This is a genomic window from Rubrivivax sp. A210, from assembly GCF_904426505.1.
Lineage (GTDB): Bacteria > Pseudomonadota > Gammaproteobacteria > Burkholderiales > Burkholderiaceae_C > Rubrivivax.
This window is the reverse complement of record NZ_CAJGBN010000004.1, coordinates 57,217-111,740: the sequence shown is the minus strand read 5'-3', so window position 1 is coordinate 111,740 and position 54,524 is coordinate 57,217. Positions and strand designations below refer to the sequence as shown.

Annotated in this window: 56 protein-coding genes (2 of these 56 only partly in view); 20 read left to right on the top strand and 36 right to left on the bottom strand. The window is 70.8% G+C overall.

All coding sequences use genetic code 11. The features are described 5' to 3' along the window. Positions 1-472, bottom strand: the 5' portion of a protein-coding gene (locus tag JMV16_RS05525) for a zinc-dependent peptidase (protein ID WP_201493178.1). 359 nt of this gene lie to the left of the window's left edge; 472 of the gene's 831 nt are visible here — the first part of the coding sequence; its start codon is at positions 470-472; its stop codon lies beyond the left edge, outside the window. 67 nt (positions 473-539) lie between these two features. Continuing rightward, complete coding sequence (locus tag JMV16_RS05520; protein WP_201493203.1) at positions 540-1,004, bottom strand: OsmC family protein; 465 nt, start codon at positions 1,002-1,004, stop codon at positions 540-542. Between the two features lie 48 nt (positions 1,005-1,052). On the opposite strand from JMV16_RS05520, the gene JMV16_RS05515 reads away from it, so the two are divergent. Continuing rightward, a complete protein-coding gene (locus tag JMV16_RS05515; RefSeq protein WP_201493177.1) occupies positions 1,053-1,703 on the top strand; it encodes a glutathione S-transferase family protein in 651 nt (216 codons plus the stop codon). Here the strand turns inward: JMV16_RS05515 and JMV16_RS05510 are convergent. The 16 genes from JMV16_RS05510 to JMV16_RS05435 all read right to left on the bottom strand — a co-directional run bounded on the left by JMV16_RS05510 (position 1,697) and on the right by JMV16_RS05435 (position 20,229). Next, entirely contained in the window at positions 1,697-3,511 is a 1,815-nt protein-coding gene (locus tag JMV16_RS05510) for a pilus (MSHA type) biogenesis protein MshL (RefSeq protein WP_201493176.1), read from the bottom strand. The genes JMV16_RS05515 and JMV16_RS05510 overlap by 7 nt on opposite strands. Continuing rightward, a complete protein-coding gene (locus tag JMV16_RS05505) occupies positions 3,508-3,918 on the bottom strand; it encodes a hypothetical protein (RefSeq protein ID WP_201493175.1) in 411 nt (136 codons plus the stop codon). The genes JMV16_RS05510 and JMV16_RS05505 overlap by 4 nt, the downstream gene beginning before the upstream one ends. Beyond that, on the bottom strand, positions 3,915-4,529 hold the full coding sequence (locus JMV16_RS05500; protein WP_201493174.1) for a hypothetical protein: 615 nt from the start codon (positions 4,527-4,529) through the stop codon (positions 3,915-3,917). The genes JMV16_RS05505 and JMV16_RS05500 overlap by 4 nt, the downstream gene beginning before the upstream one ends. Then, positions 4,526-5,149, bottom strand: coding sequence for a PilN domain-containing protein (locus JMV16_RS05495; RefSeq protein ID WP_201493173.1), 624 nt, complete (start codon positions 5,147-5,149; stop codon positions 4,526-4,528). The genes JMV16_RS05500 and JMV16_RS05495 overlap by 4 nt, the downstream gene beginning before the upstream one ends. Positions 5,150-5,169: 20 nt before the next feature. Then, positions 5,170-6,195, bottom strand: a complete 1,026-nt coding sequence (gene pilM / locus JMV16_RS05490; RefSeq protein ID WP_201493172.1) for a pilus assembly protein PilM — start codon at positions 6,193-6,195, stop codon at positions 5,170-5,172. After that, complete coding sequence (locus JMV16_RS05485) at positions 6,195-10,655, bottom strand: DUF6701 domain-containing protein (protein WP_201493171.1); 4,461 nt, start codon at positions 10,653-10,655, stop codon at positions 6,195-6,197. The genes pilM and JMV16_RS05485 overlap by 1 nt, the downstream gene beginning before the upstream one ends. Further along, positions 10,652-11,149, bottom strand: coding sequence for an agglutinin biogenesis protein MshP (locus JMV16_RS05480; RefSeq protein ID WP_201493170.1), 498 nt, complete (start codon positions 11,147-11,149; stop codon positions 10,652-10,654). Before JMV16_RS05480 ends, JMV16_RS05485 begins: the two co-directional genes overlap by 4 nt. Further along, on the bottom strand, positions 11,130-11,975 hold the full coding sequence (locus tag JMV16_RS05475; protein ID WP_201493169.1) for a type II secretion system protein J: 846 nt from the start codon (positions 11,973-11,975) through the stop codon (positions 11,130-11,132). The genes JMV16_RS05480 and JMV16_RS05475 overlap by 20 nt, the downstream gene beginning before the upstream one ends. 61 nt (positions 11,976-12,036) lie before the next feature. Continuing rightward, complete coding sequence (locus JMV16_RS05470) at positions 12,037-12,585, bottom strand: type II secretion system protein (protein WP_201493168.1); 549 nt, start codon at positions 12,583-12,585, stop codon at positions 12,037-12,039. A 112-nt stretch (positions 12,586-12,697) separates the two neighbouring features. Continuing rightward, the gene (locus tag JMV16_RS24515; RefSeq protein ID WP_201493167.1) at positions 12,698-13,156 is read right to left on the bottom strand and encodes a type IV pilin protein; all 459 of its coding nucleotides are present in this window, start codon (positions 13,154-13,156) and stop codon (positions 12,698-12,700) included. Positions 13,157-13,186: 30 nt separating this feature from the next. Further along, positions 13,187-13,564: a type II secretion system protein gene (locus tag JMV16_RS05460; RefSeq protein WP_201493166.1), complete on the bottom strand. Its 378-nt coding sequence runs from the start codon at positions 13,562-13,564 to the stop codon at positions 13,187-13,189. Between the two features lie 109 nt (positions 13,565-13,673). Beyond that, the gene (locus tag JMV16_RS05455; protein WP_201493165.1) at positions 13,674-14,906 is read right to left on the bottom strand and encodes a type II secretion system F family protein; all 1,233 of its coding nucleotides are present in this window, start codon (positions 14,904-14,906) and stop codon (positions 13,674-13,676) included. Then, positions 14,903-16,645, bottom strand: a complete 1,743-nt coding sequence (locus JMV16_RS05450; RefSeq protein WP_201493164.1) for a GspE/PulE family protein — start codon at positions 16,643-16,645, stop codon at positions 14,903-14,905. The genes JMV16_RS05455 and JMV16_RS05450 overlap by 4 nt, the downstream gene beginning before the upstream one ends. Positions 16,646-16,777: 132 nt before the next feature. Further along, positions 16,778-18,130: a tetratricopeptide repeat protein gene (locus tag JMV16_RS05445; protein ID WP_201493163.1), complete on the bottom strand. Its 1,353-nt coding sequence runs from the start codon at positions 18,128-18,130 to the stop codon at positions 16,778-16,780. Positions 18,131-18,145: 15 nt separating this feature from the next. Then, the gene (locus JMV16_RS05440; RefSeq protein WP_201493162.1) at positions 18,146-19,585 is read right to left on the bottom strand and encodes an amidase; all 1,440 of its coding nucleotides are present in this window, start codon (positions 19,583-19,585) and stop codon (positions 18,146-18,148) included. Next, entirely contained in the window at positions 19,585-20,229 is a 645-nt protein-coding gene (locus JMV16_RS05435; protein WP_236580369.1) for a DsbA family oxidoreductase, read from the bottom strand. The genes JMV16_RS05440 and JMV16_RS05435 overlap by 1 nt, the downstream gene beginning before the upstream one ends. Positions 20,230-20,355: 126 nt before the next feature. On the opposite strand from JMV16_RS05435, the gene JMV16_RS05430 reads away from it, so the two are divergent. The 3 genes from JMV16_RS05430 to JMV16_RS05420 all read left to right on the top strand — a co-directional run bounded on the left by JMV16_RS05430 (position 20,356) and on the right by JMV16_RS05420 (position 24,653). Further along, positions 20,356-20,736, top strand: coding sequence for a DUF2946 domain-containing protein (locus JMV16_RS05430; protein ID WP_201493160.1), 381 nt, complete (start codon positions 20,356-20,358; stop codon positions 20,734-20,736). 186 nt (positions 20,737-20,922) lie between these two features. Beyond that, positions 20,923-23,076 (top strand): TonB-dependent receptor, encoded by a 2,154-nt coding sequence (locus JMV16_RS05425; protein ID WP_236580368.1) that lies wholly within the window; start codon positions 20,923-20,925, stop codon positions 23,074-23,076. An 11-nt stretch (positions 23,077-23,087) separates the two neighbouring features. Beyond that, positions 23,088-24,653: a PepSY domain-containing protein gene (locus JMV16_RS05420; protein WP_255511410.1), complete on the top strand. Its 1,566-nt coding sequence runs from the start codon at positions 23,088-23,090 to the stop codon at positions 24,651-24,653. A gap of 39 nt (positions 24,654-24,692) precedes the next feature. Here the strand turns inward: JMV16_RS05420 and JMV16_RS05415 are convergent, their stop codons facing one another. Both JMV16_RS05415 and JMV16_RS05410 read right to left on the bottom strand, forming a co-directional pair. Beyond that, positions 24,693-25,523, bottom strand: coding sequence for an SRPBCC domain-containing protein (locus tag JMV16_RS05415; protein WP_201493158.1), 831 nt, complete (start codon positions 25,521-25,523; stop codon positions 24,693-24,695). 183 nt (positions 25,524-25,706) lie between these two features. Beyond that, a complete protein-coding gene (locus JMV16_RS05410; protein WP_201493157.1) occupies positions 25,707-26,132 on the bottom strand; it encodes an Lrp/AsnC family transcriptional regulator in 426 nt (141 codons plus the stop codon). A gap of 123 nt (positions 26,133-26,255) precedes the next feature. On the opposite strand from JMV16_RS05410, the gene JMV16_RS05405 reads away from it, so the two are divergent. Further along, positions 26,256-27,296: an ornithine cyclodeaminase gene (locus JMV16_RS05405; protein ID WP_201493156.1), complete on the top strand. Its 1,041-nt coding sequence runs from the start codon at positions 26,256-26,258 to the stop codon at positions 27,294-27,296. 40 nt (positions 27,297-27,336) lie between these two features. Here the strand turns inward: JMV16_RS05405 and JMV16_RS05400 are convergent, their stop codons facing one another. Continuing rightward, positions 27,337-27,603 (bottom strand): hypothetical protein, encoded by a 267-nt coding sequence (locus JMV16_RS05400; RefSeq protein ID WP_201493155.1) that lies wholly within the window; start codon positions 27,601-27,603, stop codon positions 27,337-27,339. A gap of 123 nt (positions 27,604-27,726) precedes the next feature. On the opposite strand from JMV16_RS05400, the gene JMV16_RS05395 reads away from it, so the two are divergent. Together JMV16_RS05395 and JMV16_RS05390 are read left to right on the top strand one after the other, a co-directional pair. Then, positions 27,727-28,653, top strand: coding sequence for a LysR family transcriptional regulator (locus tag JMV16_RS05395; RefSeq protein ID WP_201493154.1), 927 nt, complete (start codon positions 27,727-27,729; stop codon positions 28,651-28,653). 163 nt (positions 28,654-28,816) lie between these two features. Further along, the gene (locus tag JMV16_RS05390) at positions 28,817-31,657 is read left to right on the top strand and encodes an MASE3 domain-containing protein (RefSeq protein WP_201493153.1); all 2,841 of its coding nucleotides are present in this window, start codon (positions 28,817-28,819) and stop codon (positions 31,655-31,657) included. A 29-nt stretch (positions 31,658-31,686) separates the two neighbouring features. On the opposite strand, the gene JMV16_RS05385 is transcribed toward JMV16_RS05390, so the two are convergent. Next, a complete protein-coding gene (locus JMV16_RS05385; RefSeq protein WP_201493152.1) occupies positions 31,687-32,883 on the bottom strand; it encodes an aromatic amino acid transaminase in 1,197 nt (398 codons plus the stop codon). Beyond that, positions 32,880-33,371, bottom strand: coding sequence for a glutathione peroxidase (locus JMV16_RS05380; protein WP_201493201.1), 492 nt, complete (start codon positions 33,369-33,371; stop codon positions 32,880-32,882). The genes JMV16_RS05385 and JMV16_RS05380 overlap by 4 nt, the downstream gene beginning before the upstream one ends. A 114-nt stretch (positions 33,372-33,485) precedes the next feature. On the opposite strand from JMV16_RS05380, the gene JMV16_RS05375 reads away from it, so the two are divergent. Then, positions 33,486-34,385 carry a response regulator gene (locus JMV16_RS05375; protein ID WP_236580367.1) on the top strand — a complete coding sequence of 300 codons (900 nt, stop codon included), beginning with the start codon at positions 33,486-33,488 and terminating at the stop codon, positions 34,383-34,385. A gap of 21 nt (positions 34,386-34,406) precedes the next feature. Here JMV16_RS05375 and JMV16_RS05370 read toward each other — a convergent pair whose 3' ends face one another. Both JMV16_RS05370 and lplT read right to left on the bottom strand, forming a co-directional pair. Beyond that, positions 34,407-35,300: a DMT family transporter gene (locus tag JMV16_RS05370; RefSeq protein WP_201493151.1), complete on the bottom strand. Its 894-nt coding sequence runs from the start codon at positions 35,298-35,300 to the stop codon at positions 34,407-34,409. Beyond that, positions 35,300-36,577, bottom strand: a complete 1,278-nt coding sequence (lplT, locus tag JMV16_RS05365; protein ID WP_201493150.1) for a lysophospholipid transporter LplT — start codon at positions 36,575-36,577, stop codon at positions 35,300-35,302. Before lplT ends, JMV16_RS05370 begins: the two co-directional genes overlap by 1 nt. 156 nt (positions 36,578-36,733) lie before the next feature. Between lplT and alr the strand changes: the two genes are divergently transcribed. The 3 genes from alr to radA are packed head-to-tail and all read left to right on the top strand — an operon-like array spanning position 36,734 to position 39,623. Then, positions 36,734-37,831 carry an alanine racemase gene (gene alr, locus JMV16_RS05360; RefSeq protein WP_201493149.1) on the top strand — a complete coding sequence of 366 codons (1,098 nt, stop codon included), beginning with the start codon at positions 36,734-36,736 and terminating at the stop codon, positions 37,829-37,831. Next, positions 37,831-38,238: an alternative ribosome rescue aminoacyl-tRNA hydrolase ArfB gene (gene arfB / locus JMV16_RS05355; RefSeq protein WP_201493148.1), complete on the top strand. Its 408-nt coding sequence runs from the start codon at positions 37,831-37,833 to the stop codon at positions 38,236-38,238. The genes alr and arfB overlap by 1 nt, the downstream gene beginning before the upstream one ends. Positions 38,239-38,258: 20 nt before the next feature. Further along, positions 38,259-39,623: a DNA repair protein RadA gene (gene radA, locus JMV16_RS05350; protein ID WP_201493147.1), complete on the top strand. Its 1,365-nt coding sequence runs from the start codon at positions 38,259-38,261 to the stop codon at positions 39,621-39,623. A gap of 13 nt (positions 39,624-39,636) precedes the next feature. On the opposite strand, the gene JMV16_RS05345 is transcribed toward radA, so the two are convergent. After that, positions 39,637-40,404: a glycosyltransferase family 25 protein gene (locus JMV16_RS05345; RefSeq protein ID WP_201493146.1), complete on the bottom strand. Its 768-nt coding sequence runs from the start codon at positions 40,402-40,404 to the stop codon at positions 39,637-39,639. A gap of 34 nt (positions 40,405-40,438) precedes the next feature. Between JMV16_RS05345 and JMV16_RS05340 the strand changes: the two genes are divergently transcribed. Genes JMV16_RS05340 through JMV16_RS05330 form a run of 3 tightly spaced genes read left to right on the top strand, consistent with a single transcriptional unit; the run spans position 40,439 to position 42,011 of the window. After that, positions 40,439-40,858 carry a hypothetical protein gene (locus tag JMV16_RS05340; protein WP_201493145.1) on the top strand — a complete coding sequence of 140 codons (420 nt, stop codon included), beginning with the start codon at positions 40,439-40,441 and terminating at the stop codon, positions 40,856-40,858. 20 nt (positions 40,859-40,878) lie between these two features. Beyond that, positions 40,879-41,802: a branched-chain amino acid transaminase gene (locus JMV16_RS05335; protein WP_201493144.1), complete on the top strand. Its 924-nt coding sequence runs from the start codon at positions 40,879-40,881 to the stop codon at positions 41,800-41,802. A gap of 2 nt (positions 41,803-41,804) precedes the next feature. Further along, positions 41,805-42,011: a zinc-finger domain-containing protein gene (locus JMV16_RS05330; RefSeq protein WP_201493143.1), complete on the top strand. Its 207-nt coding sequence runs from the start codon at positions 41,805-41,807 to the stop codon at positions 42,009-42,011. A 27-nt stretch (positions 42,012-42,038) separates the two neighbouring features. Here the strand turns inward: JMV16_RS05330 and JMV16_RS05325 are convergent, their stop codons facing one another. Next, positions 42,039-42,956: an MBL fold metallo-hydrolase gene (locus JMV16_RS05325; protein ID WP_201493142.1), complete on the bottom strand. Its 918-nt coding sequence runs from the start codon at positions 42,954-42,956 to the stop codon at positions 42,039-42,041. Positions 42,957-43,028: 72 nt separating this feature from the next. Here JMV16_RS05325 and JMV16_RS05320 point away from each other — a divergent pair, with 72 nt between their 5' ends. After that, a complete protein-coding gene (locus tag JMV16_RS05320; RefSeq protein WP_201493141.1) occupies positions 43,029-43,391 on the top strand; it encodes a hypothetical protein in 363 nt (120 codons plus the stop codon). Positions 43,392-43,475: 84 nt separating this feature from the next. On the opposite strand, the gene JMV16_RS05315 is transcribed toward JMV16_RS05320, so the two are convergent. Together JMV16_RS05315 and JMV16_RS05310 are read right to left on the bottom strand one after the other, a co-directional pair. Further along, positions 43,476-44,804, bottom strand: coding sequence for an MFS transporter (locus JMV16_RS05315; protein WP_201493140.1), 1,329 nt, complete (start codon positions 44,802-44,804; stop codon positions 43,476-43,478). Between the two features lie 161 nt (positions 44,805-44,965). Then, positions 44,966-45,565: a GNAT family N-acetyltransferase gene (locus tag JMV16_RS05310; protein WP_201493139.1), complete on the bottom strand. Its 600-nt coding sequence runs from the start codon at positions 45,563-45,565 to the stop codon at positions 44,966-44,968. Between the two features lie 163 nt (positions 45,566-45,728). Here JMV16_RS05310 and JMV16_RS05305 point away from each other — a divergent pair, with 163 nt between their 5' ends. Continuing rightward, positions 45,729-46,508: a carboxypeptidase-like regulatory domain-containing protein gene (locus JMV16_RS05305; protein ID WP_201493138.1), complete on the top strand. Its 780-nt coding sequence runs from the start codon at positions 45,729-45,731 to the stop codon at positions 46,506-46,508. Between the two features lie 96 nt (positions 46,509-46,604). Continuing rightward, entirely contained in the window at positions 46,605-47,099 is a 495-nt protein-coding gene (locus JMV16_RS05300) for a hypothetical protein (protein WP_201493137.1), read from the top strand. 42 nt (positions 47,100-47,141) lie between these two features. Here the strand turns inward: JMV16_RS05300 and JMV16_RS05295 are convergent, their stop codons facing one another. From JMV16_RS05295 to JMV16_RS05270, 6 genes are all read right to left on the bottom strand, one after another. Further along, complete coding sequence (locus JMV16_RS05295; RefSeq protein ID WP_201493136.1) at positions 47,142-47,360, bottom strand: hypothetical protein; 219 nt, start codon at positions 47,358-47,360, stop codon at positions 47,142-47,144. Between the two features lie 67 nt (positions 47,361-47,427). Further along, a complete protein-coding gene (locus tag JMV16_RS05290) occupies positions 47,428-47,829 on the bottom strand; it encodes a hypothetical protein (protein WP_201493135.1) in 402 nt (133 codons plus the stop codon). Between the two features lie 11 nt (positions 47,830-47,840). Next, complete coding sequence (locus JMV16_RS05285) at positions 47,841-49,472, bottom strand: NAD(P)-binding protein (RefSeq protein WP_201493134.1); 1,632 nt, start codon at positions 49,470-49,472, stop codon at positions 47,841-47,843. 1 nt (position 49,473) lies between these two features. Next, positions 49,474-50,493, bottom strand: coding sequence for a thiamine pyrophosphate-dependent enzyme (locus JMV16_RS05280; protein WP_201493133.1), 1,020 nt, complete (start codon positions 50,491-50,493; stop codon positions 49,474-49,476). 1 nt (position 50,494) lies between these two features. Then, entirely contained in the window at positions 50,495-51,748 is a 1,254-nt protein-coding gene (porA, locus tag JMV16_RS05275; RefSeq protein WP_201493132.1) for a pyruvate ferredoxin oxidoreductase, read from the bottom strand. Then, positions 51,732-52,322, bottom strand: a complete 591-nt coding sequence (locus tag JMV16_RS05270; RefSeq protein ID WP_201493131.1) for a 2-oxoacid:acceptor oxidoreductase family protein — start codon at positions 52,320-52,322, stop codon at positions 51,732-51,734. Before JMV16_RS05270 ends, porA begins: the two co-directional genes overlap by 17 nt. A 273-nt stretch (positions 52,323-52,595) precedes the next feature. On the opposite strand from JMV16_RS05270, the gene ccmC reads away from it, so the two are divergent. The 3 genes from ccmC to JMV16_RS05255 are packed head-to-tail and all read left to right on the top strand — an operon-like array spanning position 52,596 to position 54,362. Beyond that, positions 52,596-53,387: a heme ABC transporter permease CcmC gene (gene ccmC, locus JMV16_RS05265; RefSeq protein ID WP_411565009.1), complete on the top strand. Its 792-nt coding sequence runs from the start codon at positions 52,596-52,598 to the stop codon at positions 53,385-53,387. Between the two features lies 1 nt (position 53,388). Beyond that, the gene (ccmD, locus tag JMV16_RS05260; RefSeq protein WP_201493130.1) at positions 53,389-53,553 is read left to right on the top strand and encodes a heme exporter protein CcmD; all 165 of its coding nucleotides are present in this window, start codon (positions 53,389-53,391) and stop codon (positions 53,551-53,553) included. Continuing rightward, positions 53,550-54,362, top strand: a complete 813-nt coding sequence (locus JMV16_RS05255) for a tetratricopeptide repeat protein (protein ID WP_201493129.1) — start codon at positions 53,550-53,552, stop codon at positions 54,360-54,362. The genes ccmD and JMV16_RS05255 overlap by 4 nt, the downstream gene beginning before the upstream one ends. A 105-nt stretch (positions 54,363-54,467) precedes the next feature. Here JMV16_RS05255 and JMV16_RS05250 read toward each other — a convergent pair whose 3' ends face one another. Further along, positions 54,468-54,524, bottom strand: partial view of a F0F1 ATP synthase subunit epsilon gene (locus JMV16_RS05250; protein ID WP_201493128.1) — the 3' portion only. 360 nt of this gene lie beyond the right edge of the window; only the last 57 of its 417 coding nucleotides appear in the window; its start codon lies beyond the right edge, outside the window; its stop codon occupies positions 54,468-54,470.

The following is a 54,524-nucleotide window of genomic DNA, read 5'->3' as shown; positions in this document are numbered from 1 at the left end:
AGGACAGGATGACCTGGCCCTCCTGCCAAGATTCACCGGCCAGCACGCGGCGCGATTCTTGGGCCAGGCCTGCGGCATCGGAGCCGATGCGGTCGACGACGAAAGCACCGGGATAGATCAGCACCTGGCGCAGATTGCGGTAGTAGCCGCCGCGCCCGCCCAGCAAGAGCAGAGCCGCCTGCGCCGCCACCAGCACGCGCATCTCGTCATTGATGCGCACGCCGGCGCAGCCGATGAAGGGCTTCTCGGCAATCAGGATCTGGGCGATCTTCTTGATGCGTTGCTGGATATCGGGCGGCAGCAGCGCAAAGGCCGGCATGCGGCGGCGCAGGATGCGGCGCCAGGCGCGCGGAAACGGCTGGCGCTGCACGCGCGCACGCCGCCGCGCCCGCCACCAGGCCGGGCCCCAGAGCCAGCCGGCCACGGACAAGAGCACGAGGCCCAGGAAGGCGAGCGCGGCAACGGTGTTCATGGGCGCATCTGGGAGCGCGGCAGGTGCGTTTCAAGCCCCCGCGGCTGCGGGCCCTGCCGTCGCCGCCCTATTGAGGTTCGCACCGCACTTCGCAGACAACGGAGTTGGCGATGAAGCATTCATCGTGCGCCCGTTCGTGCAAGGCCTGCAGTTGTTCAGGGCTGGGCAGGCGCGCGCCGCCGAACTCGATCCGCGGTCTGAGCGTGACGCGGCTCATGGCGAGTTTGCCCTTTGCATTCCTGGCCATCACGCCGGCGGCCTGGTCGAGATAGCGGTCGACCCGGTAACCGGCCTGCGCCGCCAGCGAAAGAAACCACAGCATGTGGCAACTCGAAAGCGCGGCAACGAACATTTCCTCGGGGTCGACGGCGGCCGCGTCGGAATACGGCAGCGGCACGACAGCCGGTGCAGAAGAGCCAGCGACTTCAGCGCCGCCGTCGAATTGCAAGCGGTGGCGGCGGTGGTAACGGTTGTCGGTAAAGGCCTCGTCGGCCTCGCGCTGCCATTCGATGAGGGCGGTGTATTCATGCATGCGGGCTTCCTTGATCGACGCCATCATGGCCCGTGCCATGATGGCGCGATGATCACACTGCACTACCACCCGAGCAACGCCAGTTTCGCGCCCCACGCGCTGCTGCGCGAAATCGGCATCCCTTTCGAGCTGCACTATGTCGACCGCGAGCGGATGGCGCACAAGTCGCCCGCGTTCCTGAAGCTCAACCCCAACGGGCTGATTCCGGTGCTGGTCGATGGCGACCTCGTGCTTTACGAAACGGCGGCCATCCTGATGCACCTGGCCGACACCCACCCGGCCGCGGCACTGGCGCCGGCCATCGGCACGGCCGAACGTGCGCATTACTACAAGTGGATGGCCTGGCTGGGCAATACGCTGCAGGCCACGCTGCTGCTCTACTTCTACCCCGAGCGCGTGGTCGATGCCGGCCATGCCGAGGGCGCGGCCCAGGTCAAGGCGGCTGCGCAGCGCAAGGCCGCGGCCTGCCTGGAGCAGATCGATGCGCAGCTCGCCGGCCATGGCGGGCCCTGGTTGCTGGGCGAGCGCTACAGCGCGGCCGATCCCTATGCCTTCATGCTGTGCCGCTGGACGCGCGGCTTTGACGCGCAGCCGGCGCGCAGCTTCGCCCACATCGCGCCCTGGCTGCAGCGCGTGCGTGCGCGGCCGGCGCTGCAGCGCGTCTACGAGGTCGAGGAACTGCCGGCGCCGGATTACTGACGCGCCAGCGGCGCGGCAGCGTTCGCACTCACGGGCACACTCGCCGGCCCGCTGGCCGGCACAGGGGCGGGCACGGGCGCCGCAGCCGGGGCCTCCTTGACCGTCACGACCCGCCTTGGCCCCTGCTCGGGCTCGCCCAGGGTCGCCAGGGCCTGCTCGGCGCTGCGCTGCCAATCCTCGGCGCTGCGTATCAGCGTCGGCCTGATCAGCACCACCAGCTCTTTCTTGCGCCCGCTGGCCTTGTTGTTGCCCAGCAGGGTGCGGCCGACGGCGCCTTCGCCGCGGCCGGGCAGGCCGGCGCTGCTGCGTGAAGACTCGATCTGCATCAGCCCGCCGATGGCGACGATGTGGCCGTCGGCCACGCGCACCACGGTGTCGGTCTCGTTGACGGTGGACGAGGCCAGCGGCAGGCGGTAATTGCCCACCGCACCGAGGTCGACCTGCTTGGTCTTTTCGCTCACGCTGGTGACCGAGGGCCGCAGGTGCAGCGTGATCATGCCGGCCTCGTCGATCTGCGGCGTCACGTCGAGCGCGATGCCGCTGAAGAAGGGCGTCAGCGTCAGCGTCGGCAGCGTCGTCGTCGCCACCGTGGTGCTGCCGCCGGCGGCCACCGAGCCGCCCGAGACATTGGTGACGAAGTATTCGTCGACGCCGACCTTGAGCACCGCCTTCTGGTTGTTGAGCGTGGCCACGCGCGGGCTCGACAGGATTTGCAGCTCGCCCTGGCTTTCGAGAAAGCCGAGCACAGCCTCGAAGCCCTTTGAGGCAATGGCCAGGCCCATGGCACCGCCAATGCCGGAGGGAATGGGCAGGCCGTCGATCAGCGCGCCGGCCGCCGCTCCCGGCGTGGGCAGGAGGCCCAGAGCCGCATTGCTCGTCACGCCGCTGAACTGGCCTGCGCCATAGCTGCCGCTGAAGGGGCCGTTCTTGGGAAAGCGGCCCAGCACCGACCAGTCGATGCCGCTCTGGTAGCCGTCGCTCAGCTCGACCTCGACGATCTTGGCCTCCAGCATCACCTGGCGCTCGATCGACAGCCGTGAGGCCTGCAGGAATTTCTCGACCTCGCGCAGCTCGTCGGGCATGGCGCGCACGATCAGCGTGCCGGCCTGCGGGCTGGCGATCACCTGCCGGCCCTGCTCCTTGCCGACCAGGGCGCGCACCGATTCGGCCATCTCGGCCCAGTAGTCGGAGAGCGAGGTGGTGCTGATCTGGCTGCTGTCGGGCGTGGGCTTGGTGGTGGCGGTCGCGCCGCTGCCCTGCGCGTTGCCGGTCTGGGGTGCGCCGCTGCCGCTGACGCGCACCTCGCTGCTGCCCTGGCGGCGGGCGTTGAGGTAGTTCACCGCGAACAGCCGCGTCTGCAGCGAGGCCGGGAAGACGGTGATGCGGCGGCCCTCGATCTGGAACTCGAAGCCATAGACCTGGCGGATGGATTCCAGCGCCTCGCGCACCGTCACCCCGCGCAGCGTGGCCGAGACCTGGCCGCCGACCTGGGGGTGCATGAGCAGGCTGTAGCGCGTCTCGGCCACCATCGAGAGAAAGACATCGCGCGCATTGGCGCCGTTGACGACGAGGTCGAAGCGCGGTTCGGGCGGCACGGGCGGGCGCGCCGGCGGCGGCATGGGCGCGGGTGCCGGGGTGGCAGGCGCGACGCTTGCCGCCGAGGCCGCAACAGCAGCCGGCTGCTGGGCCGCGAGTTCGGCACGCAGTTGCTGGCGCGCGGCGCCGAATTCGCGCACGGCCATCAGGGGGGCGCAGCCGCTGAGCAGCGCCAGCGCGGAAAGCAGCAGCACGGAGGGTGCGGTGTTCATGGCGTGTCACCTCTGCGGCGGGGCCGCGGGGTCGGGGTCGATGGAGTGAGGGCGGGCGCCGAGGCGCCGGGCGCGGGCCGCCAGACGGCGGCGCCATAGAACGGCAGGCGGACGCGGGCGCCGGCCTCGCGCACCCAGAGGCCGCCCTCGTCGATGGCCTCGATGCGCGCGCCGCCCAGGCTGTCGCCGACGCCCAGGCGCCGGCCCTGGTCAAAGACGTAGCGGCGGCCGTCCACGCTCATCAACTGGCGCGGCGCTTCGAGCGCGGGCCGGGGCGCGGCGGCGTCGGACGAAGCCGCGCGTGCCTGCGAGGGCGGCGGCTGCATGGGGTCGCGTTGCGGCAGCGCCTCCAAGGCCGCGGCCAGGGCCGGTGCCAGCGCCAGCATCAAGATCAGCGGCGTCTTCATGGGCTGCCCCCCAGCGTGTGGATCTGCACCGTCAGCGTGGGCGGCGTGCCCTCGACCAGGCTCAGCTCGCCCCAGCGCAGCGCCGGCAGGGCCTGCTCCAGCGCGGCCAGGTAGGCCAGCAGATCCGGGTAGCGGCCGGCCACGCTCAGCTCCACGCCCTGCAGCACGACGGCGCTGCCGGGCGCCAGCGGGCGCGGCACGGCCAGCTTGAGGTGGACCAGCGCCAGCCGCTCATGGCGGCGCAGCGCGCGTTCGACCAGATCAGCCAGGGCCTGGGTCGGCTGCTGGCCGGCCTGGGCCTGGGCTATGGCGGCATCGGTGCGCACGCGCTCCTCGCGCGCCGCCCGCAGCGCCGCTTGCAGCCGCCCGCGCGGCGAACCGGCATCGGGCCCGCTGGCCGCGGCGGCGGCGCGCAGCGTGGCCAGCTCGGCGGTCTGGGCCTGCATCTGGGCGCGCAGCTGCTTCTGATCGCTGAACAGCGGCGTCAGCAGCAGGGCGTCGGCGGCGGCCACCAGCACCAGGGCCGCCGAGAGGAAGATGAAGACGCGCTCGCGCAACGTGCGCGCATCGATGCGCAGCGCCTGCTGTTGCCAGAAGCCGGTGGTGCTCATGGTTGCACTCCCGAGGCTGCGGCCGGCGGCGGTGGCACGCCGGCCTCGAAGCGCCACGCATCGGCACCGGCGGCACCACCGGCGACCCCTTCACGCGCCACGCTGGACAGCTGCAGCCGCGGCCCGCCGGCATCGGCGGCCAGGCGGTCCAGCCAGCGCGGCAGGGTCTCGGGCTGCAGGCTGCGGCCCACCAGGGCCAGGCGGCCGTCGCGCAGGCGAATCTCGCTCAGCCAGGCCGATTCGGGCAGGGTGCGCGCCAGCCGCGAGAGCTGGGCCACCGGGCCCAGGGCCGAGCCGGCGCGGCCCTGCGACAGCGCCTGCAGCAGCTGCTGGCGTTCACCCAAGGCGCCCTGCACCTGGGCCAGTTCCTGCTGCAGCGCGGCCTCGTTGCCCGGCAGGGCGGCGCGGCCGGCGGCCAGCAGGCGCTGGCGCTCGGCGGCGTGCAAGGTGTTGGCCGGCATCAGGCCGGCGCGCAGCCGCACCGTGCTCCAGGCGGCCCAGCCGCACAGCAGGGCCACGCCCAGCACCAGCACGGCCAGGGCCTGGGCCATGCGGCGCGACGAGAACAAGCGGCGCGGCGCCAGCAGGATGGGGTTGCAGAGGTTGATCTGTTGCGCCATGGCGTTTGCTCAGTGCGGGCTCACAGCTTGCTGGTTTCGGCGCGCAACAGCTCGCCGAGCAGGGGCAGCAAGGCCTCCTGCATCTCGCTGCTGCCGGCAAGGGCGGCATAGCCGGGAAAGAGGGCCTCGACGTCCAGCGCCTCGACGCGCAGGCCGGTGGCCGACACGATGGCCTCGGCAGCGGCAGCGCCGGCATCGCCCAGCGCCAGCACCACGCCGGCCAGCGGCAGGTCGGTCCAGGTGCGCTCCCAGACATCGAAGGAGCGCTGCAGCTCGATCACCAGGTGCTGCAGGCCATCGGCCGCCACCGGGGCCGCGGTTTCGGCGCCGTAGTCGACGAAGTCCAGGCTCTCGAGCCCGTCGTCACCGCCGGCCGCAAAGGAAGCTGCCGCGGCCGGCGCCATCGCCTGGCCGTCCCAGTCGATGCGGCGGGCGTAGAACAGCTCGTCGCCGGCGCCTATGGTGAGCAGGCAATGCGCGCCGTGGCGCACCAGGCCGGCGACGGCGCGTGTACGCAGGCCGCGCGCCGCGGCATGGGCCGCGATGAGGTTGCGCTGGGCCGCCTCGGCGACATCGACCACGGTGAGAGCCAGGCCGGCCTCCTGCGCCAGCCGGCCCAGCTCGTCGACGCGCTCACGCGATGCGGCGGCGACGAAGACATGGCTGTGGGCACGTTCGCGGCCGTCGCCAACCTGCATCACGTCCAGTGTCAGCTCGTCGACGCGGCCCTCGACCAGCTCCTTGACGCGCCAGCGCGCCGCCGCGCGCAGTTCGTCGGGCGGCACGGCGGGAGTCTCGATCTGCAGCCATTGGGATTGCTGCAATGGCAGCACCGCCACCGCCTGGCGCAGCGGCAGGCCGAGGTCGCGCAGCGCACGCGCCGCCGCGGCGCTGTCGGCGGCGGCCCAGGCCAGCTCGCCGCCACCCAGCAGCGCGCCGGGCTGGCCCAGCGGCCCGGCCGCGTGCAGCCACAGCAGGCGCTCGGGCAGGCCGCCGAGCACCAGGGAACCGGTGCCGGCACGTTGGGACCAGGGCCAGGTGATCATCAGAAGCTCTCCCGCCGGTGCAGCAAATGGCCTTGGGTGCGCGGCAGCCCGAAGCTGGCGCGGGCGGCCGTGTCCTTGTCCTGTCCGCTGCCGCACCAGCCACCGCGCAGATAGTCCAGGTTGGCACCCGCGCTGGCGACGCGCACCGGCGTCCAGCTCTGCAGGCAGGAGGCGTCGGTGGCCGTGCTGCCCAGGCTCAGCGCCACGTCCACCGTGCCCGAGCGGCCACCGCCGGGCGCGGCCAGGCGCAGGCTGCCGATGCCTGCAGCCAGGGCGATGGCGGCCGTGGGCGCCGCATCTGCGGCACTCAGCGTGCGGCGCAAGTTGCCCAGGCTCACCGCCGCCACCGGCACCGTGGTGCAGCTGTCCAGCGTGTCGGTGTCCCAGGCGCTGCCGCTCCAGTACTGGGCCGTCACCGGCAGCGCCAGCGGGCGGTCGGCGGCGCCGGTGGCATTGCCCAGGCGCAGGCGGCCGAAGCGCAGATTGACGGTGGCCACCCGGCTGCGGTCCAGCGCGCCGCCGGCCGTGCCGGCCATGTCAAAGGCGGCCATCGCGACGCCGTCGGCGTCCACCGGCGCGATGCCGAAGGCAGCCACGAAGGGCCCGTCTGGCGCGGTGGCACGGGTGGCGTTGGCGGTGAGCGTGACCGCGGCCACGCCGTTGACCCAGCTGCCGCTGGCGCTGCCAACGGCGAGCCGGCCGCTGGCTACGGTGAAGGCCGTCGACGCGCCCAGACCGACCAGGTTGTAACCGGCAGCTGCCGCGGGATCGAGCCTGGCAAAACTGCCCAGATAGTTTTGCGTCGTCGCACCGGCGAGGCTTTGTGCCGTCAGCGTGAAGCCCAGTGTGAAGTTCTCGCCCAGGTGGGTGGCGCTGGCTGCCGGCGTACACGCCAGGCCGGCGCGGTGCGTGACGCTGGTGGCCGCGAGCGCGAAGCGCGCCGGCACGAAGCGCCCGACGTTGCCGCTGGCCGTGCCGCTGACGGCGCCGGCGCCGAGGTAGCTGCCGTCGGCCACGCTGGGCGTGAGGGTGACGATGCCGACCTCGCTGTAGGCGAGGTTGGCGACCGTCGCCACGCCGGCGGCGAAGCTGCCCCCTGCCACGGTGGCATTGGCCAGCGTGCCGGCCGTGCCGCCCGCGGGCAGCACCAGCGTGGGCGTGAGCAGCACGCCCTCGGGCGAAGTCTCACGGCCGAAGTTGGGCGCGGTGGCACCGCTGCTGGTGCGCGCGGTGACGGTGGCGCCGAAGGCCTCGCCCGCCTTGACGAACTTGGCGCCCGCCGCGCTGACGGCGCCCGGGTTGGCCAGGTTGGGGCTGGCGGCTTGCTGCACGGCGCTGATCGCGAAGCCGGCCGGTTTGACGACGAATGCATTGCTGCTGCCCGCCAGCGTGGCGCCGTTGACAGTCTTGCTGGCCGAGAGCGTGACCTGGCCGACATCGGCGTAGTTGAAGCTGAAGGGCGCGCCGCCACTGGCGTCGAACACCATGTTGACGGCGGTGCGGCTGCTCACGCCGCTGCCCGGGTTGGCGGCGATGGCGGTGGCGGCGCTGCCGGTGAGCGTCATGCGGTTGCCCGACGCGCAGGTGCTCGGGTTGTTGCACTGCGCCGCCCAGTCCACCGTGGTGGCGCCGGTGAGCGCGGCCTCGCAGGCCTCGGTGGTGGTGCCGGTCTTCACCGCGCGCAGCAGGTAGGGCAGCGAGTCGGTGCCGGCCGTCTGCGCCGGAATCGTCGCCGCCAAGCCGCTGGTGGTGGCGACGATGAAGCCGGCGGTGCTGAAGGTGGTGCTGCAGCTGTTGGCGGCGCTGCAGCTGACTCCGTTGGCGCAGCATCGTCGCGCATTGGACGCCGTCAGCGCCTCGCCCCCCAGCGTCACGCTGACCGTGGCGCCATCGGCCGCACTGCCGTGGCTGAGGGTGGTGCTGGCGCTGCCGCTGGCATCCAGGCTCAACGTCGTTGCGCCCAGGCTGCCGGCGCTGGTGGACAGCGTCACCGTGCTGCCGGCGGCGCCGACAAAGGCGTTGCTGCAGGGGCTGCTGGTGTCGGCACAGGCGGTCACCGTCACGGTACTGGGCAGACAGGCCAGGCTGGCGCTCGGCAGCACCAGCTCGTAGTGGTCGGGCACGACGTTGCCACAAAGGTGGCGGGCCTGGGCCAGCGTGCTCAGGGCAGCTTGGTTGAGCGCCTTGTCGAAGATCTGGACCTCGTCGAGCACGCCGCGGAAGCTGTCGTTGCCATCGCCCCCGATGCTGGCAATGCCGGTTTCGGTGTCGTCCCATCCGGTGCTGGTCAGGCTCGCCGGATAGCCCGGCAACAGATTGCCGCTGCTGTCGAACACATAGACCCTGCGCTCGATGTTGGGGTCACCGGCAAAGTCGGCCACCGCAGCCACGAAGTACCAGGTGCCGTTGGCCAGCAGGCTGGCGGCGCTGTTGGGCGTGTCGAGGTTGGGGGTGGTCGCGCCACCCGAGAGAAAGCGCAAGCGGCCGGGGCCTGGTGTTCCCAGCGCCAGTGCATAGCCCCGCCCGCCGGAGTTGTGACTGAAGATCCACTGTTTGCCGACGTTGTTGGCCGTGCTGCGCACCCAGGCCGTGATGGTGAAGCTGTTGCTGCCAAAGTAGGGGAATCCGGCGCCCAGGTCCAGATAGCCCTGCGTGACAGACGGTGTGCCGACGTTCTGGAACACGCCATAGCGGCAGGTGCCCGATGCGCCCGCCAAGGCCGCCGTCAGGGCGGCGGTGGTGGCGCCGTTCTGGGCGGTGCCGGGATAGCTGCCCTGCTCGTCCGCCACCTCGTCGGTGGTGCCGTTCCAGAGGCTCTCGTCCAGGTGGTAGCTGGCCAGAGGCACGGTCGTGACGGTGTAGGCCGGTCCGGAGTGGTTGCCATTGCCCGCGCCTGTGCCGCCGAGCGGGTTGCCCACGGCATCGGCGATCGAATCGTCGTCGACCAGGTTCAGGCCCAGCGTGCCGCTGCCATAGCCGGGGTCGGCGCTCACCGCCCAGGTGCTTCCGCTGCCGCTCACACCGGTGAGGGCAGCGCCGGCCAGGCCGCTGGCGGCGAGGCTGAAGTCGCTCGCGTCGACGCCGGTGACACTTTTGGAGAAAGTCACCGTCCAGCGCAGCGTGTTCTGGGTGCTGGGGCTGGCGCTGTCGCGCGAGATCGAGGCCACGACGGGCGCCACGCGGTCGACCGCATAGACCTGGCCGGTCTGGCTGCCGTTGCCGGCGCCGGCTCCGCCCAGCTTGTTGAGCAGGGAGTCGACGATGCTGTCGTTGTCTACCAGATTCAGCCCCAGCGTGCCGGCGCCGCCGACAGCGCTGGCCGTGACGGTCCAGTTGGCGCCCGAGCCGGTGACCGAGGCGAGGGTCCCCGTGGCGCTGCCTGTGGCCACAAGCGCGAAATCACCGGCATCGACGCCGGTCACGCTTTCGTTGAAGGTGACGGCCCAGCTCAGGCTGGCGGCATTGGTAGGGCTGGCGCCGCTGCGGTTGATGGCCGTGGCGTTGGGATTGTTTCGGTCCACGGTGTAGACCTCGCCGGTGCGGCTGCCATTGGCGGCCCCGCCGGTGCCCGTCCCTCCCAGCTTGTTGCCTGAGAGATCGACGATGCTGTCGTTGTCCACCAGGTTCAGGCCCAGCGAGCCGCTGCCGGTGCCGGTGCTGGACGCCACCGTCCAGGTCGTGCCGCTGCCGCTCACCGAGGTGATGGCCATCGAACTCAGGCCGGAATTGGCGAGCGCGAAGTCGGACGCATCCACCCCGGTCACCGCCTCGCTGAAGGTGACAGTCCATGCGACCGTGCTGCCGCTGGATGGATTGAGGCTGGCCCGCACGATGGAAGCCACAGCCGGCGGCGTGGTGTCCACGGTGTAGTCGACGGTGATCGCGATCAGGTCCACCGAGACCGTGTGCGAGAAGCCGGCAATGCTGGGCTTGGTGGCGGCGAAGGCGGCGCCGAAATCGGCCGCGTTGATGTCGGCCGCGGTCCAGGTCTCGCCCCACAGGTCGGTGCTGCCGCCATGCGCTTCGGCCACCTCGGTGGTGGTGTAGGTCGTCGCGGTAGCGCGGTCGCTGGCGCCAACGGCGCCGCCCTTGACGATGCGCATGAGCGCGTCACGGCTGCCGCCGTTGGTGGTGCGGTTGGACCTGCGGTTCACCGTCACCGTGATGCCGTTGATGGCCGCACCGGCGGGGATGCTGAAGCCGTAGTTCAGGCACTGCAGGTAGCGCGAGATCGTTCCATCCACGCTCACCGTGGCGTTGGAGTTGTCGTTGGCCCAGGCCCGCGTCGGGTTGCTCCAGATCCGCGTACCGCCGGTGGAGAGGCTGGAGCAGTTGGACGAGGCGGCCGGCGTGCGTGTCACGGTCGCCGCGGCAGCCGACAGCGGTAGCGCGCACAGCAGCCCCACCAGGGCCAGGCGGCGCAGCAGCGCGGCGCAGCAGTGGCGGGCGGCGGCCCTCATCGCATCACCGTCCAGCCGAGCTGGCGCTCGACGTAGTTCAGGCCCGGCTCGGCTGCCGTGCTGGGGCAGGCGCCGCCACTGGGCGCGTTGCAGGCATTGGCGGCAAGCTGGAAGAACACCAGCGCCGTGGCGCCGTCGCTGACGGTGCCGCTGGCCGGCGTGCGCGTGCAGCTGACGGTGATCGTGAAGCCGGGAAAGGCGGCCAACGCAAAGCTGGTGGCGGCAAAGCAGGCCGGCGCGGCGGCCGGCGGCGCCGGGTTGCGCAGCACCTGGAAGGCCGCCCATTCCAGCCCGGCGCGGGCGGCCTGCAAGGCGCGTGCAGTCTCGATCTCGGCGGCCGAACCCAGGTGCTGGCGCAGGCTGATGCTGGCCAGGGCCGCGCCCAGCGCCGCCAGCACGACGACCAGGAAGAGCGCCGAGATCAGCGTGAAGCCCCGCGCCGCGGCAACGCGGGGCGGGCCCGGGTGGCGGCGATCAAGGCAGGTTGTCGACATGGACCGCGTGGTAGAGGCTGACCGTCTCGCTACCGGCCGAAGTGCTGGTAGACAGGGCCAGGCGCAGGGTGACGAGGGCCGCATGCGCCGCCACCAGGGTGGCGTCGACGCTGAAGCGGCATCCGCTCACGCCGCTGGCCAGCACGGCGCTGGTGCCGGCCGCGGGCGGGTCGGGCTGGGTGGCGAGGAAGCCGTAGTACTGGTGACGGCTCAACAGGCCGGCGCCGAGGTCGCAGCGGTAGCTCACCGGCATCTCGACCGCGGTGACGCGATAGGGCCAGGCCTGGGCCAGCGCCGGCAGCGCGGCCAGCGAGGCGATGGTGATGCTGCTGGCCTCACCCGCCGTGTTGGTGGTGGTGCGGCGGTTCGACGTCGCCTGCTCGCCGGCGCTGACATTGGCGGCATAGGCGTCGGCACCGACGACCGCGGGGCCGAGGTTGTAGAACACCAGCTCCTGCGCCGAAGACAGCGTGAGCGGCGGGCCGATGAGATCGAAGGCGGTGTCGAGCACGCCGAACTGCAACGCGCCGCCGCCCGCGGTGGCATAGCGCGCTGCGCCGCTGGTGGGGATCAGCTCCAGCGCCGTGCCGCCGGCATTGACGCGCACGCTGCCGGGCAGCGCCACGCGCAGATCCCGGCCGATGTGGCGCAGCGCGAGGTCGGCCTGGTCGACCAGGGCGGCGCGCGCCGACGTCGCCAGGTAGGCCTGCACCGGGCGCACGATGAACTGCGCCACCACCACCGCCAGCGTGCCGGTGATGGCGATCACCATCACCGCCTCGACGAGGGTGAAGCCGGCCTGCGCACGGGTTCGACCGCAGTTCAAGGCAGCCCTCAGGCCGGTTCGGCCGCAGGCCAAACCGCGCGCCGGGCCGAACCGGCGGCGATCAGAGCGAGGCATTGGGCGCATGGCGGCTGCGGTAGCCTTCAAGCGTGACCTGGGTGGCACCCGGGCCGCTGACGGTGACGGTGATGCGCAGCGCGTCGCCGCTGCCGGCGGTGAGGGTGTTCAGCGCCGCACTGGCTACGCTGACGCTGGCGCTGTAGGCCGAGAGGCCGGGCACGGCGGCCTGGTTGATGTCGACGATGCCGCTCGTTGCATAGCCGTGGTAATCGTTGGCGTGGTCGAACTGCGGCACGGCGTAGCGGTTCTCGCCCGCCTCGGGGCCTGTTGCCTCGGGCGTGCCGGCACAAGCGGCGGCGCTGGTGGCGGTCTCGACATTCGCGTCGTCGCCGTCGCACCAGGTGAAGGGCATCAGCTGCACCTCTTCGAGCAGCGATTCGGCGATGGCCAGGGCCTGGCGGCGCAGCAGCGGATCGGCGCTGGTGGCGGTGGCCTGCACGAAGACCTGCAGCACGCCGGCCAGCGCGGCGCTGACGACGACGATGAAGATCAGCAGTTCGACCAGCGACAGGCCGTGCAGGCGTGCGCGCACGGCGCGTGGCGCGCGCCGGCGTCGGCTCTCGTCAGCGGTCCCAGGCAGGTACATCGATGTGGCCGGTTGGGCTGGAAGTCCATGCTAGGCAGGCGGGCCGCGGTGCGATGGCTCAAGGTGCGGGACGAAACAAGCCTGTTTCGTGCTCGAGCCGCCAGACCTGTGCCCCGGCGCCACTGCCCAGCGTGACGGTGAGCGCGCTGCCGGTGGAGGTGGCGGTGCGCCCGCTGTTGCCGCTGTTGAAGGTGGCGCTCGCCGCCGCCCCCAGGCAGGGCGTGGCCGCGGCCGGACAGGGCAGGCTTGCCAGCGTGGCCCCGCCCACGTAGGCGAAGCTCACACCGCTCGTCGACAGGGTGGCCTGCACCGCGCGCCGCTGCGCCACGGCCAGGCGCTGCATCGCCATCATCTGCGCCTGCAACTCGTCGCCGTAGGCACGCAGGCGCCAGCTCGTCAGGTCCAGCAAGCGCGGCAGCGCGAACACCGCCAGCACGCCGACGATGAGCATCACCATCACCAGCTCGACCAGCGTGAAGCCGGCGTCACGGGTGGGGCGCTCGCGCCGCATCGCCATCGCAACCGGGCGCGGCGCGCCCGGCAGCCCTCAGTTGATGCCGATGGCGGTAAAGGCCGCGCTGGCGGCGTTCGAAGGCTCGAAGACCACGCAGTCAGTCTTGGTCGCATTGGCCGCCACCGCGGCCGGCGTGATGCTGTAGTTGGTGGGCAGGGCGCCGGCCTGCAGCAGGGCCGCGGCGTCGCTGCAGTTGGCCACTGCCGCACCGGCCCCGGCATTGGCCTTGCGCGCCGCGTAATTGACGGCGCCGGCCGACGACAGCGCGCCGGCCACGCCCTGGGCGGCGGCGAGCTTGGCGTCGCCGCTCATGTCGAGGAACTTGGGCACGGCCACGGCAGCCAGCACGCCGATGATGACGATGACCATCACGAGCTCGATGAGCGTAAAGCCGGTTTGGCGGGTTTTCATGGAAACATCTCCAGTAAACGTTGAACGACGCAGAGTGCTGTTTCGGCCCGCGTCACGGCCTGCTTTCCCGCATATCGGCGCACTCCGGCGCGGCTTGAGGGCGCACATCTCATCCGCGCCCGCTGGCCGCCTGGCCGAGGTTCCAAAGCGGTAGGAATACACCAAGCGCCAGCACCAGCACCATGGCGCCGATGATGGTCAGCAGCACCGGCTCGATGCTGGACGACAGGCCCTTGATGGCGTAGTCGGTCTCGCGCTCGTACATCTCGGCGATCTCGTCGAGCAGGGTGTCGAGCTCGCCGGTTTCCTCGCCCACGGCGATCATCTGCAGCACGATGGGCGTGAACACGCCGGTGGCGGCGGCGCAGCGCGACAGGCTCTCGCCGCGCTCGATGCCGTCGCGCATCTGCTCGATGCGCTGGCCGACGAAGGCGTTGTCCACCGTCTGCGAGACCACCGTCATGGCGCTGCTGATGGGCACGCCGCTGCGCGAAGCGAGCGCAAAGCTGCGCGCAAAGCGCGCCAGCGTGGCTTTCAGCACGATGGGCCCGGCAATGGGCAGGCGCAGCTTCCAGCGGTCCCAGGTGTAGCGGCCGGCCGGCGTGGCAATCCAGGTGCGCACGCCCCAGCCGGTGCTCACCGCCAGCGCCAGCAGCAGCGGCCACCAGCGCACGGTGAAGGCCGACAGCGCCAGCAGGATGCGCGTCATCAGCGGCAGCTGGGCCTTGAAGCTGGCGAAGACGTTGGCGAAGGTGGGAATCACGAAGAGGTTGATCACGAACATCGCGATCACGATGGCGCCCACCACCAGCATCGGGTAGCGCAGGGCCTGGCGCACGCGGGCGCGGACGTCGAGGTCGAACTCGATGTGTTCGGCCAGCTGCTTGAACGATTCGGTGAGGCGGCCGGTCATCTCGCCGACGCGCACCATGGCGATGTAGAAGGGGTCGAAGACGCGCGGGTGGCGCGCCATCGCGGTGGCCAGCTCGCGGCCCTGGTCGAGGCTGGCGCGCAAGTCGGCCAGCAGCGCCACCATGGCCGGCTTGCTGCTGCTGGCCTGCAGGCCGGCCAGCGCGCGCAGGATGGGCACGCCGGCGCGCTGCAAGGTGTACATCTGGCGCGACAGCAGCAGCAGGTCGAGCAGTTGCAGCGGCGCCGTGCGCAGCGCTGCCCACCAGCCCGCGGCGGGCGCCTCGACGGCGCGCACCGCCACCTTGATTTCCACCGGCGTCACGCCGCCGGCCAGCAACTGCTGGGCGACGGCATCGTCATCGTCGGCGTCGATGACGCCCTGGATCAGTTCGCCGCGGTGGTTGCGACCCCGCCAGGCCCAGGTGGTCATGGTTCAGCGTCGTTGCCGAGGCGCATGGCTTCGGCCACCGAGACACGGCCCTGGCGCACCAGCTCGAAGGCGCGTGCGGCCAGGGTGCGGCCGGCCATGCGCTCGCGCGCCAGGCGTGTGAAGCTGGGCGGGTCGGCGTGGGTCACGGCATCGGCCAGCGCAGCGTCCATCTCCAGCAACTCATAGACACCCAGGCGCCCCGAGCAGCCGGTGCCGTTGCAGGCCGAGCAGCCCTGGCCGCGCAGCGTCTTCTCGCCCATCGCGATGCCAACCGCGCCGCCGACGGCGTGCAGCCAGGCCGATTCCTGCGCGTTGAGCACGGTGGGCGCGGCGCAGTTCTCGCAGTTCTGGCGCACCAGGCGCTGGGCGATCACGGCCTGCAGCGAGGTCGCCACCATGAAGGGCGGCGCGCCCATGTCGAGCAGGCGGAAGGGCGTGCCCATGGCATCGCGCGTGTGCAGCGAGCTGAGCACCAGGTGGCCGGTGATGGCCGAGCGCAGCCCGATCTCCACCGTCTCGGCGTCGCGCATCTCGCCCACCAGGATCACGTCCGGGTCCTGGCGCAGCGCGGCGCGCAGCACGCGTGCGAAGTCGAGCTCGATGCGGTCGTTCACCTGCACCTGGGTCAGCCCGGGCAGGCGGTACTCGATGGGGTCTTCGACGGTGATGATCTTCTGCTGGTCGGCGTCGAGCTCGGCCAGCGCGGCGTACAGCGTGGTCGTCTTGCCCGAGCCGGTGGGCCCGGTGACGATGAGCATGCCGGCATGGCGGCCCAGCACCTCGCGCAGGCGGGCCAGGATGTCGTCGGGCATGCCGATCTGGTGCAGGCGGCGCACCGCGTCGCCCTGGCTCAGCAGGCGCATCACCAGCGATTCGCCGTACTGCGAAGGCAGGGTCGACAAGCGCACGTCCACCGTGCGCTCGCGCAGCCTCACCGTGAAGCGGCCGTCCTGCGGCAGGCGCTTCTCCGAGATGTCCAGGCCCGCCATCAGCTTGAGCCGCTGGGCCAGCGCTGCGCCGATGCGCTTCTCGGCCTGGGTCTGGGTCTGCAGCAGGCCGTCGATGCGGCTGCGGATGACGAGGTGGTTCTCCTGCGGATCGATGTGGACGTCGGAGGCACCGACCTGCATCGCATCCTCGAACACGCTTTGCAGCAGGCGCACCACCGGCGCCGCCTCCTGGCCGACATTGGCCTGCAGGGTGCCGAAGTCGACCGCGTCGCCGATGTCGCGCTCCAGCGCCTTGGCCAGGCCGCTGATCTCTTCGGTGCGGCGGTAATGGCGGTCCAGCACCGGCGGCAGCTGGCTTTCGGGCACGACGGCAATGCGCAACGGGCGCTTGAGCAGGCGCGTCAATTCGTCGAAGGCGAACAGGTCGAGCGGATCGACCATGCCCACCAGCAGATGCTCGCCCTTGTCCTCCAGCACCACGGCGCGGTGGCGCCGCGCCGGGCTCTCGGCCAGCAGGCGCACGTTCTCGCTCTTGAGCGGAAAGCTCTTGAGGTTGACAGCCGGCACGCGCAGCTGGCGCGCCAGCGCATGGGCCAGGGCTTCTTCGGTGATGAGGCCGGAGTCGATGAACAGGCGGCCCAGCTTCTTGCCGCTGCTGCGCTGCTCGCGCAGGGCTTCCTCGAGCTGGGTGGCCGAAATCAGGTGCTGCTGCACCAGCACGTCACCCAGGCGCAGCTTGTCGCGGCGGGGCGTGGCTTCGGCGGCGGCGGGAAGGGGTTCGACGGACATGCGGCGGCCGGCGGCGCCAAGCCGCACGGTCAAGCCATGCTAGGCAGGCCGGCGCCGGGCTATCGCCCGAATTGGTGGCACAAAGAAGCCCAGATCGAGGGCTGGAAGCGCGGACTTGCCGCCGCGCGGCCCTCAGGCTCGCGCCGTCATCGGGCTCGACATGCGCTCGATCCAGTGGCGGGTGAGCGGCGTCACGCGCTTGGCCATGCCGCGCTCGTTGAGCAGGGCGCGGCCGTAGGAGCGGCGACCGCCCTGGGCGGCGGCGGCGAGCAGGCTGAGGTCGATGAGATCACGCTGGGCATGGCTGCCACCGAAGCGCTGGGCCTGGGCGCGCACCGGCGCCATCAGGTCGACCGCAGTGTCGGCGTCGCCGCGCGCCAGCGCCAGCATGCCGCGCATCAGCGGCAGGCCGACCTCGCGCGCCATCAGGTGGTTGCTGCGGCGCGCGTCGGCGGGCGCCAGGGCGCGCTCGGCGCAGCGCGCCAGCCAGGCCTCGGCGCGCGGCGCCTGGCCGGCGGCGATCATCGCCAGCACCGCGTGCAGATCGTTGAAGGCGTAGTGGCCGGCGCCCACGCCCTCCAGCGGCCAGTCCTTGAGCAGCGCCGTGGCCTGGGCCGCCACGTCCTCGCCCAGCAGGTGCAGCCGCCACAGCAGCGAGGCGGCGTCGACGCGCTGCAGCGAGAGCTGCAGGTTCTGGCCGCTCAGGTGTACGTCGAGCAGGCGCTGCACGCCGGCCAGATCCATCGCCTCCAGCCGGAACAGCGCCTTGTGCCACCACAGATGGCAGGCGAAGCCATTGCCTTCGGCCCAGGCCTCCTGGTGCTGGCGCAGCCAGTTGGCGCCGTCCTCGAAGCGGCCCTGCATCTCCATCACATGGGCCACGGCGTGTACGGCCCAGGGCACGCGCGCATTGGCCGCCAGCGCGCGGCGGCCGGTCTCCTCGGCCTGGGGGTAGAGATTGCACTCCTCCAGGCCGAAGGCGTAGAGCGCCAGCACATAGGGGTGGAGCGGGTCGGCCTCGTCCCATTCGGGCAGGGCGCGCGCCGGGCGCTGGCGCAGGCCGGCGGCGTCGCCGCGGTAGAAGTCCCACAGCTGGGCCCATTGCAGCGCCAGCGCGTCGCGGGGGTGATCGACCAGCAGTTCGTCCCAGATGCGGCAGGCCACCTGCCAGCGGCCCTGGTACACGGCCTCCACCGCCTCGAGGTGGGCGCGCTCGCGCGCCGTGCCCTGGCCTTGCAAGGCGCGCGCCAACGCCAGCTCGGCCTCGGCCTCGGCCAGCAGCGCCGGCTCGGTAAGGCTGAGCAGGAAGCCGGCACGCATGACGTGGGGCAGGGGCCAGCCGGCATCGGCGGCAACGGCGGCGTCAAGATCGGCCAGCGGTGTGTCGTAGAAGGACATCATCCGCCACAGCGCCCGCTCTGCCGCGTCGCGGGCGGCCGTCGAGGCGCTGCCACAGGGGTTGCCGCGCAGGTCCGGGGTAGCCATGGGCGCAATGTAGCGCTAGTTGCGGGCGGCGCTTTCGGGCGTTGCAGGCGGCTCAGGCCAGGGCCGCGGCGGCGGGCGCAGCTGCTCCCAGGCGCGCGCCAGCCTCAGCACGCCGAGGTCGTCATGGCGGCGGCCGGCGATCTGCAGGCCTATGGGGAGACCGCCCTGCGGGCCGGCCGCCGTGTGGCCGCAGGCGATGCTGGCCGCCGGCTGCTCGCTCATGTTGCAGGGCAGGGTGAAGGCTATGTGCTCCATTGCACGCGCCGGGTCGTTGCTGGGCATGGCCCACTCGGCCGGGAAGCCGGCCACCGGCGCCACCGGCGAGATCACGAAGTCATAGGGCTGGCAGGCCGCCACCGCGGCATCGCGCAGCGCCGCGAACTGGCCATAGCCTTCGAACAACCGCGCCGCGCTGCAGCCGGCGGCTGGCGCCACCCAGTCGCGGATGAAGGGCAGGACACGGGCACGGCGCGCGGGCGGCAAGGCCTCCATGTCCAGCCAGGAACGCAGGCGCCAGAAACGGTCGATGCCGTCGGCCATCGCCCGCGTGGTGAACGGCGCCAGCGGCTCCACGATGGCACCGGCGCCCTCGAAGGCACGCGCGGCGGCCTGCACCGCGGCGGCGGTCTCGGGCTCGACCGCCAGGCCCCAGCCGGCGTCGAGCAGCAGGCCTATGCGGCGCCCGCGCAGGAAGTCGCGCGGGTCGACTTCGAAGTCGCGCCAGGCGATGTCCTGCGGCGGCAGGCTGGTGGCGTCGCGCCAGTCGGGGCGGGCGAGCACTTCCATCAACCAGGCGGCGTCGCTCACCATGCGCGTCAGCGGCCCGGCCACGCGGCCCAGGTAGGGCGGCTTGATGGGCACGCGGCCATTGCTGGGCTTGAGGCCGAACACGCCGCACCAGGCCGCGGGCAGGCGGATCGAGCCGCCGATGTCGGTGCCCAGGTGCAGCGGGCCGTAGCCGGCGGCAGCAGCCGCGGCGGCGCCGGCGCTGCTGCCGCCGGGGTTCATCGCCAGGTCCCAGGGGTTGCGCGTGAGCGGATGGAAGCTCGACAGCCCCGAGGACAGCATGCCGTAGTCGGGCATGGTGGTCTTGGCGATGAAGACGGCGCCGGCCTCGCGCAGCCGCGCCGCCGGCGGCGCGTCGTCGGCCGCCGGCAGCAGCTCGGTGGCGGCCGTGCCCAGCGGCTGGGGCACGCCGCGGGTGGCGATGTTCTCCTTGATCGTCACCGGCACGCCGTCCAGGCCGCCGAGCGATTCGCAACGCCGCCAGCGCGACTCGGAAGCGCGCGCCATCGCCAGCGCCGCTTCGGCATCGAAGGCATAGGTGGCGGCGATGTGGGGCTCCCAGCGCGCCACCTGGGCGATCACCGCCTGCGCCACTTCCACCGGCGACAGCGTGCCGGCGGCGTAGGCGGCGTGCAGCGCCGCCACGCCCAGCTCATGCAGCGCGGCCATCAGGCCGACGTGCCGGCGGCGATCTGGCGCAGCGCCTGCTCGAAGACCTCGGGCGGCTGGCCGCCGGAGATGAGGTGCTTGCGATCGATCACGACCGCCGGCACCGACTGGATGCCGGCCCGCTGCCAGAACTGCTCGGCCTCGCGCACCTCGTCGGCAAGAGCATCGCTGGCGAGCAGCTCGCGCGCACGGTCGGCATCCAGGCCGGCGGCGGCGGCCAGCTCCAGCAGCACGTCAGGCGCGCCGGGGTTGCGCCCCTCGCCGTGGTAGGCCTGCAGCAGCGCGTGCTTGAGCGCGCGCTGGCTGCCTGCGGGGCCCTCGCGCCCGGCCCACAGCAGCAGGCGGTGGGCGTCGAAGGTGTTCCAGACGCGGGCCCGCTCGCCGAAGGCAAAGCCCACGGCGGCACCGCGCTCGCGCAGCACGCCGCGGTTGTGCGCCAGTTGCGCATCGTTCATGCCGTACTTGGCCTTGAGGTAGTCGCCGGCGTCGGCACCCTCGGGCGCCATCGTCGGGTTCAGCTCGAAGGGCTGGAACTCGATCTCGACGGCAATCTCGCCACCCATGCGTTCGAGCGCGCGCTCCAGCGCGTGGAGGCCGACGGCGCACCAGGGGCAGGCGACGTCGGAGATGAATTCGATCTTCATGGCGGCGATCCAGCGGCGGAAGGGGGCCGCAAGCGTAGCCGAGGCGGCTGGCGGGCGCGCAAGGACACGGCGGCAGGCCCGTCGCGGGGCCGCCAAGGGAGCGTTCATCTGGATACACTTCGGCGCGTGCAGACCTGCCGCCGCCATCGCCAGCCCACCGCCTGGATCGCCCTGTTTGCGATGCTGGTGCTTGCGCTGGTGCCGACGATCTCGCGCGCCATGGCGTCGCAGCAGGGCCCGATGTCCTGGGTCGAGATCTGCACGCCGCAGGGCATGCAGCTGGTTGCCATCGCGGACGGCGAGGAATCCCAGGCCCACACCAGCGGCCACCTGGACCACTGCGCCCTGTGCGGCCTGTCGGCCGATGCCGGGCCGCCCCCGGTGGCGGCGCCCCGGCCGCCCCAGCTGCCGGGCGGCACGGAAGTGCCTCGCCTGTTCCTGCAGGCCCCGTACACGCTGCCCGCATGGCGCAGCGCCCAGCCGCGCGCCCCGCCGGCCCGCGCCTGACACCACCCCCCTGAGAGCGCCTGCGCCGGGCTGAACAGCCCGGCCGCCGCTCGCCCGTCTGCCCGTCCCGGCCCACGCGGCCTCGCTTCGCCGTCGATCCGGCCTGCCCCGCCCTGGGCCTTGCGCCCGGCCGGTGCCCGCGTGCGTCCACTCCCCCTGCCTACGGCTTTGAGCCCCCCCTCCATCATGAAACTCCACATCAGCTTCCGTCTCTCCCCCATCGCCGCCGCCCTGCTGCTGGCCAGCCCTGTACAGGCCCAGACCTCCACGCCCGAACAGCGCGTCGTCGTGACCGGCACCGCCGCACCCGCGCGGCTGGACGCCACGCCCAGCACCGGCTCGCGCCTGGGCCTGAGCGTGCGCGAGAACCCGGCCTCGGTGGCCCTCATCGACCGCGCCGACATCGACGCCATCGGCGCGCTCGACACGCAGGACATCCTGAAGCTGGTGCCCGGCGTCAGCTTCTCGGCCCAGCCCGGCTCGCCCGCATCGGTGTTCTTCCGCGGCTTCAACAACGCCAGCCTGTCCCAGCTGTACAACGGCATCAGCGTGCAGTACGACGCCATCGCGGCACGCCCGGTCGATGCCTGGATCGTCGAGCGCGTCGAGGCCATAGGCGGACCGTCGAGCTTCCTGCACGGCTCGGGTGCAGTGGGCGGCTCGATCAACGTCGTGACCAAGATCGCCGACACCCAGGGTGACCTGACGCACGCGAGGCTGGCCGTCGGCGACCAGCGCCAGGCCGCCCTCAGCGTGCAGCGCAGCTTCGGCAGGCAGGTGCTGCGCGCCGACCTCAACACCACCCAGGGCACGGTCGACACCATGGGCCGCGATCGCGAGTCCTGGCAGGCGGCGCTGTCCTGGCGTTCAGAGCTGGGCACGACGCTCAGCCACACGCTGGCGGTGGAGCAGCAGCACGAACTCGTCGAGCAGCCCTACTGGGGCACGCCGCTGCTGCGCGACGCGGCGAATGCCGTGCTGGGCGAAGTGCGCATCGACCCGCGCACGCGCGGCGTCAACTACAACGTGCTCGACGGCAAGTACAGCCAGGAGGTGCTGTGGGTGCGCTCCATCCTCGAGTGGCGCCTGTCGCCTGCCACGGATGTCAGCCATACCGCCTACCACTACGAGGCCCTGCGCGACTACGAGAACGTCGAGGTCTACAGCTGGGTCAACGGCAACACCCAGGTCGAGCGCTCCAGCGCGCTGCTGCAGCGCCACAACCAGGACGTGTGGGGCAGCCGCGGCGAGCTCTCGCACAAGGCCACCATCGGCGGGCTCAAGAGCGACTTCGCCGCCGGCTGGGACTTCAGCTTCAACAAGCAGACGCGCTACCCGCTGAGCGTGGCCGGGCCCTTCGACCGCACCGACCCCTACGCGCCCGCCGCCAGCTTCTTCTACCAGACCCCCGGCATCGTGCCGGGCTACAACCCCGGCGCCACCAACCGGCTGCGCACGGCGGCGCTGTTTGCCGAGAACCGCACCGTGCTGGCGCCCGGCTGGGCCCTGACCACGGGGCTGCGCGCCGACCGCATCGCCCTGGCGGTGCGCAACCACCGCACGGTGACGGCCACCAACCCGGCCCTCTTCGAGACGAGCTTCAAGCCGGTCACGGGCCGCATCGGCCTGGTGCATGACCTCACGCCCGGCTGGCAGGTCTACGCCCAGTACAGCACGGCGGCCGATCCGCCCTCGGGCCTGCTGGCCACGGCCGGCTTCGCGGCGCTGCGCGACTTCGACCTCACCAAGGGCCGGCAGGTGGAACTGGGCAGCAAGGCCAGCTTCGACAACCGGCGCGGCGAGCTGAGCGTGGCCCTGTACGACATCGTGCGCGAGAACCTGTCCATCACCGACCCCAACGACCGCACCAAGGTCGTCCCCGTCGGCCAGCAGTCCAGCCGCGGCGTCGAGTTCAGCGCGCGCTGGCGCCCCCTGCCGCAGTGGCAGGGCAGCCTGCAGCTGGCCTGGACCGATGCCAAGTTCGACGACTTCTTCGAGACCGTGGGCACCACCGTGGTCTCGCGCGCCGGCAACGCGCCCGCCAACACGCCCGACTGGGTGGTCGGCGGCGCGCTCGCCTGGCAGGCCACGCCGACGCTGCAGCTGGCGGCCGACTGGCGCCATGTGGGCCAGCGCTTTGCCAACAACGCCAACACCATCTGGGAAGGCGCCTACGACCTGCTGGGCCTGTCGGCCAGCTGGCAGGCCGCCGAGGGCGTGAGCCTGCGCGCCCGCATCAACAACGCCACCGACAAGACCTACTCGGCCACGCTGGGCAACAACCTGGTCTACCTGGGTGCGGCGCGTTCGGCCTCGGTCAGCGTCGACTGGAAGTTCTGAGCGGGGCGCGCGTGAAACGCTGGCTCTACCTCGTCCACCGCTGGCTGGGCATCACGCTGTGCCTGGTGATGGCGCTGTGGTTCCTGTCCGGCATGGTGATGCTGTATGTGGGCTATCCCAAGCTCACCCCGGCCGAGCACCTGGCCGGGCTGCCGGCGCTGCCGGCCCAGGGTTGCTGCGTGCCACTGGCGCAGGCGTTGCGGGCCGCGGGCCTGGACGGCGCGTCGGCGGCTTCGGCCGCGGCAGACCGGCGCGGCAACCGGCCCGAACCCGACAGCTGGCGCCTGACCAGCGTGGCCGGAGCGCCGCGCTACGTGTTTGGCGACGCACGGCACCCGGTGGCGGTGGACGCCATCAGCGGCGCGCGCATCTCGGGGGTCTCGGCCACCGATGCGCTGGCCTCGGCACGCCACTTCGCCGGCGGCGTGCCGGGCCGCTACCTCGCGCAGCGCGGCGAGGACGCCTGGACCCACTCACGCGCGCTCGATGCCCACCGGCCGCTGCATGTGGTGGAGGTTGACGATGCCGACACCCGCTGGCTCTACGTCAGCAGCCGTACCGGCGAGGTCGTGCGCGACGCCAGCTTCGTCGAGCGCAGCTGGGGCTGGCTGGGCGCCTGGCTGCACTGGCTCTACATCCTGCGCGGCGGGGCGCTCAATGAGTGGTGGACCGACATCGTGATCGCGCTGTCCCTGGCGGCAACGGTGGGCGCGCTCGCCGGTCTGGTGATCGGGGTGCTGCGCTGGCGCTTCCGCGGGCGCTACAAGAGTGGCCACCGCACGCCCTACACCGGCTTCATGGAGCGCTGGCACCACCTGCTGGGCATGGCCGGTGGCGTGCTGTGCCTGACCTGGGTGCTGAGCGGGCTGCTCTCGGTCAACCCGTGGAAGCTCTTCAATGCGCCGGGCGCCAGGCCTGACCGCATGGCCTATGCCGGCGGGCCGCTGCAGGCGCAACAGGCACCGGCGGCGGCCGATGTGCTGGCGCGGCTGCAGGCGCTGGGCCACCAGCCACGCGAGCTGCAATGGCGGCGCCTGGGCGGCGACCACGACGTGCTGGCCCTGGGCACGGGCGGAACCTGGGTGGTCGACGCCACCCAGGCCCACGAGCAGGCAATGCCGCAAGCTCGCTGGCGCGCCGCCGCGCAGGCGCTGCTGCCGGGTACACGCATCGTGCAGCAGCAGCGGCTGACAGCCTATGACCACTGGTACTACGCCCGCGAGCCGCACACCATGACAGGCCACAGCGAACGCCCGCTGCCGGCATGGCGGCTGCAGTTCGACGACGCCAACGACACCTGGGTGACGATTGCAGAACACACCGGCGCCATCGTGCAGGTGAGCGACGGCCACCGGCGCGTGGACCGCTGGTTGTTCGCTTTCCTGCACAGCTTCGACCTGCCACAGCTGCTGGCGGCGCGCCCGGCCTGGGACGCCTGGATGCTGGTCTTCAGCCTGGCCGGCCTGGGCCTGAGCCTGACCGGCGTGGTGACCGGCTGGCGGCGGCTGCGTCGCAAGGCCCGCCCAGCCCGCGCTGCCGCAGGCCTGGCGGGCCCGGTGGGGCAGGCGCCGGGCTGAGGGCGGGCGGCGGGCGGCCCGCCTGCGCGTGAAGCGCGCTCAGGGCGCCGGCCGCCCGAGCGCCGCCTCCAGGCGGTCGAGGTTCTCCTCGTTCGCCGGCACCACCACCTGGCGCACCTTGGCGCACATCTCGGCGCTGTCGAAGCGCATGTGCCAGCCAATGCGGCAGCGCCCCGGGCCCAGGGTCTGCAGCGAGATGCGAAGGTCAAAGTTGGGCCAGTTGACATGGCGCAGCGCCACCAGTTCATCGGCCACGATCTCGGTGAACCGGCTCTCGTTCGGGTAGAGCGTGCCGTCGGGGCCGTGCATCGTGAAGCGCCAGCTTCCGCCAGGCCTGAACTCGAACACCTCGAAGCGGTTGGAAAAGCCCTTGGGCCCCCACCACAGCGCCAGCTCGCGCGGGTCGGCCAGGGCCTGGAAGACGCGCTCGGCGCCGAAGTCGATCACGCGCGAGGTGGCGAGCACGGGCTCCTCGGCCGACTCTTCCAGCGGCTGCACCAGATGGATGAGGTTGCCGCAGCCGTCCTCGAACATCACGGCGGTGATGGGCCCCATCACAGCCGGCTCGCCGCGCACGACGACGCCGCGCGCACGCAGCCGTGCCGCCTCGGCCGCGATGTCGCGCGAGACGAAGGCGGTGGCCGGAATGCCGGCCTCGAAGAGCGCGCGCTGGTAGACGCGCGCCGGCTCGAAGGCCATGGGCTCCAGCGCCAGCTCGACCCCGGCGATGCCCTCGGGCGCGGCCACGGTGAGCCAACGGTAGTGGCCGATGGCGATGTCGGCCTTCTTCACGAAGCCGAGCCGCTCGGTGTAGATGGTCAGCGCCTCGTCCTGGTCTTGCACCAGCACGCTGTTGAGGGTGATCTTCATGGCTGCTCCCCGGCTAGCGACGCCTGCCGTGCGCGAAAACGCGCACTGGACGGATGGTCGCCGAAATCTTCCGGCTCGGGGAGCGGGCGCACCTCGATCTCGCACGCGCCGTCGCAGGGCGCCAGGCAGCGGCGCAAGCATGCCGGGCCATCGAAGTGAAAAGAGGGCCGATGCCGACCGATGCTAGGCCAGCTTGTAGGTCTGCAAGTGGATGCTGGTTTCGGTGCCGGCAATGCCCTTGATCAGGCGCACGCGCTCCAGCACCTCGGCCAGCTCACCCAGGCTGGCGGCGCGCAGTTCGGCCAGCAGGTCCCAGCGGCCGTTGGTGTCATGCAGCGCCGCCACGCCGGGCTCGCCCAGCAGGGTGGCGATGACGGCGCGCGTCTGGTTGCCGTCCACCGCAATGCTCATCCAGGCGCTGATGCGGTTGGTCTGCACGTCAGGGCGCAGGCGCACCGTGTAGCCGACCACCACGCCCTCGTCCTCGAGCTTGCGGATGCGGTTGCTGACGGTGCCGCGCGAGACACCCAGCTTCTTGGCCAGCATCGCGACGCTGGCGCGGGCATCGCTGCGCAGCAGGGCAATGAGCTGCAGGTCGGTGGCGTCCATTGCGCATTCTGGCATTCAAGGCTGCCATTTCGCCAGAACTCTGCGCTTTGGCAGGCAGTCTTGGCGCTGGCCCCTGCCACGTCCGCCCCGAACAATGCTGGCAAGACAAGACTGGAGACACACATGACAACCCTGCTCGGCACGCAAGACATCGCCCGCATCGTGGCCGCCCATGGCCTGCCCGAGGTGCTGCGGCGCATGGAGGCCGCCATCGCGGCCGATTTCCGCCGCTGGCCCGAGTTCGACAAGGTAGCGCGCCTGGCCAGCCATTCGGCCGACGGCGTGATCGAGCTGATGCCGGCGGCCGACGCAACGCACTACGCCTTCAAGTACGTCAATGGCCACCCCAGGAACACCGCCGCCGGCCTGCCCACGGTGATGGCCTTCGGTGTGCTGGCCGATGTGGCGACGGGAATGCCGACGCTGCTGAGCGAACTGACCATCACCACCGCGATCCGCACCGCGGCCACCTCGGCGCTGGCGGCGCGGGCGCTGGCGCGGCCGGGCTCGCGCACGATGGCGCTGATCGGCAATGGCGCGCAGAGCGAGTTCCAGGCCCTGGCCTTCCACCACCTGCTGGGAATCACGACGCTGAGGCTCTACGACACCGACGCCACTGCCACCGCCAAGCTGATGCGCCATCTGCGCGCCGTGCCCGGCCTGCGCCTCATCGCCTGTGCAGGCACGGCCGAGGCGGTGCGCGGCGCCGACATCGTGACCACGGTGACGGCCGACAAGCGCCGCGCCGTCATCATCGAGCCCGCGATGATCGAGCCCGGCATGCACCTCAATGCCGTCGGCGGCGACTGCCCGGGCAAGACCGAGCTGCATCCGGGCGTGCTGCAGGCGGCGAGCGTCTTCGTCGAGTACGAGGCGCAGAGCCGCGTGGAGGGCGAGATCCAGCAGATGGCGCCCGGTTTCAAGGTCACCGAGCTGTGGCGCGTGCTCACCGGCCAGGCCCAGGGCCGCCGCAGCGAGACCGAGGTGACGGTCTTCGACTCGGTGGGCTTCGCGCTCGAGGACTTCTCGGCGCTGCGCCTGCTGGCCGAGCTGGCGGCCGAGCTGGGGCTGGGGCAGGAGCTGCCGCTGATCCCCGCGCTGGCCGATCCCAAGGATTTGTTCAGCCAACTCGCCGTGAGCACGCCGCGCCTGCGCGCGGCCTGAACCCACGGCCCCGGCGGCTAGCGCCGCCGGCCTTGCTTGATCAGCGCTGCGACTGCGCTGTCTGCTCGGCGCGGTCGGCGGCCGCGAACAGCTCGGACGCGAAGCGCGGGTCGATCTCCATCATCTGCTGCGCGTAGCTGCGCACGCCAGCGCAGTCGGTCTCGAGCTGGTTGCGCTGGCGGCGCTCGGCGCGCGCCCGGCGCGAGACTTCGAAGACCTGCAGCAGGCGCGAAAACGCCGCAGCCGCCAACCAGGCACCGTAGGGCATGCGAGTCTTGTCGGGGACGGTGACGGTCATGGTGGTCATTTGCTTTTCCTCTCAGGGCCACCGACGCCGGTGACCATGCCCGTAGATTAGGGTTAGCACTAATGATGTTCAATTGAATAATTTGCACTTGTTGTATGAACATGGTTCATATCATTGGGTCGCATGAGCACCAACTACCGCACCCTCGATCTCAATCTGCTGCGCGTCTTCGACACCGTGATGGCCGATGGCAGCCTCACGCGCGCCGCCGCCACGCTGGCCATGACCCAGCCGGCGGTCAGCCACGCCCTGCACCGCCTGCGCGATGCGGTGGGCGAGGAGCTGTTTCAGCGCGCCGCCCGCGGCGTGCGGCCGACACCGCGCGCCGAGGCCCTGTGGCCCCAGGTGCGCGAGGCCCTGGCCAGCCTGCGCCAGGCGCTGGCGCCGGGTGAGTTCGACCCGGCCCGGGACGCCATGCAGTTGCGCATTGCGATGGCCGACGCCACGGCGGCCCTGCTGGCGCCGGCCCTGGTGCGCGCCATCGAGAGCGCGGCGGCGGCCGTCAACCTGCGCGTGCTGCCGCTGACCACGCGCGACCCGCGCCGCCTGCTCGCCGACGACGCCGCCGAACTGGCCGTGGGCTTCTTTCCCGAGGCCGTGGCCGCCGTCGTGGCCCAGGGCGAGGAAGGGCCGATACGCCACGCGCGGCTCTACGACACCCGCTATGTCTGCGTGATGCGCCGCGGCCACCCACTGGCAGAGCAGGCACTTACTCTCGACAATTACTGCGCGGCCCATCACTTGCAGGTGAGCTTTTCGGGCCGGCCGCACGGCTATGTTGACCTCGCGCTGGCAGGACTGGGGCGGCAGCGGCGCATCCTGCTCACGGTGAACCAGTTCTTCACGGCCGGCCGCGTGGTCTCGGAATCCGACCTGCTGACCGTGCTGCCCGAGCACTTCATCGCCGCCACCGGCTACCGCGACGAACTGCTGGTGCGTGAGTTGCCCCTGCCCATGCCGCCGGTGCATGTGTCGATGCTCTGGCACCTGCGCCACGACGCCGAGGCCTCGCACCGCTGGCTGCGGGCGCTGGTGCAGGCGGCGACCTAGTCGGAGCGTGGGCGACCAAAAGCGGACAAGTTCTGCTACCGCTTGCCGATAACCCTGGGCGACGAGGCTTGATTCCTCCACGCCGTGCGGCGCGGTGGCGGCAGGGACGCCCACGAATGCCGGCGCCCCCCCGCGACGGCCACACGAAGGCAGACACCTCTCCATGACCGACCCATCGTCCCGGCCCCGACTCACCCTTCAGGCACTGGCGGTGCCAGCGCCCGCGGCCTGGGTCGTCGGCCTCAGCTTGTTGATGGCGCTGGGCCCCTTCCTGCCGGCGTCGCGCTTCTTTGCCGAGCCCGGCAACTACTTGCCACTGCACACGGGGCTGGAGTTCGTGGCCATGGCCGTCTCGGCGATGGTGTTCGCGCTGGGATGGAATCTGCGTCACCAACAGCTCAACAGCCACCATCTGCTGCTGGGGGCAGGTTTGCTGGCCGTGGGCCTGATCGACATGGCCCACACGCTGTCGTATCCGGGCATGCCGCCGGTGGTGACGCCCAGCGGCGCGGAAAAGGCGATCAACTACTGGCTGGCGGGGCGCTTCGTCGCCGCCGCGGTATTCGTGGCGGTGGCCCTGCGGCCACCCAGACGCTGGCCGCCGGCGGCCTGCCATGCGCTCGTGGCCGCGGCACTGGTGCTGACGGGCCTGGTGGCGTGGCTGGGCGTGTCGCCCAACCCCTGGATTCCGCGCACCTTCGTGCCGGGCCAGGGCCTGACGCCCTTCAAGATAGCCGCCGAGATCGCGCTCTCGCTGGCCTACGGCGGCGCCGCCTTGGTGCTGGTCCTCAAGATCCGCCGCAGCGGCGACCGCAACCTGAGCTGGCTGGCCGCCGCGGCCTGGGTGCAGGGCCTGGCGGAGCTTTTCCTCACGCTCTACGCGGATGTCACCGACCTCTTCAACCTGCTCGGCCATGTCTACAAGGCCATCGCCTACCTGATGGTCTACCGGGCGGTGTTCGTGGCCGGCGTCCAGGCACCTTACCGGGCGCTGGCGGTCGAGCAGGCGCGGCTGCAGAGCCTGCTGTCCACCATTCCAGACCCGATCTGGCTGAAAGACCGCGACGGCATCTACCTCGCCTGCAATGCGGCCTTCGAACGCCTCTTCGGTGCCGCCGAAGACCGGATCGTGGGCCGCAACGACCACGATTTCGTCGACCGCGAGCAGGCGGATTTCTTCCGCCGCCACGACCTGGCGGCCATGGCGGCGGGCCGGGCCAGCGTCAACGAGGAGTGGCTGACCTTCCGGGGCGACGGCTATCACGGCCTGTTCGAAACCACCAAGGCGCCGCTGCGCAGCGGCGACGGCGTTGTCGTCGGCGTGCTGGGGATCGCCCACGACATCACCCAGCGCAGCCGCGCCGAGCACCAGGCGCGCGAGAGCGAAGCGCACTTCCGCACCCTGGCCGACAGCGGCTCGGCGCTGATCTGGACCTCGGGCCTGGACAAGGGCTGCGACTACTTCAACGAACCCTGGCTACGCTTCACGGGCCGCAGCCTGGCCCAGGAACTCGGCAGCGGCTGGGTCGAGGGCGTGCATCCCGACGACCTCGAGGCCTGCGTGCAGACCTACGAGCAGTGCTTCCAAGGCCGCCGCGCCTTCAGCATGGATTACCGCCTGCGCCGTGCCGACGGCCTCTACCGCTGGATCCGCGACGACGGCTGCCCGCGCTACGACAGCGAGGGCGGGTTCCTGGGCTACATCGGCTACTGCGTGGACATCACCGAGCACAAGGCCGCCGAGGCCGAGATCCGGACGCTGAACGCCCAGCTCGAGCGGCGGGTGGCCGAGCGCACCGCCGAGTTGGAGCGGACCAACCGGGAACTGGGCGTGGCCAAGCGAGCGGCCGACGGTGCCAGCCGCTCCAAGAGCGCCTTCCTGGCGAACATGTCGCACGAGATCCGCACGCCGATGAACGCCATCCTGGGCCTCAGCGGCCTGATGCTGCGGCGCGCAGCCGCCGGCAGCGAAGACAGGGAGCGGCTGGCCAAGATCCAGGTCGCCGGGCAGCACCTGCTGGGCATCATCAACGATGTGCTCGACCTGTCCAAGATCGAGGCCGGCAAGTTCTCGCTGGAGACGCGACCCCTGCGCGTCGACGCCGTGGTCGCCAACGTGGTGTCGATGCTGAGCGAGCGGGCGCGCGAAAAGGGACTGCGGATCTTCGCCGAACCGCAGAGCCTGCCGATGAACCTGGAAGGCGATCCGATCCGGCTGCAGCAGGCCTTGCTGAACTACGCGGGCAATGCCGTCAAGTTCACGGCGGCCGGGCAGGTGCGCATCGCGGTACAGCTGGTGGACGAAGACGCGGCAGGCGTGTGGCTGCGCTTCGAGGTATCCGACACCGGCATCGGTGTCGCGGCCGAGATGCTGCCGCGGCTGTTTGCCAGTTTCGAGCAGGCTGACAACTCGACGACGCGGGAGTACGGCGGCTCCGGCCTGGGCCTGGCCATCACGCGCGGCATCGCCCAGCTGATGGGTGGCGAGGCTGGCGCCGACAGCCGGGTCGGCGTGGGCAGCTGCTTCTGGTTCACTGCCCGGCTGGTCAAGGCCAGCCGCGTCCCGCGCCAAGAAGCCCGCATCGCCACCGGCGCGGCCGAACAGCGCCTGCGCCAGCGCTATGGCGGCCAGCGCGTACTGGTGGCCGAAGACGAGCCGATCAATCGCGAGGTGACGTCCATGATGCTGGAGGAAGTCGGCCTGACGGTCGACCTGGCCGAGGACGGCGCCGAAGCGCTGGCCCTTGCCACCCGCCACGACTACCTGCTGATCCTGATGGACATGCAGATGCCGACGATGGATGGCCTGCAGGCCACGCGGCAAATCCGCAGCCAGGAACACGGCCGCCGCCTGCCCATCCTGGCGATGACGGCCAACGCCTTCAACGAAGACCGCGAGCGCTGCCTGGCCGCCGGCATGGACGGCTTCATCTCCAAGCCGGTTCCCCCCGAGCAGCTGTACCTCAACCTGCTGCAGGCACTGGAGCCCGAGAATGCAGGCTAGCGATCACACAGGCCACCGCCGCGCAGAACTCAGATCACCGCGGCTATCGCCGCAGCGGTGCGCTCGACATTGCCGCTGTTGAGCCCGGCCACGCAGATGCGGCCCGAGCGCACGAGGTAGACGCCGAATTCCTCGCGCAGGCGGTCAACCTGGGCCGCGCTCAGGCCGGTGTAGCTGAACATGCCGCGCTGGCTGAGGAAATAGCCGAAGTCGTGGCCGGGCTTGCGCGCCGAGAGCACGGCGTGCAGGCTGCGCCGCATGGCCAGGATGCGCTCGCGCATGGAGGCCACCTCGGTTTCCCAAGAAGACCGCAGTGCCGCGTCACCCAGCACCAGGGCCACCACGCCGGCGGCGTGGATGGGCGGGCTCGAGTAGTTGCGGCGCACCGTGGCCTTGAGCTGGCCCAGCACCAGCTCGGCCTCGGCCGCGTCGGCGCAGACCACGCTCAGCGCGCCGGCGCGCTCGCCGTAGACGCTCATGCTCTTGGAAAAGGAATTGGCGACGAAGAAGGCCAGGCCCGCATCGGCCAGCAGGCGCACCGCGTGGGCGTCTTCCTCGATGCCGTCGCCGTAGCCCTGGTAGGCCAGGTCCAGGTAGGGCAGCAGCTCGCGCTCGCGCAGCACCGGCAGCAGCGCCGCCCATTGGTCGCGCGTGAGGTCGACGCCGGTCGGGTTGTGGCAGCAGGCGTGCAGCAGCACCACGCTCTTGGCCGGCAGCGTGCGCAGCGTGGCCAGCAGGTCGTCGAAACGCAGGCCGCCGGTGGCCGGGTCGTAGTAGGGGTAGGTGTGGACCTTGATGCCGGCGCCTTCGAACATGGCGCGGTGGTTGTCCCAGGTCGGGTCGCTCACCCACACGGCGCTGCCGGGCAGCCAGCGCTTGATGAAGTCGGCCCCCACCTTGAGGCCGCCGCTGCTGCCCACGGTCTGCAGCGTGGCCACGCGGCCGGCCGCCAGCGCGGCATGGCCGGCGCCGAAGAGCAGGCGCTGCACCTGGGTGCGCATGGCCGCCGAACCTTCAATCGGCAGGTAGGGCTTGGCGCCGCCCTCGGCGAGCAGGCGTGCCTCGGCCTGGCGCACGCTGTCAAGCACCGGGATGCGGCCGGCGTCGTCGAAATAGATGCCGATGGAGAGGTTGACCTTGTCGGCCCGCGCGTCCTTCTGGAAGGCCTCGTTGAGGCTGAGGATGGGGTCGCCGGCGTAGGGCTCGAGATGGGTGAAGGTGCTCATTTCGCGGCCAATTCCTTTTCAATGTCACGGCGCAAGGCATCCGGCGCCTCATTCGGGGCGTAGCGCTTGCGCACCTGGCCGTCGCGGCCGACCAGAAACTTGGTGAAGTTCCACTTGACGCCCTCGGTGCCCAGGATGCCGGGCGCCTGGGCCTTGAGCCATTGCCACAGCGGGTGGGCCTCGCCGCCGTTGACCTTGATCTTGGCCATCATCGGGAAGCTGACACCGAAGTTCAGCTGGCAGAAGGAGGCGATCTCCTCGTTGCTGCCCGGATCCTGGCCGCCGAACTCGTTGCTCGGAAAGCCAACGATGACGAGGCCGCGCTCGCGGTAGTCCTGCCACAGCTTTTCCAGCCCCGCGAACTGGGGCGTGAAGCCGCAGGCGCTGGCGGTATTGACGATGAGCAGCACCTGGCCCTTGTGCGCCGACAACTGCACCGGCTGGCCGCTGATGGACAAGGCCTCGAAGTCGTGGATGCTGGTCGCGATCAAGAAGGGCTCCGGCGGATTCGGAAATCGGGCATCTTAGCGGCCCGCCTGCACACGCATACCTCGCCGGGACGTTGACAGGCACCGCGGCCGCGGCCCACCATCGCAGCCGCCATGCCCACCGCCCACCGCATCGCCATCCTCGGTTTCAGCGAGTTCGAGCGCGCCACCATCGCCTCGACCTTTCGCCTGGCCACCCGGGCCGCGCCCCGCTACGAGCTGGTAACCCTGCTCGACAACGCCGATTTCTTGGTCGCCGACGCCGACCACCCGCCCTCGGTGCAGCTGGTGCAGGTGACCGAGCGCATGGGCCGGGCCGTCTTCGTCGGCGCCCAGCCGCCGCCGGGCTGCGTGGCCTGGATGCCGCGGCCCATCGCCACGCCGCAGCTGATGCGCGAGCTCGACAGCCTGGCCGCGCCCGGCAGCGTGCAGCCCGCGGCACCGTCCCCTGCGCCGCTACCACCCCCGCCACCCGCGCCGCCGCCGCGCGACCTGCTGTTTGCCGCCCCGGCCCGCATGGCGAGCACGCGCACGGCGCGACCGCAAGCCCCCGCGCCGCGCACGCCGGCCCTGCCCCGTGCCCTGGTGGTGGACGACAGCGCCATCGCCGGACGCTTTCTCGCCTCGCGCCTCGAGCGCTGGGGCGTGGAAGTGGCACGCGCCAGCCACAGCGGCGAGGCCCTGGCCCTGATGGCCCAGCACGACTACGACTTCGTCTTCCTCGATGTCGAACTCGGCACCCGCAGCGAGCTCGACGGCCTGGCGCTGTGCCGCCACGTCAAGCGCCAGGGCAGCGGCGGTGCGGCCCTGCACTCGGTGGTGGTGATGGTCTCGGCCCACCAGGCCGAGGCCGACCGCGTGCGCGGCACGCTGGCCGGCTGCGACGCCTACCTGGGCAAACCGCTGGACGAGGTCGAGCTGCACCGGCTGATGCTGCGCCACGGCGTTCGCGCGGCGCCGCCGGCCTCACCCGCTTCACCTCCGTCTCCCCCATCACCCGCGCCTGCCGGCTGAGCCAGCGGCGCAAGCCTGCGCTCAGCCGCGCGCCGCCAGCAGCGTGGCGCCGACGATGAGGGCGCCGCCCAGCAGCAGCTGCGTCGTCAGCGTGCCGGCGCCCAGCAGCGCGGCCGACACCGAGGCGAACAGCACCTCGGAAATCATCACCACCGCCGTGACATTGGCCGGCAGCCGCGCCGCGCCGTACTGCAGCGCCAGGTTGCTGGCCAGGAAGGCCACCGCCAGCGCCAGTGCGCCGCCCACCCAGGCCAGGGCCGGCGCGGGCGGTGGCGGCACCGAGCCGCCCGCGGCCAGGGCCACGGCGGCCGAGACCACGGCCCCGCCCATGAACATGGCCAGTGCCCGCGCCGCCTCGGGCCGGTGCGCTTCGCGCCGCAGCAGCACGTTGTTGAGTGCGAAGGCAAAGCCGCCCGCCACGCCCAGGCCTTCGGCCAGCGTGCGCGGCAAGGGTAGCCCGCCCCCGGCCGGCCACAGCACGATGGCGGCGCCGGCCAGGGCCAGGGCCACGCGCAGCAGCGCCGCCGGCGTGAAGGCCTCGCCCAGCAGCAGCCGCGCCAGCAGCACCGCCCACAGCGGCATCAGGTAGAAGAGCAGCACCACGCGCACCACGTCGCCCACCGTCACGGCCCAGTTGAAGGTGGCATTGGTGGCGCCCGAGGCCAGCACCAGCCACCACAGCGAGGGTGTACCCAGCAGCTGGCGCCACGATTGAGGCCGCCACAGCGTGATGGCCAGGGCCGAGACGAGGTAGATCAGCGCCGTCGCCCACAGCGGATGCAGGCCCAGCGCCTGCAGTTCACGGAAGGGCCACCACGAGACGCCCCACACAAAAGCGTTGCACACCAGCGCCAGCGCCGGCCCGAGCAGGCGGCCGGCCGCAGGTGCGGGCCGCAGATCGGCAGCAGCCACCATCAGTGATGATCGCTGCGCGCGATGGCCAGCAGGTGCTTCAGTTCCTCGGCGTGGCGCACCAGGTTGCGCTGGTGCCAGCGGCGGATCAGCTCCATCACGCCGGCCACCAGCAGGCCGAAGATGGCGATGGCGCCGAAGGCCGAGAGCCCGAACTTGGTCATGCCGACGTAGAAGGCGCCCAGGCTCAGGATGCAGGCCTGCTCGTTGAAGTTCTGCACCGCGATGGAGCGGCCGGCGCCCATCAGGTTGTGGCCGCGGTGCTGCAGCAGCGCGTTCATCGGCACGATGAGGTAGCCGCACACCGCACCCAGCACCACCAGGAAGGGCGCGGCCGCCCAGACATTGGTGATCAGGTTCAGGCCTATGGTGAGAAAGCCTATGCCTATGCCCAGCGGCAGCAGCTTGACGGCGTGCTCCAGCCGCGTCGAAACCGAGGCGTAGACCGCGCCGACGACCGAGCCGACGATGACCACGCCGGCCAGGTTGGAGGCCTGGGTCGTGCCATAGCCCAGCGCCGCCGCGGCCCAGGCAAAGACGATGACGCGCAGGTTGCCGAAGATGCCCCACAGCAGCGTCGTCGTCGCCAGCGTGATCTGGCCCAGTTTGTCGGTCCACAGCCGCGCGTTGCAGCGCGAGAAATCGCGCACCAGGCCGCTGACGCCGCCGCTCAGCGGCTGCAGCGGCGCCGAGGTGCGCGGGATGTAGAGATTGAACAGCGCCGCCGTCACATAAAGCAGCACGATGACCGAGATCGCGGCCTCGGGCGCGGTGTCGATGCCGGTGTCGAGCGCGGGCAGGTCGAACTCCAGCAGCCGGTGCGAGATGCGCTGGCCGACGAGCTGGCCGCCGAGCAAGATGCCCAGGATGATGGAGCCCACCGTGAGGCCCTCGATCCAGCCATTGCCCTTGACCAGCTGCGAAGGCGGCAGCAGTTCGGTGAGGATGCCGTACTTGGCCGGCGAGTAGGCCGCCGCACCCAGGCCGACGATGGCGTAGGACAGCAGCGGATGGCCGCCGAACAGCATCATCAGGCAGCCCGCCACCTTGATGGTGTTGCTGATGAACATGACGCGGCCCTTGGGCAGGGCATCGGCGAAGGCCCCCACCAGCGGCGCCAGCACGACGTAGAACAGCGCGAACATGGGCGCCAGCGCCGGCGTCTGCCAGGCGGGCGCCTTGCTCATGCGCAAGAGTTCGATCGCGGCCACCAGCAGCGCGTTATCAGCCAGCGAGCTGAAGAACTGCGCCGACATGATGGTGGAGAAACCTTTTTTCATCGTGTCGCGCGCAGCGAGGCGCGACGGCCACCTGCCACGCGCGTTTGTCTCCGTCTTCAGGGCGGGCGGGTTATAGCACGCGCCCCCGGCTGGCAGAATGCGCCGGCCCCCCCTGACCGCGGTACCACCGCGGTGGCTTGCTCCCTTCGCCCGCCCATGCCCCGCCCCATCGAAGCCCTCATCCACCCGGCCGCGCTGGCCGCCAACCTGGCGCGCGCCCGCGCCGGCGCCGCCAATGCGCGCGTCTGGGCCGTCGTCAAGGCCAACGCCTATGGCCACGGCATCGAGCGCGTCTACCCTGCCCTGCGCGGCGCCGACGGCTTTGCCCTGCTCGACCTGGCCGAGGCCGAACGGGTGCGCGGCCTCGGCTGGCGCGGCCCCATCCTGCTGCTCGAGGGCTGCTTCGAGCCGCGCGACCTGGAACTCTGCTCGCGGCTCGACCTGTGGCATGCGGTGCATTGCAGCGAGCAGATCGATTGGCTGGCGGCGCACAAGACGCAGCGCCCGCACCGCGTCTTCCTGAAGATGAACAGCGGCATGAACCGCCTGGGCTTCCGCCCCGCCGCCTACCGCAGCGCCTGGGCACGCCTGAATGCCCTGCCCCAGGTCGACGAGATCTCGCTGATGACGCATTTCTCCGACGCCGACGGCGCCCGCGGCATCGCCCACCAGGTGGCCGCATTCGAGGCCGCGGCGCAAGACCTGCCGGGCGAGCGCAGCCTGAGCAACAGCGCCGCCATCCTGCGCCACGGCCTGGCCAACGACTGGGTGCGCGCCGGCATCCTGACCTACGGCAGCGCGCCCGACTTCCCCGACCACGACATCCGCCACTGGTGCCTGCAGCCGACCATGACGCTGCGCTCGCGCCTCATCGCCGTGCAGCAGCTGCAGCCCGGCGACACCGTGGGCTATGGCAGCAGCTATACAGCCACCGAGCCCCAGCGCATCGGCATCGTCGCCTGCGGCTATGCCGACGGCTACCCGCGCCATGCCGGCACCGACACGCCGGTGCTGGTGGACGGGGTGCGCACCGGCACCGTCGGCCGCGTCTCGATGGACATGCTGGCGGTAGACCTGACCGGCCTGCCCGACGCCGGCCTCGGCAGCGAGGTCACGCTGTGGGGCAACGGGCCGCGCGGCAGCCTGCTGGCCATCGACGATGTGGCGCGCGCCGCCGGCACCATCGGCTACGAGCTGATGTGCGCGCTGGCGCCGCGCGTGCCGGTGCGCGTGGCTGAAGAAGAGCCCGGCTGATGCTCGCCAAGCGGGTGCTCGTGGACCCCGCCGAGGTCGAGTTCAGCGCCATCCGTGCCCAGGGTGCGGGCGGGCAGAATGTCAACAAGGTGTCGAGTGCGGTACACCTGCGCTTCGATGTCGCCGCCTCCAGCCTGCCGGATGCCGTGAAGCTGCGCCTGCTGGCCCAGGCCGACCAGCGCATCACCGAGGGCGGCATCGTCGTCATCAAGGCCCAGGATCACCGCAGCCAGCCCATGAACCGGGCCGACGCGCTGGCGCGGCTGCAGGCCATGGTGGACGAAGCCGCGTCACCACCGCGCCCCCGCCGCGCCACCAAGCCCACCTATGGCTCCAAGCAGCGGCGGCTGGAGGGCAAGGCGGTGCGCTCCCAGGTCAAGGCCGGGCGCGGGCGCGTCCAAGAGTGAGCGACCGGCCACAATCGCGCGTGGCCAAGACGATCTACACCTGCCGTGATTGCGGCGGCAGCAGCCCCAAGTGGCTGGGCCAGTGCCCGCATTGCCGGGCCTGGAACACGCTGGATGAGGCGGTGGCCGAGACGGCAGGCGCCTCCACCCGCAACACCCGCTTCCAGGCCCTGGCCAAGAGCCAGCCAGTGGCCACGCTCAGCGAGATCGAGGCCGCCGAGATCGCGCGCACCCCCACCGGCCAGGAAGAGCTGGACCGCGTGCTCGGCGGCGGCATCGTCGAGGGCGCCGTCGTGCTGCTGGGCGGCGACCCCGGCATCGGCAAGAGCACGCTGCTGCTGCAGGCGGTGGACGCGCTGGCGGCGCAGATGAAGGTGCTTTATGTGACGGGCGAGGAAAGCGGCGCCCAGATCGCGCTGCGGGCGCGACGCCTGGGCCTGGCGGGCGACCGCGTGCGCGTGCTGGCCGAGATCCAGCTCGAGAAGATCATCGCCGCCATCGAGGCCGAGGACGCCGCCTTCTGCGTCGTCGACTCGATCCAGACCGTCTATTCCGACCAGCTCAACTCGGCGCCCGGCTCGGTGGCCCAGGTGCGCGAGTGCGCGGCCCAGCTGACAAGGCTGGCCAAGACGCGCGGCTGCACCGTGGTGCTGGTGGGCCATGTCACCAAGGAAGGCGCGCTGGCCGGGCCACGCGTGCTGGAGCACATCGTCGACACCGTGCTGTACTTCGAGGGCGACACGCACAGCAGCTTCCGCCTCGTGCGCGCCATCAAGAACCGCTTCGGCGCCGTCAACGAGATCGGCGTCTTCGCGATGACCGAGCGCGGATTGAAGGGCGTGAGCAACCCGAGCGCGATCTTTCTCTCCACCCACGGCGAGCCGGTGCCGGGCACCTGCGTGCTGGTGACGCTGGAAGGCACGCGTCCGCTGCTGGTGGAGATCCAGGCGCTGGTGGACAGCGGCGGCGCCAGCCCGCGGCGCCTGAGCGTGGGCCTGGACCGCGATCGCCTGGCCATGCTGCTGGCCGTGCTGCACCGCCACGCCGGCGTCAGCTGCATGGACCAGGACGTCTTCGTCAACGCCGTGGGCGGCGTGCGCATCGCCGAGCCGGCGGCCGACCTGGCGGTGCTGCTGGCCATCCAGGGCAGCCTGCGCGGGCGGGCGCTGCCACGCGGCTTCATCGCCTTCGGCGAGGTCGGCCTGGCCGGCGAGGTGCGCCCGGCGCCGCGCGGTCAGGAGCGGCTGAAAGAGGCCGCCAAGCTGGGCTTCAGCGTCGCCGTCGTGCCCAAGGCCAATGCGCCCAAGAAGCCCATCGAGGGGCTGACCATCCACGCCGTCGAGCGCATCGAGCAGGCCATCGAGGCCGTGCGCGGCCTGGGCTGACTGGCCCCTGGGTTCAGCCGCCGCGCTTCTCGCGCCAGGCCTCGGTGAGGCCGTAGACCAGGCGCCGCGATTCGTTGCCCAGGCGGTAGGCATAGGTGCTGAGGCGTTTGGTCCAGTGGAACTTGCGGCCCGGGCCGGGCGGGGCGACGATGGTCGACGCGATCTGGTCGTCGTGGCCGCAGGGCGTGGGCGTGACGAGGCGGAACTTGATGCCGAAGCGCCAGCCCTGGTCGAACACATGGTCGTAGGGCAAGCTCATGGGCAGCAGGCCGCCGGGCTGGCGCAGATACGCCTCGGCGGCGCGGCGGTTCATCAGGTAGGCGCTGCTGCCGGTGCAACGGCTGAGCATCACCGCGAGCTGGTGGCCGGGCGCGACCTCCAGGTAGGGCACGGGCGTGCCGCGGTGCACGGCCGAGAGCTTGACCGCGTCCCAGCGCTCGGGCGCGGCCAGCAGGCCCTGCAGCACGGCCGGCAGGCTGTCGTGCAGCAGCACGTCGTCTTCCAGCACCAGGGCGTAGCGGGCGTTGCCGGCCAGCATCTGGCGCATCACCTCGACATGCGACAGGTAACATCCCAGTTCACCGCCCAGCGGCGTCATGCCATGCTTGCGGCGGTAGGCGGCTTCGTCCAGCGCGGCGCGTTGCAGGCTGCTCAGGGCGCGTGCATCCACCGCCGGCAGCCGCGTCCAGGCCAGGCCCAGGCGCTGCAATTGCGCCGCAATCCGCGCCAGACGCTCCGGCGCCCGATCGAGGTTGATCACCCATGTCTGCAAGCCATCCATCGCCTTCATTGTCGGCCACTGCGGGGGCAGCCCTGTGAACGCCCTGCTCGGCTGGGGCCTGGCGGTGGCCGCGGTGGCGGCCGGCTACACGGCCTATGGCTGGCCCGGCGTGCTGCTGGCGGTGTCGGTGGTGGTGTTCTGGTTGCTGCTGCAGTTCTCGCGCGCCGTGCGCCTGATGCAGACGGCCGCCGGCCGGCCGGTGGGCCAGGTGCCCAGCGCGGTGATGCTGCAAAGCCAGATGCGCCAGGGCCTGCGCCTGCCGCAGATCCTGCAGCTCACGCGCAGCCTGGGCACGCAGCTCGCACGCGAGCCCGAGGTCTGGGCCTGGCGCGACGAAGGCGGCGACGAGTTGCGGGTGGAGATGCTGGGCGGCCGCGTCGAGCGTTGGGATCTGCACCGCGCCCGTCCGCCCGAGGCCGGCGCGGCGGAACTAAAATCGCCGACCCCCGATTGACGAACCCACTAGGAGCTCCCATGTCGATGTCCGACCGCGACGGCAAGATCTGGATGGACGGCCGCCTGGTCGACTGGCGCGACGCCAAGATCCATGTGCTGAGCCACACGCTGCACTACGGCTGTGGCGCCTTCGAGGGCGTGCGCGCCTACAACACGGTAAACGGCACCGCCATCTTCCGCCTGCGCGAGCACACCGAGCGCCTGTTCAACAGCGCCAAGATCCTGCGCATGAAGATCCCCTTCACGTTGCAGGAGGCGATGGACGCGCAGTGCGAGGTGGTGCGCGCCAACAAGCTCGAGAGCTGCTACCTGCGCCCGCTCACCTGGATCGGCGACCAGAAGCTGGGCGTCAGCCCCAAGGGCAACACCATCCACCTGATGGTGGCGGCCTGGGCCTGGGGTGCCTACCTGGGCGAAGAGGGCATGAAGCGCGGCATCCGCGTCAAGATCAGCAGCTACACCCGCCACCACGTCAACATCACGATGACGCAGGCCAAGACGGTGAGCAACTACACCAACTCCATCCTGGCCAACACCGAGGCCACCGACGACGGCTACGACGAGGCCATGCTGCTCGACGCCTCGGGCTTCGTCAGCGAGGGCGCGGGCGAGAACCTCTTCGTCATCAAGAACGGCGTCGTCTACACGCCCGACCTGTCGGCCGGCGCGCTCAACGGCATCACGCGCAACACTGTCTTCCACATCTGCAAGGACCTGGGCCTGGACCTGGTGGAAAAGCGCATCACGCGCGACGAGGTCTACATCAGCGACGAGGCCTTCTTCACCGGCACCGCGGCCGAGGTGACGCCCATCCGCGAGCTCGACCGCATCGAGATCGGCTGCGGCAGCCGCGGCCCCATCACCGAAAAGATCCAGACAGCCTTCTTCGATATCGTCAACGGCCGCAATCCCAAGTACGCCGAATGGCTCACCAAGGTCTGAAGATGAGCGAAACCAAAGCTGTCGTCGAACTCGCCGCCGCCGATTTGCTGGGCCCCGGCGTCGTGCACTGCCCCAACCCCAAGATGGCGCAGTGGAGCGGCCATCCCAAGGTCTTCATCAATGTCGCCGACCATGGCGAGGGCCGCTGCCCTTATTGCGGCACGGTCTACCGCCTGAAAGCAGGCGAGAAGGTCGGCCACGGCCATTGAGAGCAGCGGCCGCAGCCGCTGCGGCCCCTACTTGGGCGGCAGCACGCCCAGCATCATCTGCACGAAGGCCTCGGGCTTGACGAAGCCATTGCCGTAGCGCGCGTCGTACTCGGCGGTGACGCCGGCGGCGCGGATCTCGGCGTCGCTCTTGCCGGCCAGGCGCAGGTCCTTGATGCGCACGATCACGGTGGCCAGCATGTCGCGCCAGTCCACCAGGTCGGCCTTGCTGGCCAGCGGGCCGTGGCCGGGAATGATGCGGGTCTTGTCGCCCGCCAGCTTGAGCACACGGTCGGCCGCCGCCAGCACGCCGTCGGCCGTGCCGCCGCTGCTGCCGTCGATGAAGGGGTACATGCCGTTGAAGTAGACGTCGCCCATGTGTACGACATCGCTCTTGCGGAAATGCACGATGAGGTCGCCATCGGTGTGGGCGCGTGGCACATGGAAGGCGTACACCTCATCGCCATTGATATGGAAGCTGATCTCGCCGGCCACCGTCACCACCGGCAACGCCACCTTGGGCGAGGCCGGCTGCTTGTTGCTGCTGCCGACGAAATTGATCAGCTGATCGCTGCTCATGCGCCGGCGCACGTTGTCGTGGGCCACGATGAGCGCGCCCTTGCTGCCCAGGGCCTCGTTGCCGCCGGTGTGGTCGAAGTGGAAATGCGTGTTGAGCACGAACTGCAGCGGCCGCTTGGTGATCTGCGCAATGGCGGCCTGGATCTTGGGCGCCATCGGCGCGAACTGGTCGTCGATCAGGAAGACCGCATCGTCGCCCGCCGAGAGCCCGAGGTTGCCGCCGGCGCCGGTGAGCATCCAGGTGGTGTCGGACAGCTTCTCGGCCTTGATCTCGACCTTGCTGAAATCGGTCTGGGCCAGGGCCGGCGTGGCGGCCAGGGCCAGCAGGGCCAGCAGGGCCTGGCGGCGCGGGGTTGGCTGATGCGTCATGGCGTGTTCTCCGTCCCGTTCGATGGACGGCGCATTATCGGCATGCCGCACCGCGCCGGCACGCGATGAGGCATGATCCCCCGCATCGACGACGCCTTGCCCGCCCACGCCTTGGACCCCTTCCGCAAACTGCCCGGCCATACGCGCACGGCCCCCGGCCTCGAGCGCCGGCTGTGGCGCCGCCTGCCGGCCATCTTGCTGTGGGGCAGCGCGCTGCCGCTGGGCTTTGCGCTGCTGCGGCTGTGGTCGGTGGGGCCTGACGACGAGGCGGCAGCACAGCTGCAAGCCTATGTCGCCCTGGGCGTGCTGCTGCTGCACTGGACGCTGGTGCTGACGGTGGCCTTCGGCTGCGTCATCGTGATGGTGATGAAGGGGCCGGCCTATGTCGCCGATGCCTACCCCTTCCCCGAGCGCGACGCGTCGCGCGGCGGCTGAAGCTCAGGCGGCGCGCGCCGCATGAAATCTAGGAGGCGGCTCGCGCCGCATGAAACCTAGGAGGCGGCTCGCGCCGCATGAAACCTAGGAGGCGGCTCGCGCCGCCTCGTCGGCCAAGGCGGCCGGCTTGCGCAGCGCCAGCGTGGTGATCAGCATGGCCAGCATCACCAGCGCCACCATCGCATAGGCCAGGCCCAGCCCGGCGGCCTGGCCGCCGGCGAAATCGGCCAGTGCGCCGATGGCCGCCGCCGCCAGCAGCGTGCCGATGCTGGTGCAGATGTTCACCAGGCCCTGGGCCGCGCCGCGCTGGGCCGGCGGCGCCTCGTCGATGGCGATGCCGCGCAGCGCGCCGCCGACCACGATGCCGATGCCCAGGCCCAGCGGCAGGGTCGCCACCAGCCAGCCCCACAGACCCAGCTGCAGGATGGCCACGCCGCCATAGCCCAGGGCCAGCATCGCGAAGCCGGCCAGGATGATGGAACGCGGCCCCAGCCGGTTGATCAAGCGGCCGGCAGCCATCGAGCCGAACATCGAGCACAGCACCAGCGGCAGCAGCACGAAGCCGCCGTGGCTGCGGTCCACGCCGTGGGCATGGTGGGCCAGCGCGGCGAGGAAGATCACGCCGCCCATGCCGAAGCCGGCACCGGCGGTGAGCAGATAGGTCAGCGCCAGCTGGCGGCGCCCGAACAGCGCCAGCGGCACCATGGGCTGGGCGGCGCGGCGCTCGGCCGCGACCAGTGCCAGCAGCAGCGGCGGCACGGCGGCCAGCAGCCAGGTCGAGGCCGCGGTGACCTGGTTGATGCCCAGCACCAGCGCGCAGAGCAGCAGGAAGAGCAGCAGCACGCCGGGCCAGTCCAGCGGCGGCAGCGGCCCGGCGCGGCGCTGCACCGGCAGCGCACGCCGCCCCATCACCATCACCAGGGCGGCGATGGGCAGGTTGGCGAGGAAGATCCAGTGCCAGCTGGCGACCACGATGGCCAGCGCCGCCAGCGGCGGCCCGAGCACGAAGGCCATGCCGTAGACGGCGCCGATGAGCCCGAGGGCGCGACCGCGCTGATGCGGCGGCAGCGCATCGCCGATCACCGCGCTGGCGGTGGGAATGATGCCGCCGCCGCCCATGCCCTGGATGGCGCGCCCGACCAGCAGCAGGCTGTAGCTGGGGCTGGCCGCCACCACCAGCGAGCCCAGCGCGAACAGCGCCACGCTGCCAAGGAAGACCGGGCGGCGGCCGTGGCGGTCACCCAGATTGGCCAGCAGCGCCGTGCTGGCCAGCGAGGCGAGCACGAAGACGATGGTCAGCAGGCCGGCGGCGCGGTTGTCGAGATCGAAACTCTGGCGCAGCACCGGAATGGCCGGCGCGATGACGGCCGTGTCCAGCGCCGCCATGAAGACGCCGATGAAGAGCACCGGCATCAGACGGGGCGCAGGGGTGGAGCCGTCTGCAATGGGGGCCGGGGGCATCGGGGGCGGAGGCTAGGGGAAAACGCCGCATTCTAGGAGCGCGGGGCGGGGGGCGCCGGCCAGGCACGTCAAGCGGCAGAGCGCCGCGGGCGGCGCGGGCTTCGCGGCAGTGCTCAGTGCGCGGCAGCCACCGCGGCCGGCACGGCAACCTGACCTGGGGTGCGCGCCCGCCAGTCGCGCTGCAGCAGGCCGTAGAGCGCGGTGTCCGAGACCTCGCCGCCGACGATCCAGCGTTCGCGCAGATAGCCTTCCTGCGCAAAGCCCAGGCGCTGCAGGCTGCGCGCCGAGGCGATGTTGCGCGGGTCGATGTCGGCCTCGACGCGGTTGAGCGCCAGCGTACCGAAGCCGTGCTCCAGCAGCGCCAGCAGGGCCTCGTGCATGTAGCCGCCGCCCCAGTAGGCCGAGCCCAGCACATAGCCGAGCTCGGCGCGGCGGCACTGGGCCTGGAAGGCAAACAGCGTGCAGGTGCCGATGAGGGTGCGGTCGGCGTGGCGCTCGAGCGCCAGGCGCAGGTAGTCGCCGGCAGGCATCGCGGCGCGGTCGCGCGCAATCATGGCCTGCGCCGATTCAATGCCGGTCCAGGGCGGCGAACTCCAGTAGCGCGTGACCGCGGGATCGGAAAAGATCGCCATCAGCGCCGCCTCGTCGCCCTCGGCCAGCGGACGCAGCAGCAGCCGCGGGGTGCTCAGCATCAGCATCTCGAAACCAGCCATGGCGGGGACTCTAGCTGATGATGCGCAGGCTTAGACAGGCCGGCATGATGCGGCCGCCTTCGATCGCATGCGCTTTCGGCCAGTGCAGTGCCAGGTTGAATCGTTGGCTGGCACCCTCAGGCTGTTGCTCGTGGGGCCTTGGCACCAGACACGGAGACTTCGCATGACGCAATTGGGTGAGGGCGCGTTGATTGGCCTGTTTCCTTCGACACCGACGCCGTCGATTTCGCCGGGTAGTCTGGTGGTGGCCATCACCGAATCATCCAGCGACGAGGCCATCGAGGATGTGAAGGTCACGTTGGCCGGCCCTTCCTCGGGCTCGGCGCGCACCGACGCTGCTGGTGAATGCCGATTCGACGGCATCGGCGCCGGGAATTACCAGTTGACACTTGTGCAGGACGAGTTCGAGCTTCGGCCGGACAGTATCGATGCGGTAGTCGAACCGGGGCAGACGAGGCGCCTGGAATTGCGCCTGAAGCGGGTTATCACCACGATAGTGATGAAGCGCAAGCATGTGAAGGCTTCTACCGGAGCGCTCTGGGCAGCCGCAAGGCGCAAGGACCCGTCAGGGATCGACTACGGCCACTGGTGGGTCGAGATCGATGACAGCGAGAGCTACGGATGGTGGCCCGCCAGCCCTGTGGGGCTCGAAGGCACACTCGGCGGTGTGCAGGGTGTCGTCAACATGATGGAGGGAGCGGGCGGCACGTCCACTCGCGACCCGCATCACGGCGACCCCGGCGACGAGGAATTTTCACCACGCGTCAAGAACGGCAAGTCGGCCGCGTTTATCAAGCAGTCGATGCGGGACTTCGTTGCAGGCTTCGAGACCAATTACGGCTCGGTCTGGCGTTGGCCCATGAAATACAACTGCCACTCGTTTCAGGAGCAAATGATGTCTGACACTAACCTCAGTTGGTGGGGCTCGAAGAAGCTGAAGTAGATGATTAATCGTTTGCTCCGCCGGAATTTCCTGCGCGCCCTCGTTGTGGGGCCGTGCTGCGCCGCGCTGCGGAGCCAAGCCCAACCGGAGAAGCCCATGCCCCCCCCTGCCGATGCCACCTCCATCCAAGCCGCATTCTTTGCACGAGCCAACCTGTACACCGTTCCCATCCATCCCGAGTTGCCGATAGACGAAGCCCAAGCCGAAAGTGGCCGCTCCTTCTACCGCTTTGCGCTGGACGGAGGGCGCGTGTTGTGGGCCGAGAAGTGGTTGGCCGAGCGCAAGCCCCTGGCCACTGAGGTGCGGCTTCCAGCAGGCCTTGCCGCCGGAGCACACTTCTTTGCGTTGTCGCCTTCCGGCGCTGCTACACGGGAGCTGAGCCTTGTCGATCTGCGCGGCTACGTTGACTACCTGCGTGTCGAAGTGTCGGCCGATGGTCACCCGCTGCTCGGCGAGCGCGTGACCAGGCAGCGTGTGCTGCGCCACGACTACGAATACTGGGACAACGGCCAGTTGAAGCGCTGGCGCTTCCAGGGCGCCGACAACCAAGGCGAGAAGCTCTTTGACCGTTCAGGCAAACCCCTGAACTGAGGCCACCGGCATCAAAATGCCAGCAGTCGCTGTCCACGGGCTTCAGCGCTGGCCCTTGGCCGCCTCGGCCTGGCGCTTGTAGTCGTCGTGGGACAGCGCCGTGCTGTCCATGCAGCGCCGTCGCTCGGCGCTGTCCTGGATGCGGTTGCATTCCAGCCGCTGCCAGGCCTGGCCGCCACCATAGATCTGGGGCGAGGAGCAGGCCGATTGCAGGGCGGCGAGGGCGAGCAGGGCCAGGAGAGGGAATCCGGTGCGATTCATGGGCTTGAGCAAATGCGGCGGGTAGGCGCAGATGGTAGAGGCATGCGGCGTCACGGGCGGCGCCCGTTCAGGGCGTGATGACGCAGCGCAGCGTGCCCACACGCGCCCGCCCCTGTCTCTGCTCGAAGCGCAGGGTGGCCGAGGCGACATCCTCGCCCGCCGCATGCCTGATCGTCAGCTCGCAGGCATTGCCCGCGCACCCGCCGGTGATCACGTTGTCGCCGCGGTAGAGGTAGGCGAGTTGGACGGCAAGCAGGTCCTTCACCCGCGCCCGGCCGCGCTGGCCGTAGTCGCCGTCGCAACCCGAACCGCGCGGGATGCCGTCCTGGGCACTGGCCAGCAGGGCGCGCAAGGCCTGCCGCGTGGCCGCCGGGTCGGGCTCAGGTGCGGCCGGCGCGGGGCCGGCGCAGAGCAGGCCCAGCAGCGCCGGCACAAGCCACCATTGCCGCCATAGCCGCCCCGGCTTCATGGCGGCGCCCCCTAAACCTGCTCAGCCACCATCTCAATCGCCCCGCAAGGGCATTCGGACACGCAGACGCCGCAGCCCTTGCAGTAGTCGAGGTTGAACTCGAAGCGCTTGCCGGGGCCCAGCTTGATGACGGCGTTGTCGGGGCAGACGCCGTAGCAGTTGTCGCATTCGAAGCAGTTGCCGCAGCTCAGGCAGCGGCGCGCCTCGAAGAGGGCGTTGTCGGCCGAGAGGCCGCCCTGCACCTCGTCGAAGCTGCTGGTGCGGCGCGCCAGGTCGAGCAGCGGGCGCATGGTCTTGGGTGCGTCGCTGTAGTACCAGGGGTTGAGGTTGTCGAAGGTGGCGATGGCGTGCTTGGGCGCGGCCTCGTAGCGGGTGCCGCGCAGCCAGGCGTCGATGTGGCGCGCCGCCTTCTTGCCGTGGCCCACGGCCACCGTCACGTTGCGCTCGGCCGGCACCATGTCGCCGCCGGCGAAGAGGCCGGCGTGGCCGGTCATCATCGTGGCCGGGTCGACCTGCACCACGCCGTCCTTGACCTGCAGGCCCTCGACGTTGTCCAGCAGCGTGAGGTCGACATCCTGGCCCAGGGCCAGCACCAGGCTGTCGGCCTCCAGCGTCTCGTATTCGCCGGTGGGCTGGGGGTTGCCCTTGTCGTCCAGCACCATCTTCTCGATCGTGAGCGAGCCGCCCTCGCCGGCCTGCTTGATGGTGGACAGCCACTTGACCATCACGCCTTCCTGCAGCGCCTCCTCGACCTCGAAATCGTGCGCCGGCATCTTCTCGCGCGTGCGGCGGTAGACGATCACCGCCTCGGTGGCGCCCAGGCGCTTGGCGGTGCGCGCCACGTCGATGGCGGTGTTGCCGCCGCCGTAGACGACGACGCGGCGGCCCAGCAGCGGCTGCTCCTCGCCCTCCATGCTGCGCAGCACCGAGACGGCGTCGAGGATGCGCGAGCTGTCCTTGGCCGGGATGTAGGCGCGCTTGGCGATGTGGGCGCCGACGGCCAGGAAGCAGGCGTCGAAGCCGCCTTCGCGGATGGTGGCGTCCACATCCAGCACCTTGGTGCCCAGCTGCACCGTGACGCCCATGTCCAGGATGCGCTGCATCTCGGCGTCCAGCACCTCGCGCGGCAGGCGGTACTTGGGGATGCCGAAGCGCATCATGCCGCCCAGCAGCGGCCCGGCTTCGAGCACCGTGACCTCGTGGCCCAGGCGGCGCAGGTGGTAGGCGGCCGACATGCCCGAGGGCCCGGCGCCCACCACCAGCACATGGCGGCCGGTGGCCTGCGCCGGCGGCTCGAACTTCCAGCCCTGGCGCAGGGCCTCGTCACCCAGGAAGCGTTCGACCGAGTTGATGCCCACGGCCGCATCGAGCTTGCCGCGGTTGCAGGCCGTCTCGCAGCTGTGGTAGCAGACGCGGCCCATCACGGCCGGGAAGGGGTTGTCGCGCGTGAGGTGGCGCCAGGCCGTTTCGTAGTCGCCGCTTTCGGCATGGAAGAGCCAGCCCTGGATGTCCTCGCCCGCCGGGCATTGGAAGTTGCAGGGCGGCAGGCGGTCGACGTAGACCGGGCGCGAGGTGCGCCAGGTGCCGGTCTTGTTGGCCAGCGAGGAACCCGGGTCCAGCGTGATGGCAAAAGGTTTGTCCATGTCAGTTCACCTGGTCGTCGGCCAGCAGCTTGAAGCGGCGGATGTTGCGGTCGGCCTCGGCCTGGATGGCGGCCAGCATGTCCGGCTGGCCCGGCTTGCCGAAGAGGTGGGCGAAGCGCTTCTGCGGCCGCAGGTATTCGTCCACCGGCACGCGGCGGCGGATCTGGGTGACCGAGCTCAGCTCGCCGTGTTCGGCCTCGAAGACCGGGAAGATGCCGGTCTCGCGCGCCAGCCGCGCCAGCTTGATGGTGTCGTGGCTGGCCGAGCCCCAGCCCAGCGGGCAGGGCACGAGGATGTGCAGGTAGCGCGCGCCGCGGATGCTCATGGCCTTCTCGACCTTGTCTTCCAGGTCGTGCAGGTCGGCCACGGTGGCGGTGGCCACATAGGGAATCTCGTGCGCCATCGCGATCAGCGGCAGGTTCTTGCCCTGGCCCTTGGGCGCGCCCGGCTCGGTGCCCACCGCCATGGTGGTGGCGGTGCGTGCGGCAAAGGGCGTGGCGCTGCTGCGCTGCACGCCGGTGTTCATGTAGGCCTCGTTGTCGTAGCAGATGTAGAGCACGTCGTCGTTGCGCTCGAACATGCCGCTGAGGCAACCAAAGCCGATGTCGGTGGTGCCGCCGTCGCCGCCCTGGGCCACGACGCGGGTCTCACTGTGCGTGCGGCCGGCCTTGATGGCCTTGACCTTGAGCGCCGCCGCGATGCCCGTGCCCACCGCCGCGGCATTGCCGAACAGCGAGTGGATCCAGGGCAGCTGCCAGCTGGTCTCTGGATACGGCGTCGAGAAGACCTCGAGGCAGCCCGTGGCATTGGCCGCGATGAGGCGGTTGCCGGTGGCGCGCATGGCGGCGTCGATGGCGTAGCGCGCGCCCAGCGCCTCGCCGCAGCCCTGGCAGGCGCGGTGGCCGGAGTTGAGCGCATTGCTGCGCTCGGCGCTGCTCTGCACGCTGCGCTGCGCGGGCGCGAGCAAGCGGTTGCCGACGGTAAAGGTGCCGGTCTGGTAGAAGTGGACAACCTGGGTCATGTCAGCTCACTTTCGAGGCGATGGTGCCGACGTCGCGCAGCAGGTTTTCGGCGATGGGGCCGCTGCGGCGCATGCTGGCTTCGCGCTGGAGCTGGCGGTTGACGATGCCCCAGTCGAGATCCATGAAGCTCAGCGGCGGCAGCTTGTCGGCCACCGCCTCGGCAAAGGTGCGTGCCAGCGAGGCCTTGGTGATGGCGCGTCCGCCCAGGCCGGCCACCACGGTGTAGCCCTGCATGTCCAGCCCCGACAAGGCCAGGCGCACGTCGGTGGAGACGACGCCGCCCAGGCCGACCGAGAAGCTCTTTTCCAGCACCACCACGCGCTTGGCGCCCTGCAGCGCGGCGCGCACCGCGGCCAGCGGGAAGGGGCGGAAGGAGTGGATGCCCAGCACGCCGATCTTCACGCCGGCGTCGCGCATCTCGTCGACGGTGTCCTTGATGGTGCCTATCACCGAGCCGAGTGCGACGACGATGGTCTCGGCGTCTTCGCAGCGGTAGCTGCGCACCAGGCCGCCGGTGTTGCGGCCGAAACGCTCGGCAAACTCGGCGGCGATCTGCGGGATGCGTTCCAGCGCCATGGTCTGCTTGGCGTGGGCCAGGTAGCGCACTTCCATGAAGGCCTCGGGGCCGACCATGGCGCCGATGCTCACCGGATCGGCCGGGTCCAGCACCTGACGCGGCTCGTAGGGCGGCAGGAAGGCGTCGACATCGGCCTGCGAAGGCATGTCCACGCGCTCGTAGGCGTGGGTGAGGATGAAGCCGTCCATGCACACCATCACCGGCATGCTCAGTTCCTCGGCCAGCTTGAAGGCCTGGATGTGCAGGTCCAGCGCCTCCTGGTTGTGCGCGGCGAAGAGCTGGATCCAGCCGCAGTCGCGCTGGCTCATGCTGTCGCTGTGGTCGTTCCAGATGTTGATGGGCGCACCGATGGCGCGATTGGCCACCGTCATCACGATGGGCAGGCCCAGGCCGCTGGCGTTGTAGACCGCCTCGGCCATGAAGAGCAGGCCCTGGCTGGCGGTGGCCGTATAGGTGCGCGCGCCGGCCGCCGACGAGCCTATGGCCACGCTCATGGCCGCGAACTCGCTCTCGACGTTGATGAACTCGCAGGGCGCGAGCGAGCCGTCCTTCACCAGTTCGCCCAGGCCCTCGACGATGTGGGTCTGGGGCGAGATCGGGTAGGCGCAGATGACTTCGGGGCGGCTCAGCGCCACCGCCTCGGCCACGGCGTGCGAGCCTTCAATCTGCTTGAGCATGGGCCAGTTCCTTCATCTCGTTTTGCACGTAGGCAAAGGCCTCGGCCGATGCCGCCACATTGGCCTCGGCCACCTTGCCGCTGAACTTGTCGCGGATGGCGTGCGCCACCGCGTCCAGCGAGACCAGGCCGGCGAGCGCCGCGAAGCCGCCCAGCAGCACCGCATTGGGCAGCGGACGGCCCAGGTGGCGCAGCGCGATCTCGGTGGCCGGCACCGTCACCAGGCGCTCGCGGCGGTAGCGCGCCGCCACTTCCGACAGGCCCAGTTCGTCAAAGCTGCGCTTGCTGTTGATCAGCACATAGCCATCGGGCTGCAGGCCCTGGAAGACATCCACCTGGTGCAGCAGCGTCGGGTCTTGCACGATCAGCACATCGGGCGCGAGGATGGGCTCGCGCAGCCGGATCTCGCGCTCGGAGATGCGGCAGAAGGCCACCACCGGCGCACCGGTGCGTTCGGAGCCGAAGCTCGGAAAGGCCTGCGCATGCCGGCCCTGTTCAAAGGCGGCAATCGACAGCATCTCGGCCGCCGTCACCACCCCCTGGCCGCCGCGGCCGTGTATCCGAATCTGCAGCATCGTGGACGCTCCTCGCGAAAGGCGCCCATGGTCTGCCTTGGGCAGGCGCTCATCTTGAGCCACGTCAAAATGGCGATGCAGCTCATGGGAGGATGAAGAAAATTCACATGGCGGTTTGATCTTTTGCAAGATGACACGGCCGACTTGGCAGAACATCGCCGGCCTGTCAGCATCCGAGCCCGTTTCGCCCGCCGCCACGGTGCCGGCCCGCCCGCCAAGGCCCGAGTTTTTGTGCCTCCAAGCCCGCCCCCGCAACCCGAATCAAAGCTCGCCGTGACCGACTCTCCCATCGCTCCCAAGAAGGCCCCGCCCGACAGCCCCGGCCTGCGCTGGTCGACCTTTGCCGCGCCCTCGCGCTTCTACAGCCTCAGCGGCAAGCTGCTGCCCTGGCTGTGGCTGGCGACCCTGGGCCTCACGGCCGCCGGACTCTGGGTCGGCTTCTTCGTGGCGCCCACCGACGCGGTGCAGCGCGACGCCTACCGCATCATCTTCATCCATGTGCCCTCGGCCTGGATGTCGATGGTGCTGTACCTGGCGATGGCCTTCTGGGCCGCCATCGGCTGGGCCTTCAAGGCCCGCATGGCCTCGATGCTGGCGCGCGCCATCGCGCCCACCGGCGCGCTCTTCACCGTGGTGGCGCTGTGGAGCGGCGCCTTCTGGGGCAAGCCGACCTGGGGCGCCTGGTGGGTGTGGGACGCCCGCCTCACGTCCGAGCTGATCCTGCTCTTCCTCTACCTCGGCTACATGGGCCTGGTCGAATCCATCGACGACGTGCGCCGCGGCGACCAGGCCGGCGCCCTGCTGGCCCTGGTGGGGGCGGTCAACGTGCCCATCATCTATTTCTCGGTGAAGTGGTGGAACACGCTGCACCAGGGCGCCAGCGTCAGCATGACCTCCGCACCCACGATGGCCAGCACCATGCTTACCGGCATGCTGCTGATGGCGCTGGCCTGCTGGGCCTACGCCTTTGCCGTGGTCTTCATGCGCACGCGCGCCGTCATCCTCGAACGCGAACAGGGCACGGGCTGGGTCAACGATCTCGCCGCCAGCCGGCAAGGACACTGATATGCAATGGAACAGCGCCTCCGAGTTCTTCGCCATGGGCGGCTACGGGCTCTATGTCTGGGGCTCCTATGGCATGGCCCTGCTGATCATGGTGGTCGAGCCGCTGATGGCGGCACGCCGCCACCGCGCCGCACTGGCCGCCGCGGCCCAGGATGAGGGTCTATGAGCGAGCAGCCCAAGGATCTGCAGGCCCTGCGCGCGCAGTTGGAGCAGTTGCAGGCGCGGCACGCCGCCGGCAGCCTGGGTGATGAAGCCTATGGCGCGGCCCGCGCGGCACTCGAGGCGCAGATCGTCGCCGCCGTCACCGGCACGCCGGCCGCGGCGGCGGCCGCCGTGGCTGCACCCGCCGCCGCCGGCATGTCCCGCGGCCTGATGCTGGGCGCCGTGGCCCTGGTGGTGGGGGTGGTCGCCGCGGGCGCCTGGTGGCAGTCGCGCAACCCGGCGCCCGCAGACGAAGCCGCGCCGGCTGTGGCCGGCGGTGCCTCCGGCGCCTCGCCGCACGCGATGGGCAAGGACCAGATGGCCGCGATGACGGACCGCCTGGCCGAGCGCCTGAAGAACCAGCCCGACGACGCCGACGGCTGGGCCATGCTGGGCCGCTCCTACGCCGCCACCGGCCGGCCGGCCGAGGCCATCGAGGCCTACAAGCGCGTGCTGAAGCTGCGCCCCGACGATGCCGCCGTGATGGCTGATTACGCCGACGCGCTGGCCATCCAGAACGGCCGCAATCTCGAGGGCGAGCCGCTGCAGTGGATAGACCGCGCGCTCAAGGCCGACCCGGTCAATGTCAAGGCGCTGGCACTGGCCGGCACGGTGGCCTTCAACCGCGGCAACTTCGCCCTCGCGGCCCAGCACTGGGAGCGCGCCATCAAGTCCGGCCCGCCCGATCACCCCATCGTGCGCCAGCTCGGTGAGGGCGTGGCCGAGGCCCGCCGTCGCGCCGCCCAGCAGCCACCGGCCGCACCCAAGAAATAGCCCGCCTCGGGCCGCCGGGGCCCAGCAAGACAAAACCCGCCGGGCAGTGCTGCCGGGCGGGTTTTCTGTTTGAGGTGCCGCCGCAAGGGCGGACCGTCGCTGCGCTTACTTCTTGCGCAGCTTCTGGATCGCCGCCAGCTGGGCCGCCATGGCCGCGAACTC

What these genes read in the sequence shown, in the direction of transcription:
- JMV16_RS05460 (WP_201493166.1), bottom strand. Translation starts at nt 13,564, where the DNA reads ATGAAAACCCGCCAAACCGGCTTTACGCTCATCGAGCTCGTGATGGTC.
- JMV16_RS05435 (WP_236580369.1), bottom strand. Translation starts at nt 20,229, where the DNA reads ATGAAGATCGAATTCATCTCCGACGTCGCCTGCCCCTGGTGCGCCGTC.
- JMV16_RS05300 (WP_201493137.1), top strand. Translation starts at nt 46,605, where the DNA reads ATGCCCCCCCCTGCCGATGCCACCTCCATCCAAGCCGCATTCTTTGCA.
- JMV16_RS05395 (WP_201493154.1), top strand. Translation starts at nt 27,727, where the DNA reads ATGAGCACCAACTACCGCACCCTCGATCTCAATCTGCTGCGCGTCTTC.
- JMV16_RS05345 (WP_201493146.1), bottom strand. Translation starts at nt 40,404, where the DNA reads ATGGATGGCTTGCAGACATGGGTGATCAACCTCGATCGGGCGCCGGAG.
- JMV16_RS05495 (WP_201493173.1), bottom strand. Translation starts at nt 5,149, where the DNA reads ATGGCGCAACAGATCAACCTCTGCAACCCCATCCTGCTGGCGCCGCGC.
- ccmD (WP_201493130.1), top strand. Translation starts at nt 53,389, where the DNA reads ATGCAATGGAACAGCGCCTCCGAGTTCTTCGCCATGGGCGGCTACGGG.
- JMV16_RS05285 (WP_201493134.1), bottom strand. Translation starts at nt 49,472, where the DNA reads ATGGACAAACCTTTTGCCATCACGCTGGACCCGGGTTCCTCGCTGGCC.
- JMV16_RS05290 (WP_201493135.1), bottom strand. Translation starts at nt 47,829, where the DNA reads ATGAAGCCGGGGCGGCTATGGCGGCAATGGTGGCTTGTGCCGGCGCTG.
- JMV16_RS05405 (WP_201493156.1), top strand. Translation starts at nt 26,256, where the DNA reads ATGACAACCCTGCTCGGCACGCAAGACATCGCCCGCATCGTGGCCGCC.
- alr (WP_201493149.1), top strand. Translation starts at nt 36,734, where the DNA reads ATGCCCCGCCCCATCGAAGCCCTCATCCACCCGGCCGCGCTGGCCGCC.
- JMV16_RS05330 (WP_201493143.1), top strand. Translation starts at nt 41,805, where the DNA reads ATGAGCGAAACCAAAGCTGTCGTCGAACTCGCCGCCGCCGATTTGCTG.
- JMV16_RS05505 (WP_201493175.1), bottom strand. Translation starts at nt 3,918, where the DNA reads ATGAAGACGCCGCTGATCTTGATGCTGGCGCTGGCACCGGCCCTGGCC.
- JMV16_RS05310 (WP_201493139.1), bottom strand. Translation starts at nt 45,565, where the DNA reads ATGGCTGGTTTCGAGATGCTGATGCTGAGCACCCCGCGGCTGCTGCTG.
- JMV16_RS05320 (WP_201493141.1), top strand. Translation starts at nt 43,029, where the DNA reads ATGATCCCCCGCATCGACGACGCCTTGCCCGCCCACGCCTTGGACCCC.
- JMV16_RS05280 (WP_201493133.1), bottom strand. Translation starts at nt 50,493, where the DNA reads ATGACCCAGGTTGTCCACTTCTACCAGACCGGCACCTTTACCGTCGGC.
- JMV16_RS05315 (WP_201493140.1), bottom strand. Translation starts at nt 44,804, where the DNA reads ATGCCGGTGCTCTTCATCGGCGTCTTCATGGCGGCGCTGGACACGGCC.
- JMV16_RS24515 (WP_201493167.1), bottom strand. Translation starts at nt 13,156, where the DNA reads ATGGCGATGCGGCGCGAGCGCCCCACCCGTGACGCCGGCTTCACGCTG.
- JMV16_RS05500 (WP_201493174.1), bottom strand. Translation starts at nt 4,529, where the DNA reads ATGAGCACCACCGGCTTCTGGCAACAGCAGGCGCTGCGCATCGATGCG.
- JMV16_RS05400 (WP_201493155.1), bottom strand. Translation starts at nt 27,603, where the DNA reads ATGACCACCATGACCGTCACCGTCCCCGACAAGACTCGCATGCCCTAC.
- JMV16_RS05440 (WP_201493162.1), bottom strand. Translation starts at nt 19,585, where the DNA reads ATGGCCGCGCTGCATGAGCTGGGCGTGGCGGCGCTGCACGCCGCCTAC.
- JMV16_RS05445 (WP_201493163.1), bottom strand. Translation starts at nt 18,130, where the DNA reads ATGGCTACCCCGGACCTGCGCGGCAACCCCTGTGGCAGCGCCTCGACG.
- JMV16_RS05295 (WP_201493136.1), bottom strand. Translation starts at nt 47,360, where the DNA reads ATGAATCGCACCGGATTCCCTCTCCTGGCCCTGCTCGCCCTCGCCGCC.
- JMV16_RS05485 (WP_201493171.1), bottom strand. Translation starts at nt 10,655, where the DNA reads ATGAGGGCCGCCGCCCGCCACTGCTGCGCCGCGCTGCTGCGCCGCCTG.
- JMV16_RS05325 (WP_201493142.1), bottom strand. Translation starts at nt 42,956, where the DNA reads ATGACGCATCAGCCAACCCCGCGCCGCCAGGCCCTGCTGGCCCTGCTG.
- JMV16_RS05335 (WP_201493144.1), top strand. Translation starts at nt 40,879, where the DNA reads ATGTCGATGTCCGACCGCGACGGCAAGATCTGGATGGACGGCCGCCTG.
- JMV16_RS05520 (WP_201493203.1), bottom strand. Translation starts at nt 1,004, where the DNA reads ATGCATGAATACACCGCCCTCATCGAATGGCAGCGCGAGGCCGACGAG.
- JMV16_RS05455 (WP_201493165.1), bottom strand. Translation starts at nt 14,906, where the DNA reads ATGACCACCTGGGCCTGGCGGGGTCGCAACCACCGCGGCGAACTGATC.
- arfB (WP_201493148.1), top strand. Translation starts at nt 37,831, where the DNA reads ATGCTCGCCAAGCGGGTGCTCGTGGACCCCGCCGAGGTCGAGTTCAGC.
- JMV16_RS05510 (WP_201493176.1), bottom strand. Translation starts at nt 3,511, where the DNA reads ATGAACACCGCACCCTCCGTGCTGCTGCTTTCCGCGCTGGCGCTGCTC.
- JMV16_RS05270 (WP_201493131.1), bottom strand. Translation starts at nt 52,322, where the DNA reads ATGCTGCAGATTCGGATACACGGCCGCGGCGGCCAGGGGGTGGTGACG.
- JMV16_RS05415 (WP_201493158.1), bottom strand. Translation starts at nt 25,523, where the DNA reads ATGAAGATCACCCTCAACAGCGTGCTGGTGCAAGACCAGGACGAGGCG.
- JMV16_RS05425 (WP_236580368.1), top strand. Translation starts at nt 20,923, where the DNA reads ATGAAACTCCACATCAGCTTCCGTCTCTCCCCCATCGCCGCCGCCCTG.
- JMV16_RS05375 (WP_236580367.1), top strand. Translation starts at nt 33,486, where the DNA reads ATGCCCACCGCCCACCGCATCGCCATCCTCGGTTTCAGCGAGTTCGAG.
- JMV16_RS05385 (WP_201493152.1), bottom strand. Translation starts at nt 32,883, where the DNA reads ATGAGCACCTTCACCCATCTCGAGCCCTACGCCGGCGACCCCATCCTC.
- JMV16_RS05370 (WP_201493151.1), bottom strand. Translation starts at nt 35,300, where the DNA reads ATGGTGGCTGCTGCCGATCTGCGGCCCGCACCTGCGGCCGGCCGCCTG.
- JMV16_RS05255 (WP_201493129.1), top strand. Translation starts at nt 53,550, where the DNA reads ATGAGCGAGCAGCCCAAGGATCTGCAGGCCCTGCGCGCGCAGTTGGAG.
- lplT (WP_201493150.1), bottom strand. Translation starts at nt 36,577, where the DNA reads ATGAAAAAAGGTTTCTCCACCATCATGTCGGCGCAGTTCTTCAGCTCG.
- pilM (WP_201493172.1), bottom strand. Translation starts at nt 6,195, where the DNA reads ATGATCACCTGGCCCTGGTCCCAACGTGCCGGCACCGGTTCCCTGGTG.
- porA (WP_201493132.1), bottom strand. Translation starts at nt 51,748, where the DNA reads ATGCTCAAGCAGATTGAAGGCTCGCACGCCGTGGCCGAGGCGGTGGCG.
- JMV16_RS05410 (WP_201493157.1), bottom strand. Translation starts at nt 26,132, where the DNA reads ATGGACGCCACCGACCTGCAGCTCATTGCCCTGCTGCGCAGCGATGCC.
- JMV16_RS05305 (WP_201493138.1), top strand. Translation starts at nt 45,729, where the DNA reads ATGACGCAATTGGGTGAGGGCGCGTTGATTGGCCTGTTTCCTTCGACA.
- JMV16_RS05450 (WP_201493164.1), bottom strand. Translation starts at nt 16,645, where the DNA reads ATGTCCGTCGAACCCCTTCCCGCCGCCGCCGAAGCCACGCCCCGCCGC.
- JMV16_RS05390 (WP_201493153.1), top strand. Translation starts at nt 28,817, where the DNA reads ATGACCGACCCATCGTCCCGGCCCCGACTCACCCTTCAGGCACTGGCG.
- JMV16_RS05515 (WP_201493177.1), top strand. Translation starts at nt 1,053, where the DNA reads ATGATCACACTGCACTACCACCCGAGCAACGCCAGTTTCGCGCCCCAC.
- JMV16_RS05480 (WP_201493170.1), bottom strand. Translation starts at nt 11,149, where the DNA reads ATGTCGACAACCTGCCTTGATCGCCGCCACCCGGGCCCGCCCCGCGTT.